A 57,671-nucleotide genomic window follows, 5' to 3' on the forward strand; every position below is an offset into this window, starting at 1 on the left:
GAGAGCCGCGGCTGATACCCAGCTGCAGGCGGCCACCGGAGATGAGGTCCGCCGCACCCGCATCCTCTGCCATATACAGCGGGTTTTCATAACGCATATCGATCACGCCGGTGCCGATTTCAATTTTTTTGGTTTTCGCCCCTATCGCAGCCAGCAGGGGAAACGGGGAACTAAGCTGGCGAGCAAAATGATGCACCCTGAAATAGGCGCCGTCCGCGCCCAGTTCTTCGGCGGCGACGGCAAGGTCGATGGATTGTAACAGCGCATCAGCGGCTGCACGCGTTCCGGACTGCGGCGACGGCGTCCAGTGACCAAATGATAAAAAGCCAATCTTTTTCATGACGAAGTTTCCTGGTTTGCAGGGAGTCGTCGGTAGAGCGCGCCTTATGACAAGCGTGTCTGCCGCGTATCCCACTACTCTACGCGTAACCAGGTGAGAATAAATATCGTTTGTTTAACCGAATACTTCAAATAAATTGATAAAGCTATTTGCCGCCTCCCGGCCATGGGCGGTCCTTCAGAGGCCGAAAATCGCTTCAATTTCAATTTTAAGGTCGGGTGAAAAGAGGCGGCTGACTTCAACGAGAGAGCTGGCAGGCAGATGGTCACCGTAGTTTTGATAGAGAACCCGGCGTAATGCGTCGATCTCAGCAAATGAGGTTATAAAAATAGTGACTTTAATCAGGGATGAAAAATCAACGCCTTCTGCGTCAGCGATGGTTCTGATCTGCTTAAAGATCTCCTCCGCCTGGGCGGCGATACTCCCCTGCTGCGCCTGCGTGCCGAACGCGGTTAACCCTGAAATATAGAGCGTGTTTCCGTGCGTTACCGAGTGAACGTAGGGAGCCTTGACTTCACCTAGTTGAGGGTAATTTTTCCGTACCACCTTGCTCATGCTGACATCCTTATTTAAGAGGAAACGAGTCGCCATCCTAACATGCTTTAGCTAAGGCATTCAGTATGTCTCCTCCTGGCAAAAAATAGCATTACAGCCCTTATCTATGCTCTCTTCGCAGCCTGGCAAGGCGTTGCTACGGTACCGATATCGTTGCAAAACGGATCGCATAATGGCCGTGATGACTAGCGTTGATGCCGCGCCATCGCGGAGAATTTAAGGCAAATATCCTGCACTTTGACGCTTATTGCATATACTTCAATGGCAGGTTGCGCTTCTTTAAGACGTTGCCGCTACGGTGGAGGCATCCTGCACTTATCTATATTGGATATTGGATTATTGGGTCTGATGAAAATATTAATCATGAAGCAGTAATGGAGGTATGGAACGATGGGATTATTAAGTTTTGTGAAAGACGCGGGCGAGAAAATCTGGGATGCGGTATCTGGCGGCAGCAAGGAAGATCGGGCCGAAAAGCTGAAAAAACACATTGATAACCTTAACCTGCCCGGCGCTGAAAAAGTGAATATTGATGTCGCGGACGATGGCACCGCAACGATAACGGGCGACGTCGGCTCACAGGAAGATAAAGAAAAAATTCTGGTGGCGGTGGGTAACGTCACCGGGGTAGGCCAGGTCAATGATAGCGTTAATGTGACGCAGAGCGGAGCGGAAAGCCGTTATTACACGGTGAAATCCGGCGATACCCTGAGCGCCATCTCAAAAGCGATGTACGGCTCGGCTAATGACTATCAGCGTATTTTTGAAGCCAATAAACCGATGCTGACGCATCCCGATAAGATCTATCCGGGTCAGGTGCTGATTATCCCGGCGAAGCAGTAAGTTATTTCGCTAAGCTTCCGTCAGTTCACTCACCACACTTCGTTAATTACCGGCCGGTTTGCTGGTCGGTAATTCACTCTCAGCCATGTGAACGTTTATCAGGGCATTCTGCCTGGCAGCATCACAGGCCGCTTTAGTGGCCGGGAGAGATAATTTTTCTGTCAGTTAGGGATGGCTTCTGCCACGGCGAACCGCAGCCGTCGAGATGGCACAATCGATGCCCTCTCCTCTCATGGTCATCGTTCTAAAATATCTCTTTATCGCACAGAATAACTTTCGTCGCCGCTGGACCTTTATCACCGCGATGTATGGCAAATTCAACTTTTTGCCCTTCAAAGAGGGTATTAAAGTTATCGCCGTGAAGCGCTGAGTAATTAACGGCGATATCTTTGCTGCCATCAAGAGGAGAGATGAAACCAAACCCCTTCGATTCATTATACCACTTCACCAGACCTTTAATTCTTGAGGACATACTCCCTCCAGTTACACAGCATGAAATTGAGAGAAACGTACAGGATCAAATTTTGGACTCAAAAGGAGGGGATATCAGCGATAGCGCCTGGTCATGAGAACTGCTCAGTAGAGTTTGATGTTCGTTTATCGCGCACAGATTAGGTCATTAATGCACGGATAGCGATAATAAGCAAATCAATTTTTAGCCATCCAGATATCCTTGCGCGGCAAAAAAACTTTATCAGGATATTTACCTGGAAATAAGTCTTGCTATCTATAGTGATGTGTGTGACTAATGAGGGGTCGGTTTAGCATACAGACATAATAAAGCGGTTTAGTAAAGCAGTCCTCATCTTAAGTGTTATCCGTTGATAATTCTTCCTTTTGAGTCTCCTTATCGTTATTAATTAGATTCTGTGCGAAAACCCTTTTCGCCGTAAGGCTCAGATATGTTGAGGTATTATCAATGTCTAATAAAATGACTGGTTTAGTAAAATGGTTTAACGAATCAAAAGGTTTTGGTTTCATCACTCCGGACAACGGTAGCAAGGATGTTTTCGTCCATTTTTCTGCTATCCAGAGCGGTGGCTTTAAGACCCTGAGCGAAGGCCAGAAAGTCGAATTCACCATTGAAGATGGCCAGAAGGGTCCTTCAGCGGGTAACGTCTACGCTGTTTAAAGCGCGCTCCTGCTTTAATGACCCTGACATCACGTCGGGGTTATTTATAATGAGAGTTTTTGAGATAATCGCGTCATTTTGCTATTTTCATGCTTTCGATAACACCCCCCAAATGAAGCCCCCCGAGTATTGCTATAACCCCTCCCACTGGTATATCTCTTTGCAACAATAAATGCTCCCGTTTAGAGTCGTAATACCTTAAGCCACCGGCAAAGTACGCAAACCTCGTTTTAAATTAACGGCGAGCGACTTCAGCAATTAAAAAGATAAGAGTGTACAGCGTGTATCGTTCATGCTGCCAGTGAAGAGAGCCTGCCGATAAGGCGCGTCTCTATCAGTTTTTTCGCGATATTTTCTCAAGGTGGTTAAAGCCAGCACCTGCGGAAGGGGTAGTAATGATGATAGCCATCCTGAATGACGCAGCTACCCATTGATTATTCATGAAAATTTTAAAAAACGTCTAATTTAATTGATGTTTTAAAAAAAACGTAGTTACCATGTAGTACAGTTTAAAGCGATGCAAGGAATCAGCATGCCCTATCTGTTACTTACGCTGGCGGCCCTGTTTTGGGGAGGGAATTATGTTGTGGGGCATATTCTCGTTCAGGGCGCAGATCCGATTGTTATGACGGAAGCAAGGTGGGCGCTAACCGCCATGCTGCTGGTAGGGCTTTATCAACGTCAAATCCGCGAGAGTTGGCGATTATTGCGTGGAAATGCATCGACGCTGCTGATTTTAACGCTGTGTGGGCAGGTGAGTTTCCCGCTAACCCTCTATATCGGTCTGCAGACCACCTCCGCGCTAAACGCCGCAATTTATATGTCGGCGACCCCCTGCATGGTGCTGATGATTAACCGTCTGATTTTCCATGACCGGGTTTCAGCGCGTAACTGGTGCGGCGTTGCGTTTAGCACCGCAGGCGTACTGCTGCTTCTGCTGCACGGCAATCTGACCTACGCCGAGGGACTCAAAGGATTTAGCCAGGGCGACCTGTGGGCCATGGGGTCTGCGCTAAGCTGGGCGGTTTATTGCTCTCTGCTGCGTAATAAAGATCGGCGTATTCCCGCCAACGCTTTCGTCGCCGTCAGTTCACTTATCGGCTCCCTGATTCTGCTTCCGGTGGTCATTTTCTGGCTATGGCGACACCCCGCCACCTCGTTCGCCGCGTACCACGATATCTCTTTCCTCACCGGCCTGGCGTATCTGGTTATCTTCCCCTCGTGGCTGGCCTATTTGTTCTGGAACAGAGGCATCGCCGCCATTGGCGCGACTCGCGGTGAAATTTACACTCACCTTATTCCGCTATCTGGCGGGATATTGAGTATTCTGTTTTTACATACCCGGCCGCATCTCTATCACTTACTGAGCACGCTGTTAATTTTAATTGGCATCGCGATTTGTTCGATCGCAAAAAAGGAAACGGTGCATTCGTAAGCAGGAATGCACCGTTTTAACCCTGACAGGGGGAGGACAGACTCTCAGCACCTGCGCATTAAAACGGGCGACAGGAACTTCGCTTAGACGGACTCACCGAAGGCAATGTTATTTATGCTGTAAAAGCAATGCGTTTCAGTCCCTCCACCGCTTTTTCGAGGTACGCGCGCGGACACCCGAGATTAAGGCGGATAAAACCGCTGCCGGTTGCGCCAAAGCTGTTTCCCATTGAAGGGGCAATACCCGCAACATCCACCATGAGCCATTTCAGCTGTTCATCGTCCAGTCCCAGCCGTTTGCAGTCTATCCATAGCAGATACGTCCCTTGAGCAGGGATGATGCGCGCCCACGGTAGATATTGCTCAACCTGCTGAATAAACCACCGTCGATTTTCTGCCAGATAGCGCAGTAGCTCATCCAGCCAGGGAGCGCCGTGTTGCCACGCAGCTGTGCTCGCCTCAATAGACAACGCATTGAAGACGTCCAGTCCATGAGCATCGAGACGGCGCATAAATTGTTCACGCAGCGCCGGCGACGGTATGAGAAAGTTCGCAATGCGTAGGGTAGATAAACCAAACGTTTTACTGGCGGAGGTGGCGGATATCACGCGTGAATGCCAGCGCTCCTCTAAATGCAAGACCGAGGTAAATGCTTCCCCTGGAAGCAGTAAATCGGCCCAGATTTCATCGGAAATTAAAATAACATCATACTCTTCACACAACCGGAGCAACTCACTCAGTTCCAGAGCTGACCAACACCGACCGGTTGGATTATGCGGATTGCAGAGGATCATTAGCGGCGGGCGCTCTGTACGAAACAGCCTTTCCAGATGATCGAGATCCATTCTGTAGCCCTGGTCAGGCTCCTCATACAGCGGATTATCCAGCAGGCGTCTACCGTTGAGCGAAATAATTTTGGCAAAAGATCCATAATAGGGTCCCTGAACCACCACCCCTTCACCGGGGTGGCTCAGCATTTGCACGAGGAGGGATAATCCGGGAACCACCCCTTCAATACTGCATATCCACTCTGGTTTTATAGCCAGCTGATGCCGCGTTAAGAACCATGAGATTAATGCGTCATAGTAGGTTTGCGGTCGTTCGCTGTAACCAAAAATACCGTGTTCAATACGCTGAACTAAGGCTTTCTGAACGTCCGGCGGGCAGCTAAAGTCAAAATCGGAAACCCACATCGGCAACAGTTCAGTGGCTTCTTCGCCAAAATAGCGCGTCATAAAATCCCATTTCAGCGATCCGGTATGGTGGCGATCAATTATTTTATTAAAGTCCATCTGGCTTCCCTTCCTGTTCTGTGGCCAGCATATTCGTTGCATTTTCTGCGGCTGGGGAGGTTTTCGCGATACCGATTCCGGTAAAGCCGAAAAATAAGGCAAAGAAGATAGCGGCATAGCACTGAACCGCCCAGGGCAGTAAATCCAGGGTGCTCACTCCCAGCGTCGTTGCCATATAGACCCCGGCAGAGGTCCAGGGTAATAAAGGCTCAATAACGGTGCCCGCATCTTCGATGGTTCGAGAAAGATTTTTGGTATCCAGCCCCATACGCCGGTAGGCATCTTTGAATAATTCAGCGGGTACCAGAAGAGCCAGTTTTCCATCGCTCGTTGCGCCAGTTACCAGAATAGTGGTGCCAATGGTGGCGGCGATGAGCTGACCGACGCTGTGAATAACCGTCAATAGGCGGTTGATAATAATGTTGAGCGCCCCCGTTAAGGTTAAAGCGCCGGCAAAGGAGAAAGCGCAAAATACCAGCAGAATGGTGCTCATCATAGAGAACATACCGCCACGGTTGAGCAGTCGCGGCACATCAGCAATGATGCCTTCGCTCCCCTGCGGGAACATGGAGATGTTGAAACCGTCAATAAAGGCATCCAGCCCCTGCTTAAGGCTAAGCCCCTGCATCACGACGCCGAGAATCAGGGCTAACACGCAGGCGCCCAGCATTAAAGGAATGACCGGTTTTTTGCGAACCGCTCCCCACAGAACAATGACGGGCGGTAAAATCAAAACGATATTAAAGCGGTACAGCGACTCCAGCGCATTGACAATATCGGTGACCCGCTGCGGCGTGGCGACCTCGCCCAGCATATTGCTGTGACCGGAGATAAGATATACCGCCGCGGCAAGCAGAAAGCTGGGGATTGTGGTCCATAGTAAGTGCTGAATATGCTCGAAGAGCGTGGTATCGGCGACAATGGCGGCGAAGTTGGTGGAGTCAGACAGCGGTGAAATTTTATCGCCGAAGTAAGCCCCGGATACCACCGCCCCGGCAGCCGCCGCCAGGGAGACGTCCAGCCCGGCCGCGACCCCCATCAGCGCCACCCCCACCGTTCCCGCCGATCCCCATGATGTTCCGGTACACACCGAGACGACGCTGGTCAAAAAGAATGCGGCAATAAGAATATACTCAGGACTGATTAATTTAAGCCCCCAATACACCATATAAGGAATGGTGCCGCTGAACATCCAGGTGCCAATTAAAGCGCCAACGCAGATGAGGATCATAATGACTGGCATCGCTTTCGCCAGTTTATCCACGACCGAACTAATGATCTCTTCCCACGTAAAGCCCTGCCATAAGGCTAATACGGCGGCTACGGCAGCGGAACAGAGCAGTAGTGGTTCGATTCGCAACCCCATGATGCCGTAGCCAATAATTAACAGCATTAGCATGGCTAAAATAGGGACGGTGGCCAGGCCAAATGAGAGCGTTTTTTTCTGCTTTTGAGAGGCATTCATAGCTAGAACTCCAGTCTGTAAGGTCGTTCAAGGGTAACTGCCCCCCCTTTTGCCTGACTGTGATCCTCCGTTCGCCTTCATGTAAGCGATTACATGAGACTATTAAATTTGAAGCCGATCACACTTGTGAGGCTTGACGATTTAACTACCGCTCCCGGGAGGAAGAACGGAATCGCGGACCACCAGCTCCGCAGCGAAGCTATTGACGCAGGGCTGCTGGGTGGCGCCTTTAAAGAGCTGGATCGCCAGCTGCGAAGCGCAACGCGCCATTCGCTCAACCGGGTAATGCATTGTTGTCAGCGCCGGATAGAGATAACGCGCCATCACCACATCATCGAACCCGACAATTGAAAGCTGCTGCGGTAGCGTAATGCCTTTCAGATGCAGGATACGCATGATGCCGGCCGCCATCACATCATTAAAGGTTACCGCCGCGGTAAAAGGGATCCCGCAGTTAAGAAGCTGATGCGCCGCGCGTTCGCCGCCTTCTTCGTTAAAAGGAACGCTTATCACCCAGCTCCTGTCCGGGGTAATGCCGTATTCCGCTAACGCCTGGCGATAGCCTTCCAGCCGCTCGCGACGATCGATTATCGGTAAGTCGCTCGTCACGCAGGCAATACAGCGGTGCCCCTGCTCAAGTAAATGCAGCGTTGCCTTTTTTGAGGCCTCGCAGTTCTCCAGCCAGACGCAGCGATTGGCCATCCCGGCAATATAGCGATTTACCACCACCATCGCGGGGAAATGGGCGGCATAACGTAGCAACTCCTTTTCCGCCAATCTGCTCGCATGGACCACGATCGCCTCACAGCCCTGGTTGATTAGAAAATCCAGCCCGGCTTTTTCCATCCCTTCATCATGTCCGCCGCTGCATACCATCAAGCGGAATTGTTCCTGCCGTGAGACCTCCTCGACGCCGCGGGCGAGGCGAGCGAAAAAGGGATCGGCAAGGTTGCCGGTCAATAACCCGAGCATATCGCCGCTGCGTTTCGCCAGCGCCAGCGCCGCGGCATTGCGATGATAATTCAGTTCACGCATCGCTTTTTCAACACGCTCACGCGTTACCGGTTCAACCCAGGCGGTTTGATTAATAACGCGCGAAACCGTCGCGGTTGAAACCCCCGCAAGTTGTGCAACATCCTTTATTGTTGCCATATCCCTTCCTTTTATGCTTTAGATTTAACTGAGATTCATAGTACCGTGGTGGTGATATTTTCTGTAGCGATCGCTGTCGTTTTATTTAAAACCGCAAAATCCCCCTGGATCACTTTATCAATTTTAATAATAGCTTTAGTTTTAGCTTCATTGAGGTTTGCGCTCTTTTTGTAAAAGATCAACATAAAGAATTAACAAATAGAACATTCTAATCATATCATCCCCACAGCGTGTTATTCAGATATTATATTCTTTTCCATCAGGGACAATTTCTTACATATCTCCACGTATAATGATGCATCTGCCTTGTTGCCTGCTGTTCATTATGATGGTTTACATATGTTCATCTCCTGGTATTTCCCTTTGTCATGCCAGCCGCTATAACTAACGTCATTAAGGCGCCAACTTATCTTTGTAGGAGCGGATAATGAAAGTGCTCAGTAAAAGACAAATATCATTAATCAATCATTTAACGCAGGAAAGTGGCTGGCTGGCCACCTCCCGGGCGGCAAAAATACTCAATATTTCAGTCAGTACGCTCAGACGAGATGTTGAAGCTATTAACCTTTATTTCACTGATAAAGGTCATTCTGTACTCAGTAAACCCGGTCTGGGCCTGAAGCTTGAGGCGAACGACGTTGTTCCCCTCCCCCTTATCTCCGGGGATGCGCAGGTTGTAAACATACTTAAAAACAAGCGGCTGGTGGGCATTGCGACCGATTTGCTGACGCATTCTCCCACGCCATTATCTATCAGCTTTTTAGCTGAGAAATACTTCATCAGTCGCTCTTCCATTGTGGAAGACCTAATTAAGATTGAAAAATGGCTAGAGTGTTTCTCCCTTAGAATGATAAAGAACCATACCGGTACGTTTATTGACGGTAATGACTATGACATCCGCATGGCGCTTAAGGAGATCATTACTCATAGCGTTTTATGTAACTATCACATGACCGATAGCAGAATCGATAGGTTCTCTCGCGTACAGCTTATCAAAGAATTTGGTAAAGACAACGTGGCCAACTGTATCAATTTGATTGCATTTATCGAGGATGAATTAACCTGCGCCATTAGCGAGCCCTACTATACCAATCTGTTTTCACATTTACTGGTCACCATCAGACGTCTGGAGAAGAGAATCGTTTGCCCGGCTGATGAAGCTGCGCCAGTGCATGACAACAAGGAATGGCAGATTGCTGAAAAAGCTATCGCATGGCTTGAGCAGAAATATACGCTCAGGTTCCCGCAAATCGAGATTAATTATATTTATCAATATCTTGTTTCATCCGGTAAGCATCCCGTTCATGCCGTCCATCCTGACAGAGGAGTGCAGGACCAGGAAGCGTTACATTATGCCATTAAGTTAACCAGTCTACTTTCGCAGCTGCTTAAATGTGATTTAATCTCCGATCAGCCGCTCTTGAACGCTCTGGTTATGCATATTAAGCCGATGTTGAACCGTCTGGCTTTCCGCATCATTATTCATAACCCTTTGCTGGATGAGATTAAAAAAGAACTTTCTCCTGTATTTTTAGCGGTCAGAAACGCAACTATGCAAATCAATAATTACAGCAAACACGATCCCCCCTCTGAGGATGAAGTCGCCTATTTAACGGTATACATCCAGGCGGCAATCGAAAAGATTAAAGAAAATAAGAAAATCATCCTTGTCTGTTCAAGCGGAGTCGGTACATCTCAGCTCCTGTATAGCCGGATTACCAAAGCCTTCCCCGACTGGGAGATTATCGACATTGTTCCCGGCAGTCGATTAAAGGAAACGTTAGCTGAAAAGAAGTGCGACCTAATCATATCCACCATCCGAATAGAGGAAATGATGATCCCTGTTGCCTATGTTTCCGCACTATTTTCTGCGAAAGACATCATTCGGGTGACCGAAGCCTTATTCAGTAAACGCCAGACTCAGGAGAGTGAATATGTTAAATAAAATAGTAATCAGCGATCTGTTAAGTAAGGCCTGCGTTATTACTGAGATGCAGGCAAAAAGTAAAATCGACGTCATCGAGCAGTTGACTCAGGCGCTGTGCGATGAAGGCGTCATTGATAATAAACAAGGTTTTATTAAAGATGTCCTGGCTCGTGAAGCCCTGGGATCGACTGGTTTTGAAAACCAAATAGCCATTCCTCATGGCAAATCCTGTTGGGTCAATGAAACAAGGATAGCCGTCGCAAAACTGAAGGATAATGTCGACTGGGAAACCATGGATAGTTCAGATGTTAAGCTGGTTATTCTTTTTGCGGTAAAAGAAGCCGACAGCGGAGCGGGACATATAAAAGTTCTCGCTCGTATATCTATCGCCCTGGGTGACGATGAGGTTGTTGAAAAGCTAATTAATGCCAGTTCGCCAGAGGAACTCTACCGCTTAATTATTAACAATACCGGAGAGTAGTATCCTCATAAGGAGAATAATATGAAAATAATTGCCATTACCGCCTGTCCAACAGGCGTTGCACATACTTACCTTGCAGAAGCCAATCTTAAAAAGAACGCCCTTAAAAAAGGCATCCCTTTACTCGTTGAAACGCATGGCGCCGTAGACAGTGAATATATTTTTACCGAGGAGGATATTCAACAAGCAGATATTGTTTTAATCGCCGCGGATAAGGTCATCGATCTCTCTCGTTTCCATAACAAAAATATAATCCGCGTCTCGGTGACTCGCGCCGCAAAGGATGCAGCAGGATTACTGGACGAGATTGTCACCGGTAAATTACAGCCACAACGACACCTGGCGGCAGACGATGCTCAGGAATCGCCGAAAAAAGATAAAGATAAATCACTGGTGTCTCAAATTTATATTCATCTTATCACCGGCGTTAACCTGATGATCCCGTTCGTCGTTGCCGGCGGTATTTTAATCGCGCTGAGCTTCTCATTTGGTATTACCGCGGCAACGCCGGGAGATGAAAATTTTAACCCGCTGGCGAAAATGCTCTCTGACATTGGCGGTGGCGCGGCCTTTGCGCTGATGCTACCCGTTCTCTCGCTCGGAATCAGTAAATCGATTAGCGGCAATATGGGGATAGTGTCGGGCGCGGTCGGCGGCATGATGGCCATTCAGACAGGGTCAGGTTTTCTGGAGGCTTTGCTGGCGGGTTTTCTGGCCGGATACGCCACGCTGCTCATCGTCAAATATATCAACCTTCCCAAATCGATAGCGGGCCTGAAGCCTATTTTAATCGTGCCATTGCTGAGCGTTTTTATTACCGGGGCGTTAATGGTGCTGGTGATTGGCGAACCGATTAAGTTTCTTCTCGACTCGCTGACAGCGTTCCTCGAAAACCTGGGCAATACCCACGCAGCAATTATGGGCCTTTTGATAGGCATGATGGTGGCGTTTGATATGGGCGGTCCCCTTAACAAGACTGTCTGCATGTTTGCAATTGGCTTGATGTCGACAGGGATCTACGAACCTATAGCGGCCTGTATGGCGGCAGGAATGGTACCGCCGTTGGGTATTGCGCTCGCCACCACGCTGTTCGGGCGGAAATTCTCCCGTCAGGAGAGGGACACCGGTAAAGTCACCTATGTTCTCGGCCTGTCGTTTATCACTGAAGGCGCTATCCCTTATGCCGTAGCCGATCCGCTACGCGTTATTCCCGCTATCGTCGCCGGCTCCGGGCTGGCAGGCGCGCTCTCCATGGCTCTGGGATGTGCCTCCAGAGCCCCACACGGCGGCATATTCGTCATGTTTATTCCCAATGTGATCACCCACGTTGTGGGATATATCGTCGCCATCGCCGCCGGCGCGTTACTCACCGCGATTATTCTGCGTTTTATTAAAAAAGACAGCCCTGAAACTGTACAGGAGATGTAGTCATGCTTATGAATATGAAGGATTTATTATCTGTAGCTCAGCAACATAAATTTGGTATTGGCGCTTTTAATATTGCTTCTGCCGAATTCGCCAGAGCGGTTATTGAGGTTGCAGAAAAGCTGCGTTCGCCGGTTATTCTTGAAATTCATCCTGATGAACATGATTTCACCGGCGATGATTTTATTTTCTATCTTCGTGAACTGGCTATCAAAGCAACGGTACCGGTCGTCATTCACCTGGATCATGGGCAGACTCTGGAGCAGGTTATGCGGGCGATTCGCACCGGCTATACCTCAGTGATGATTGATGCTTCAGCGCACCCGCTGGAAGACAATATCGCTATCACACGCCGCGTGACGGAAGTCGCTCATGCTGCAGGTGTTTCCGTTGAAGCTGAACTGGGTACCATCGGCGTGGCACAAGGCAGCGGCGAAGGCGGGCATGGCGAAATACTGTATACCGATCCGCAGCAGGCTGAGCAATTTGTCAACGAGACCGGGGTCGATACGCTGGCGGTCGCGATTGGTACATCGCATGGCTTATATCCTGCAGGAATGCAGCCAAAACTGGATATCGAAAGGCTGAAATCCATTAAACAGCGGTTAACCATCCCGCTGGTTCTTCATGGCGGATCGGGAAATAAGGATGAAGAAGTCGCCGAGTCTATCCAGCACGGGGTCGGAAAAATCAATATTTCCAGCGACATGAAAAAAGCATTCTTTGTTGCTCTGGAAGAAGAGCTGAAATCAGGCAGCCACGAACCTAACAGCTTATTTATCAGGCCAATGGAAGCCGCAAAAGCCGTTGTGGTTCACAAGATGCATTTGTTTTCATCTATCGGCAAGGCGGCGCTCTACGTCTGAGGTATGCGATGGGAGCAGAGGAAGTCGTGACCGACTCTGTTGCTGATGCCCTAAAACAGGGAATGAATCAGCGAAATGAAGCTCATCTCTCAGATGGGCACCCGTTGCAGTAAAACAGGCATAAAAAAACCCGCTTCGGCGGGTCTTTTTATGGGCTGGAACCTCAGAATATTCCAACACTACAAAGCAACAAGGGGTTACCTTTCGGTAACCCCTTGTTTTATTTGGCGGAAGCGTAGTCCGCCATACTCAAATCCATGGCAATCCAATACAAACCATAACTATATTGATTTATAGATATTTTTTGTGAATTTGGTCCAATTCATTCCAACCTAAACCTGTAGTATCTCAGTATAAATGGCACAACAAATGGCACAACACTTTTGTTGTGCCTGCAGATAATGATATGAGGCCCCACATGGCAATCCTGACCGACACCAAAGCTCGGCATATCAAGCCCGGCGACAAAGCCCTGCCTCACGGTGGAGTGATTGGGCTTACACTTAATCCCACAAGAGCAAACAAAGGCCGGGGTTATTGGATCTTTCGTTACGTTAGCCCTGTGACACAAAAACGGCGCCAGGCCAGTCTCGGGACTTATCCAGAAATCAGCATCGCGGAGGTAGGAAAAATAGCCTCAGCAATGCGTGAGCAGTTGGCAAAGAACATCGACCCTCTTGAAGAGAAGAGTATCCAACAACAAAATGAGAAACGGAAAGCATCTATCCCAACATTTCAGTCAGCCGCAGAAACACTTCACCCTACTCTGCTTCCGGGATGGAAAAACATTAAGCATGGAAAACAGTGGATAACCACATTACAAACTCACGCTTTTCCCATTCTTGGAGTCAAAACATTAGATACCATCAATGCTGCTGATATTGCTGAAATTCTCTCTCCTATTTGGCTCTCTCATCCGGCAACGGCGAAAAGAGTTAAACAGCGGATTTATACCGTGATGGAATGGGGGCTGGCGCAAGGTTACTGTAAAATAAATCCCGTTGATGTGGTTGCCCATTTGCTGCCGCAGCAAAACAAACTGGCAACACGAGCCAGGCACTTTCCTGCTATGCCATGGAAGGCTATCCCTCTGTTTTTCGCTAACCATTTGCATTCCGACAACGCATATGACGTCAGTCGGGCTCTGCTAGCAATTGTGATTTTAACCGCCTGCCGCTCAGGAGAGGTCAGAGCCATGAGATGGTGTGAAATTAATGAAAAACAACAAATATGGACAATTCCTCCCGAGAAGATGAAAGGTGGCATTCAGCACCGTGTGCCCCTGACAAATCAAGCGATAAAGATAATCCTGAAGATGAAAGGAAGACATAAAGATCTGGTTTTCCCGTCCGTGCGTAAGCAAACCGTTCTTAGCGATATGGCCCTCACCTCTTTTTTACGTCGCGTTGAGGCCTCAAGTGATATTCCTGATAGAGTAGCCACTGCACATGGCTTTCGCTCAAGTTTTCGTGATTGGTGCAGCGAACATGGTTACTCACGAGATCTTGCTGAAAGAGCACTCGCCCATGCTATTCAGAGTAAAGTTGAGGCCGCTTACCATAGGACGGATTTGCTGGAACAACGTCGCCCTATGATGCAGGCATGGGCTGATTACGTATTTTCAGTAGTGACATAAAATTATTTCAGCGCCTTACGGGGCGTTTTTTACCTCATTCTTCCCTTTGCATCAGCTAATTACTTCCATACAAAAAAGAAGTTCCTGTTATCTTTCTTCAAATCTCGAAGCCTGTCGTAAAAGCCATCATCATTGATGAATTACGGCAACAATAAGAACTGACCAGGGCCGGAGTTCACTTGCCGCGCAATGGATCAATGGGCCTTTGAGCATGGTGTGGAACTACGGCTTATCCAGCCAGGTAAGCCAACGCAGAACGGATTTATTGAGAGCTTTAACGGACGATTTCGCGATGAATGTCTGAATGAAAACTGGTTCAGCGATATCGGTCACGCCAAGAGAATCATTAATGACTGGCGGCAGGGTTATAACGAACATCGTCCACATTCGGCACTAAATTATCAGACACAATCAGAGTTTGCAGCACGGAGGCGAAATGAAAATGTGAAGATAAACAAACCGACATTACTAACCGACGGTTGTATCTAATACTGGGGGCAGATCAATTGACCCACCCTCAAAGATGAGAATGCATATCATTCGTTTATAAGAGAATAAGCTACCTGTATTCTCATTAAAAGATAGATACAGTTGAGGGAGCCTGTGCTAAATGGATTGTTGCCAAAAGAAAAACGATCATTATGGTATTTTCACGCTCTGTACTTTTAATATACGTTACCTTTAGGATAAATACTTCCTTTATTTCTTAAAAGGAATACCTTCTTTGAAATTACTTTATCCATAAGTATTTATATCATTGCCTAACTATTTAGTAAGTAAAGAGTTCTCTTTTTTGCATGAAAAATCAAAAAGAGAATGCAATGCCCCCTGATGTAAGGTGAGTTAGCATCTATATCTGTTGCTACATTACATGAGTTCCCTTTAGTGTCTCATCTTATCCCTCAGGATAATATTTTGATACAGATGCGTATCTTTTACTTGCTGATTTTTTTATGGAAATTTAACCCATGCTGATAGAGCTAAAACTGTGGCAAATATTTTTAGTTTTACTTCCTGCGGGAATAGCCTGTGGAGCTGCCACCAGGTATTTTGAATTAAATGTATATGTTCAGACAGTGGCAGTTTCAGTACTGACAATTTTTCTTATGCTGATATTTCCTTTTTTTAACAAAAGGGTAATAAAATGATTGAAATTACTTCTCAGGATTTAACAGTAGTCTCAGGAGCTGGTGATGTGAACTGGGTTCAGGTTGGCCGCGATGTTGTCACGACAGGAGCTGTAATTGCCGGAGGTGCTTTCGGATCTGGTATTGGTGGTCCTGTAGTAAAATGCAAAGTTTTAAGCAGTCCTCAAACAGCCGTTGAAAAACTAAAACGTATTCTTGCCAATCAGCATCCAGCAGGCGAACACAACTCATAGTGTACCCCTTGGGAGGCGTTCACTGCGGCATGTACGCTACAGTACCACTGGACCACCCTTACCTCTGTTCAGATATCATAGCCAAGCTTGCGGTATTCATTAGCTTCAATACCGTAACGCTTCAGTTTATTGTAAAGCGCTCCACGCGAGAGATTGAGCGCGATAGCAACCTGACGCAGATTACCTTGTTTTTCCACCAGACAGCGTTCTATAAGCGTCTTTTCACTATCTTTCAGACAGTAATTTTTAGTGCTCCAGCCAGGTATCTCCGAATCACTATAGGTAGGCAGGTGTAATTCCTCGGGCAGATCTTTGTCCCTGATTTCCTCTATCTCAGTGAGATTTATAGTGCGTTCGACGATGTTCTCCAGTTCTCTAACGTTGCCCGGCCAGTCATAGCTTTCCATCACTTTCAGAGCGGAATCAGAAAATAACGCACGATTTCGACCAAGCGCCCGGCATACTTTTTCACAGAACCAGTCCGTCAGTTCTTTGATATCTTCTTTTCTCTCCCGCAATGGTGGAATTGGCAGACTGATTACGTTCAGACGGAAGTAGAGGTCACGGCGGAAGGAACCATGTTCAATATCTTTCTTCAGGTCCCGGTTGGTCGCTGCGATAATCCGCACGTTAACTTTCAACGGACGCTTGCCGCCAATGCGCATCACTTCACCTTCCTGTAAAACTCTCAGCAGGCTAGCCTGCGCTTCAAGCGGCATATCCCCGATTTCATCAAGAAATAACGTCCCGCCATCAGCCAGTTCAAATTTACCTGCGACACCACCACGCCTTGAACCAGTAAACGCCCCATCTTCATAGCCAAACAATTCACTCTGTACTAGATCGCGCGGAATTGCACCGCAGTTAACAGCAAGAAAAGGTCCCGCATTACGATGACTGCCATTATGAATAGATTGAGCAAAAAGCTCTTTTCCAGTTCCGCTTTCACCGGTCAGCAGTACGGTACTATCGCTACGTCCGACGCTGCGCGCCTTATTACGCATATCCTGCATCACACGTGACTGGCCAAGAATCATATCGAAGTTGTAACTGGCACTGCTGCCAATAACACGGTGAGTCATATCCCGCACGCGTCGGTTATCACGCATCGAGATCACTCGGCCACCTTCAGGAGTAGTGACAACAGAGATCACACATGAAATACGTGAATCAGCAACGGGACAGAGCGTGATATAACGATCTTTGCAGGCCGGTAGTTCTTTAAGAGAACATCCGTCCGGGCGCAATACTTCATCAGCATCACGAAAACGGACATCTTCCTGAATACCCAACACCTGGCGGGCATAACAATTTAGCTGGCGAATAGAACCTTGCTCGCTGATGACCAGCACGCCCTCATTTAGCGATTCCATCACCGACTCCTGCTCGTTCACCAAACGACGAAGAATCAGTTGCTGAGATATTGCCTCCGCGGCGGCCTGAACCGTGCCCAGCGTATGATAGTGGAAACAACCAGGATTAGCCGTCAGCGTCAGAACCCCTAGCATCACACCGTTTTCATCTCTGATCGGCGCTGCTGCACAGTGCTTGCCGCGTAAACGTAACGCTTCTTTATAGTTCTCTGCGCTCAGCAAATAGACGAGTTTGTTCTCTTTCAGACAGCGTCCGGTACAGTTTGTCCCCTGTACGGCCTCGCAAAGAATGCTACCAATTGGCGTCAAATCCTGACCACAAAAATGCACGATCACACCATTAGCATCTGTCAAGTTGATATGCCCGTCAGGGTTATAGGCTAGCAGGTTGCGCATGATATCGCGCGCGATGGAGATCAGCAGTGAATTATGCGCCATTATTCTGCGCAGTTCACTCTGTTCGCAAAACTGATACTCGAAGCGATAAGCATCAATACCATCGGTGTGGCTACGTAGCCATGACGCATGAATAGCAGATCGCAAACCTTTGGGCATTTGCCCCTGCTCAAATGCTTTCCAGGCCAAGCCTAGTTCATCAGTGTATTGGGCAAAACCGTGTTCGTAGTTAAGCCTCGCAATCAGCTCCCATTCTTCATCCCAGACACCGCCATAATTATGATTCATAAATTTCATTCTATTTTATTTTGGAAGTGTTCATTCTATGAACATGTTGTGATCATATGTCTTTTTTATAAACACTTTGTGATCATTGTCTTTTTTTATTTCCTTATAAAACATAGAAATGTGATTTGGCACGACTGTTGCTTTTAAAAGATGTCTTCCCTACAAAGACAAAAACTAAAAAAACCAACGTGGAGAAATAATGAAATGTCTACACGAAAGCGCAACGTGCCTTACCTCATATTCATATGTGCCATCGCATCCGTTAGCGGGATCATCCTTGGTTACGATGCCTCCGTTATCTCAGGCGTCATCGACCCGCTTACCGAACATCTGTCGCTCACACCAGCACAAAGTGGTTGGGCAGTTTCTAACGTTATTTTGGGATGTATCGTGGGAGCCTGGGGTGTTGGGCGCTTTACCGATCGTTTTGGTCGTAAAGCAACCCTGATCATCACTGCCATCCTTTTCGCAATTTCCGCTATCGGATCAGCACTAGCCAACGATCTGACCTGGTTTGTTGTTTATCGCATGATTGGCGGGCTGGCCGTGGGCATGGCATCTGCTGTCACTCCACTCTATATCGCGGAAGTATCCCCAAAAGATCTTCGTGGGCGGATGCTGGGCATGCAGCAGATGCTAATGGTTGGCGGCCAATTAGTGGTTTATATCGTGAATTACCTGATTGCCAGAGGCATGGCCCATGAGTGGGTAGTATCTATAGGCTGGCGTTGGATGCTGGCATCTGCGCTAATTCCCTGCGTGCTGTTCCTTGTGATGGTTTTCTTTATGCCGGAATCGCCGCGCTGGTATGCGATGCGCAACCAGAAAGAAAAGTCACTCAAAGTACTTACCTCTCTGTCTAACCCAGGACATGCCGAGCGCTTATATGCTGAAATTCGTACCTCCATCGCTACCGATTCTGCTTTGCTGAGTATACCAACACCGCGCGGTATTCTGAGGGATAAAAAATCGTCTTACATCCTGTGGATCGGCTGTGCTATCGCCGTATTACAGCAGGTTTCCGGCATCAATATCCTGATGTACTTTGCACCTTCACTTCTGCAAAACGTTACTGGAAACACACAGGATTCCATGTTCCAGAGTATTTTCCTCGGCCTCGCGCTATTGGCTGGTGTGAGTATTGCACTGGTCGCCTTCGATCGTATCGGACGGCTCCCATTATTACGCTGGGGATCATTAGGTTGTGCCGCTTTCCTGTTATTCACCTCTTGGGCCTTTATGAATGAAGTTAAAGGCTACCTTCCCATTGTCGGCTTAGTTGGATTTATCTTTGTGTTCGGTATGTCCTGGAGTCTTGGTGCCTGGCTGCTCATTTCCGAGATCTTCCCGAATCGCATGCGTGCTGTTGCCATGGGTTATGCGTTTTGCTCTATGTGGGTTTCGAACTTTATTGTCACCCAGAGCTTTCCGATGATGAACCGTAACCCTGTATTGATGGAGCACTTACATGGGGCTTTCCCCCTGCTTTTATGCAGTGGATTCAGCATTATAGCTTTCTGGTTTGTTGGACGTTTCCTGCCGGAAACCAAGGGTGTTTCGCTGGAAAATATTGAACCGCTAATGCTTTCAAAATCCCGCCGTTTTGGTCGCGAGCAGCAGATGCTCGTCACGCCAGAATCTGTTTCGCAAAAATAATTAATCAATACCCTACATCTAAGGAGAATTTTATGTCAGTAAAAAACGTTGTTCGCGTTGGTCTTATTGGCGCAGGTCGTATGGGCACCTTTCACGGTGAGAGCGTTGCTCAGCGTATACCGGGCGCAACGCTGGTTGCTGTTGCCGATCCTGTTCCGGGCGCAGCCGAGGAGCTGTCCGCCAGACTGGGGGCGAAAAAATCTTATACCGATCCGCAGGAGTTGCTGAACGATCCTGAAATCGATGCCGTCGTGATCGCATCTCCGGCGCGTACTCACGCCGAACTGGTCGTCGCCGCAGCCAAAGCGGGTAAAGCCATTTTTTGTGAGAAGCCAATGGCGGTCACTCTGGAAGATGCAGATAAAGCCATTAATGCGGCTAAAAAAGCCGGGGTTGCTCTACAGGTAGGCTTCAACCGTCGATTCGTGAGCGGTTTTTCTGCAGCGTACGAAGAGATCAAAGCAGGTAAAATTGGCGTACCGCAACTGTTACGTTCAACGACTCGTGACCCTGGTTTGGGCGATCCAACACCGATCCCGCACTGGACTATTTTCCTTGAAACACTGATCCACGATTTTGACATCCTGCTGCACCTGAATCCGGGCGCGAAACCCACCCGCGTTTATGCGGTTGCCGATGCATTAGTGCGCCCCGATTTTAAAGATCGCGGCCTGCTGGATACCGCAGTCGTGAATATTTGTTTCGACAATGGCGCGTTCGCCACGGCTGAAGCTAATTTCCAGGCAGTGTACGGCTATGACGTTCGCGGTGAGGTCTTTGGTAGTAAAGGCATGCTACAGGCAGGAAATATCAATGTGAATAACTGTGTGCGTTACACCGCTGACGGTATCTCTATTGACACCGCGCGTCGTGATACCGATCTGCTACATGATGCCTATGTTGCAGAAGTGACCGACTTCGTACGTTGCGTTGCGACAGGCGACACGCCAAAAACGACCGGTGAAGATGCGCGTAATGCGCTGGAAGTCGCTCTGGCATGTATCGCATCTGTTCAACAGTCCCAGCCGATTAAGCTCTAAGGATAAAAATATGTCTACTTACTCACTGTCTGTCTGCGCTGAAATGGTATTCCTTGATCTGCCATTCATCAAGCGCGTTGAACGCATTCACGCCATGGGCTTCGGCGTGGAGATTTGGGACTGGACCCAAAAAGATATTGATGCGCTGGCGAAAACCGGTGCCCGCTTTACCTCAATGACGGGCTATATCTCGGGAAACCTGACCGATGATGAAGAAATTGATCACCTGCTTTCCAGCGCCAGTCAGTCACTTGAAGCTGCTCGCCGCCTCGGCTGCCCGTCTCTCAACTTGCACGGCACCGGGCTGAACAATGTTGGTCTGCCGGTGAAGCCTGTTGAAATTGTAACAGGTGCAATGTGGCTGAAAGCGAAGAAGACATTGGATGCCCTTGCGGCTATGGGGGAGAAGGCGGGCAAGGTATTCACTCTGGAAAACCTGAACACCGCCGTTGATCATCCGGGAACACCTTTCGCTAAAGCAGAGGAAACCATGGCCCTGGTGAGCGCGGTGAACAGTCCGTACCTGAAAATGAACCTGGATATTTATCATGCGCAGATCGGTGAAGGCAATCTTGTCGAGCTTATCCGCAAAAGCGAGAAACATATCGGTGAAATTCAGGTTGCCGATGTTCCGGGCCGTAAGGAACCAGGTACCGGTGAGATCAACTATAAGGCTGTAGCCCGCGCATTGAAAGGGATTAACTATCAAGGTGTGGTCGCGATGGAAGGTTGGGCATCGGGTGATTCTGTCATCGCGCTTGAAGCTTTCCGCGAAGCGTTCACGCTATAAGCGTTAACATCCTTAGGGGCTCATTTTGCATCGCTTCTAAGCTGGTCAGGAAGCGATGCATTTATTGTGAAGGATAGAACGATGAACGTATCAACACGTATTCATGTTGGCGTTAGCCCGCTCTCCTGGACTAACGATGTGCTGGAAGATCTCGGTGGCTATATCCCACTGGAAACCTGCCTGGCAGAAGCGGCGGAGGCAGGCTATGAAGGAATTGAACTTGGCCGAAAGTTTCCACGAACAATCGACACTCTTGCGCCAGTACTGAATCAGGCAAAGCTTAAGCTTGCGTCCGGTTGGTATAATGGCCTGCTGGCTAAACGAAGTTTTGAGGATGAGTTAGCAGCGGTACACGATCATGCCATGTTATTGAAATCACTGGGGGCAAAAGTCATGGTATATGGTGAGTGCGGCGCGATGCCCGGCCTCACACCACTCGATGAGCCCCTGTCGAAATCTCCACCCTTAGGGCATATTGAACTGCCCCAATACGCAGAAAAAGTGAATAATTTGGCAGTGTCTTTATTGAAGAACTATGGTTTACGTCTGGCTTATCATCACCATCTGATGATGGTTGTTGAAACCGACGATGAGTTGAAAGCCTTCCTGAAAGCAACCAATGACTTAGTCGGTATCGCCCTGGACTGCGGGCATGCAACCGTGGCAGGCGTGGATATCAACTGGGTGCTGGAAAATTATGGCAACCGCGTGGCGCATGTCCATCTAAAAGATGTGCGTGGTGAAGTGCTCAATAACGTCATTAATAATAACCTGAGCTTCAATAATGCAGTAAGAGCAGGTCTGTTTACTGTCCCTGGCGAGGGGATAGTTAATTACGCTCCGGTTATTCATTTCCTTAAAAACTCAACCTACGAAGGCTGGATTATCATTGAAGCCGAACAGGATCCAGAAAAAGCACCGCCTCTGGAGACAGTAAAAAAAGCGCGCGCGTGGGTTAAAAGCGAGGTGGGTATTTAGCATTTGAACAGGTTTGCTGTAGGTTTTTGGCGCTCTTTGAGCGCCTTTTTTGACCGTTGCCCACACCCACCCGCATTACTCCCTGTTGAGCCGACTAGCTTGTAATAACGATCCCGCTTGCCCGGACCGCGACCGTCACCGCCACTCATAATCCAGCCTCCTGTCCTTTCAGGCGCTCCAGTGCAGCCAGGCGACGCTCAAGCTCCTGCCGGGCTTCCTGTTCTTTCAGCAACAGCGCCTGGTTTTCCAGACGGGCCTGACGCTCCTCTTTCAGCGCTTCAACCAGCAGGGCCACCACGCCGTTGATATTGATACTGCGTGCATCGGGTAGGACGCTGCCTCATTGAGCGTCAGCTCGGTCTGCGTGACCGACAGGGGCAGTACTGTCTCGATTTCCTGGGCAATCACCCCGGCTTCCGGTACGCCCTGTTTGAGGTAGGTGTAACCGCTGATGCTGCCGAGTTTGTACAGCGCATTGTCGATTTTCTCAACATTTGTTTTCATGCGGGCATCGGAGCTGCTGTTCCAGGCTCCGTTGGTGTAGGCATGGCCGTCGTTGCGGAATTCGTACCAGCCCTGAGCGCCACCATTGGCCACATGCAGACCGAGGAAGTGATGCTGCCCGATACGCTCGTAGTGATAGAAGTCAGCGGACAAATCGCCCGCCCCCTGAAGCCAGAGGCCATTTGTTTTATTCGCCCTGTTGTTATCCACCGGGCGGTTACCCTGCGCTCAGAACCAGCCATCGGGATTACGTTTGACATACTGTCCGGCATCGAGCCATGTGAACGCCTGAGCGACTAACTATAACAGGGGAGCTGTTACTCAAAATAGCTTACAGGTGCCATTGATTACCTCAGCGTTTTCCTACTGCTTTTGCAAACGCTGCACTGACACACTTATCTCCACTGGGGACAGACCATTCCCGCAACAAATCACCAAACCTCCCCTCGATTTCTGCCTCATCGAGCGAGTCGTCTTCATCCTGAACAGAAGGCCACCCATGTTCCTCAATATAGGGACGTAAATCTTTAATGAGGTCACTTATAGCATCCGTCTTCGTTTTCCATCCCCCGGGTCGCGCTTCCAGTAATTTTATCACCTCCTCTTTAATACCGTTAAAACGTGCCGCTTTCCTTTTCCCGCCTAAAGCAGAATTTAGTTTATGCTGCTCCTTGAGATTTTTTGCTGCTGCAGTTGTACAGCGTTTCAGACCACACTCCAGAAGAGCAATGGCATTCTGCATCAATTGCACCGCATGATCGGGATCCGATTCCAGAATCGCCTTCCCTTGCGCCCAGGTTTGTTGAGCATCAGCCAGATTGCCCCTGATGCCTTTTTCTACCCATGCAGAACGACTGAATACTTTAAGGTAGCGCCGCCAGTTTTTCTCTCCCTGCTGGCAGGCCAGTGCCTGTGCTAAATCTTTAGAGCTGGTTTGCCTCCCTGTGTTTATCACCACAACAAGTTCAACATCTTCTGTCACCCTTGTTCTTGCAATATGTTTCTGTTTGATCCCAAGATGAAAGCACAGTGCTTTTTTTTTCTTCCGATATCTGCTTAATAATTCTTCAAATAAAAGGTTTTCTTTAACATTAGCCATTCATAACTCCCAGCTTCTGAATGATAGCTTTCATGCAGAAACAGATTGTCTTCTCTGACATGGTAGATATCTCAGGGCCAAAACCCCGGCCCTGAACTCATCGAACCAGATACAAGGCAGCTTTTGGTCAAGTATTTACAACTTTCACAAATAAACAGGTCTGGTATCAACAAAAAACGGTGAAAATCGCCCAAAATAAATCTCTACCACATTGTAATAAAAGATTTTTTCCAATACCTTCACTACGGACATACTCTCCCCTTTTCCTGCCTTGTAAGATCGCATCCATACTGAGACAAAGAGAGACAAACATACATGGCTGCACAAAATCTCAAGGTACTACGCATCCGCGCCGTTGTGAACAAACTCGGCATAGCTCGTTCAACCATTTACGACTGGATCAATCCGAAGTCACCACGCTACGACGCAACCTTTCCAAAGCAACGCAGACTGGGCATGCAATCTGTCGGCTGGTTTGAATCGGAACTGGATGAATGGTTGTTAAAACGTCATCAGGCATCATCGACAGATATTGCCGAACATCCATAAAGGCAGTGTTACCTGCTGTGTACTTAGCAAAAATACCTGATAAATAAGAGCATTAACAATGCATTAATCTAATGCATTAAATTGCTAGTGTATTTCAGTCTCATTTGAGACAAATATATCTTAATTACTAACGATATATTAAAAAACACTATCAATTATGCTCATGATTAGTGAGTAACTCTTTATTTATCATCCAACAAGATTGACTGTAATAAGAGTCTTATTATGGCTATTTGTAAAAGAAATAATTGTAATCTCTCAATAGGTGATTTACCAGATGAGCGTAAATTGCGCTTATGCCCAAAACATTATCAGGGTAAGCTATCTAATGCAGCTAAAAGAGCCCAAAGGTTGGGTCTGACGTGCCAGTACCCGCCCTGTGGTATTAGCCTATCTGGTACCCGCAATCAGCGATATTGCTGTATTGAGCATCGTAACAAAGACAGAAGACTTATAGATGACGATGCCATTGTCAGTCTGGTAAAACATTCTTACTGGATTAACGTAGAATCAATGCTGAAGAATAATCCCCTCGGGCTGAGGAGTATCAACTGCCCTGATGACATCGCTGAACTCATCAGGTTATACGAGCGTAAAGCAGCTCACCAGAAAGCATATAACACGATCAATGGCCGCAGGGTGACAGACTCAAAGGGGCTGGCAATAAAACGCTTAACGCCCTGGCTGGAGTTAGAACTGTGCCATATTTACCCTAATTCTAAAGGCGGTGCCAATACTACATGCAACATCATTATCGCTCCGTCACTGATTAACAGAATGATGAAAGACTCAGTGCCTGTTTGTACCACAAGAGGAACATTCAGCGGCATAAAAGCGGCAGGCTTATCCCTGCCTGTTGAATCAACGCTATTGAAAGCACTCACAGAGAAATATGGAGCATTTGAAATACAGGAAGCATTATCTCCTGTAAAGCATGTGACATTTGCTGATCCTGGTATACCACGCAGGCTGTTTTGCACAGATATTTATGCTCATCCACCTTTATTGAAACTTTTAAAGGAGGAATCATCGCGCCTGGAGCTCTGGGATTTAAGGGAATCTATTAATCATATTGAAAGTAGTCACTGGCTGTCAGCTGGCCCTGCAAATGAGTTATTTGCAGTCGCAACTTTTCATGCCATGTTAAATGGGGATACAGATAACTTACTTGAGATATTTTCCGGGCTGCACGAAGACGTAACGGAACGAGCCAGGCGAAAAGAAAGATTGATTCATGCATATTACCAAAACGCACTTGATGATTATATGGCTCGCTATTTTGGTCTTGACCTGAGTAATCAGGAAGCCTGCATTTTATTTTACAATACATTTTTCACAGCACCACCACTTGATAAAGATGGGGCTTTGGTTATACCTCCTCAATTCTGATGCTAAGCGGGGATCAGGAGTTGGTCTCCCGGTGCAGATAGCTAAAACCGGCCTTATTTCAACGAAATAGTAGACAAAACCGACCTGTTGTTAACATAAAGAAGCCAGATTTAACAAATTCGGGCAGCGACATCGTCACGTGCTTTACCACTTAATCCAGATGAGTACTTGCCTGGAATTTTACTTTGCAAGATCTGGCATTTATATTTCCTTTATACAATAACAAATGAACTATCGCAATGAAATTTAAATCTACGTTAACGACCAGCCTAAAAGATATGGGTTACCAGACATCTCCAAAAAGCACACAATAACACTCAGGGTAACTCATTAATATTTCAGAAATATATAATTACCATGAACCAGCACAAAGAAGGAAAATAACCAAAATCAAAAAAACCACCCGCATTATATTGACAATACCCAGATACAAAAAATTATTCTAGTTGGTGTAATCCTGTATATTTCAAGACACACCCTGTCCGTATCCATTAGCATGGAGTATATATTAACCATTTCCGGTGACACATCCGTGCAGCAGTCCCTTTTACAGTGTGACTTCATATCATACTGACTGAGGGCGGATAATGGCTGTCTACCGCAACGATGCAGATTTACATTTGCTGGGCCAGTGCAGCAATGAAGAGCTGCAATTGCTGATTTCCATCCTGACCACTGACCCACGCGACGGCGACACCCGCTGGAAAGATAGCCTGACCAGCACTCCGGAATACCGTCTGCTGGCACCAGACCATCGCCGCTACTGGCAACTGATAGCCGCTGAGCTTCAGCGCTATGGCGCGAATACCTTAATGAGTATGGCACGTCTGGGGCAAGGCGTGGTTTACCGGGAAATTCTCGAAGATGTCTGCAGCAAACTCGATGTTAACTACAACCCGAAAAGCACTACTGAAACCATTGAACTCGCCCTGTTAATGAAGGTGCTGGAGAAAAGTCTGGATCAGATGACGCAGGAAGAGCTGTCTGCTTTTTCCCGCACGATGCAGCTTGGCCTGACCAACCCGACGCCTCAGCTCATCATCATGGCGATACAGGCAGCGATACGGACTTCCTCTCTGGCGGCCCTGGAGCTTGCTACTGTGATGTCTGCAGGCATCATTACCTCACTGGGTGGCATTGCTACCTGGGGCACTGTGGTCGTGGCGTCAAGGGCTCTGTCTGTCATTGCCGGTCCCGTTGCCATTGCACTCAGTTCTGCATGGATGATTTCCGACATTACCGGTCCGGCCTACCGGGTAACCATACCCGCCTGCATGATCGTGGCCTGGCTCCGTCAGCAACATATTTCCCGTTAATCCACTTTGGCCGACCGATGGCGGGTCCGGCTATTTTCTGCAGGGAGCAGTTACCATGCCTGAACAGGAACACCGTTATGACCGGTTAGCCAGTCGTCTCGCCATACTGGTCAGCCGCCTCTTTATGGGCGAAACGCTCAGTGTCAGGCAACTCGCGCAGGAATTTGGCGTCTCTGAGCGCACTGTACAACGAGACCTGCGTGAACGCCTGCGCTATATCGACACGGAATATATCGACGGTAACGTCAGCCTCCGTGATGCACGAGGACCTTTTCGCACCAACAATGATATCCTGCGTTTTGCCCGAATAACCAGCGTTGCACATTATTTTCCGGCTCTTGACCCTAAGCTGCTTTCAGTACTCCTTGATAGTGGTCAGGACTCTCCCTGCATCATCTGGAATGATCCTCCGCAACAGGCCCCTGCATTATTTGGCGGTTTTCAGATCATCGTTCAGGCCATCATCCGTCATCGCCTTATCCACTTCCTGCATCAGGAACGCCAGCAGCCATCAGTCGCACCTTACAGACTCATTTGCCAGGACGGAGAGTGGTATCTTGTGGCTGTCTCGAAGGATCGCATTCAGGTTTTTACCCTCTCAGCAATTACCGATGTGGTGATTACAGTCAGCAGTTTTGTACGGAACAGACATATCGACCGCATCATGCAGGACCCGAGGTTTATGCGTGCGCTTCCTCATTTTAATTACATCAGCGGAATTATTCATAAATGAGTTTATTTCTCTGACGTCGCATTAAATAACAAGGTGAAAAATGTCTGTTCACCCGACCACATTAAAAAATTCATTTACCAATACGAAGGAATCTGAAATGAAAATGTACAAATCAGCGATATTTATTATTATCGTTTCCATCCTGACAGGGTGTGGGGATAATTTTTCGTGTGAAAACGAAGAGGTATTAAAATCAGTTAATGAGGCTATAGTCAGTAACGCTGTAAATGAACGCGACTTCAGAACATTTCGCCCATACCGTCAGTCAGGCCTGACAGGCAAGGCAGTGATGATAGCCTGGGATACCCCCCTCACTATTGACAGCAATCCGAATGCTAAATCGTTAACCTGTAAGGTGCGTTTTACCGCTATGTTATCTGATGATGAAACCAGCCGTATAAAACAAAGGATTGATGACATTACCCACAGGGCGGAGAGCGAGCCCGGCTACGAGAGTAATAAAGGATTTATTGCAAATGTGAATAAAGCAGCAATGAATATGGCAAGAACCAGACAGGTCACAGGCACGATAGAGTATAACCTCTATCAGTCAAAGGGACATCCTGTCACTGAAGTCGGTAATACGCCGGAGAACAGTCAGACAATTAAGGATGTTGGCGATAAGTTATTACGCCCGGTGGCAAGGATTTATGCTGCTCAGGGGGGAGAGCTGGCATTAAATGATTTTTATTCTGTCGATATAATGTCCATGTTTCGCACACGATAAGAAAGGCGTAAGGAACCGAGTTTAAATGCTGTGATTACGTATTTAAATCATCGGTAATCATTAAGGAGAAACCATGAAAATATTATTCTCTGTTACACTCACCGCTGTGATACTGAGTGCTGTACCCACAGCGTTTGCCGTTCGCAATATCTGGCATTCAGGCTTCGGCATGGGCGTGTCCGAGTACATCATCACCAGCCCGCAGCATACCGGACTCAACATCAGTTGTACCAGTAATCCCGATGAGAACCAGGTGCTCCAGCACAGCGTACTGGTCACCCTGCCGGATGGCCGCACCCTCAGTTCACAGGATGACGGTACCGCTATTACGCTCGTCACCGGTGGAGAACAGTATGGCGTGCCTGCTTCCCTAGGCTGGCGTAATGGGGATAATGCTTGGGTATCATTCATTGATGCTGTCAAAAAAGCAACATCATTTGAAGTCTGGGTTAACGACAAAAAAGTAGCCAGTTTCACACCCTCAGCCAGTGATGTTCATAAGGTGCTTGCTGATATGTCAGTTTGCACCTCCCTCACGGCGGATTAGCATCAACTCCATACACCGTCCCAGCACCCGTTTCGTCTGAAACGGGTGCTCTCACATTCCCCTGGATTTCGTTTTGCATGCCACCTCACGGTGGCGTTGAGGCTTTCCTATGCCCTTTTTAAAAATGCTCATCACTGCCTTAGGTCAGGTGCTGACCTGGTGCGGCGGACATCAGGCCCGGCAGTATATTGAAATCCGCTTCCGTCAGGCTGGCTACGATGACGACAGCATTGATGCCGCCAGAGAAGCGGTCACGCTGCTGGTCAACGCACTTATCGCCGCTCTGATGGCGCAGATATTAAAGATTCTGGATACGCTGTAATCCCGCCCTATCCGTTCATTGAGAACAACACATCCAGCCCCTGCCTCCTCACGGAGCAGGGGCTTTTGCTTTTATGCCTTCAGATTAACCAGATGAGGAATCAACTATGCGATTAGCCAGCCGTTTTGGTCGGGTGAACCAGATTCGCCGTGACCGTCCCTTAACCCACGAAGAACTGATGCAGCATGTCCCCAGCGTCTTCGGGGAAGACAAGCACGACTCCAGAAGCGAAAAGTACACCTACATACCCACGATCACCCTGCTGGAGAACCTTAAACGCGAAGGGTTCCGGCCATTCTTTGCCTGTCAGTCACGAGTGCGCGACCAGAGCCGACGGGAACATACAAAGCATATGCTCCGACTGCGTCGTACCGGTCAAATAAACGGTCAGCAGGTGCCGGAAATCATCATTCTGAATTCGCACGATGGCGCATCGAGTTTTCAGTTACTGCCGGGGATGTTCCGAAGCGTCTGCACCAATTCGCTCGTTTGCGGACAGTCGTTTGGCGAGATCCGCGTGCCACACAGGGGCGACGTTGTCGGGAAGGTGATTGAGGGGGCCTATGAGGTTCTCAGCGTCTTTGAGCGGGTGGAAGAGAAACGTGAAGCCATGCAGTCCGTGCAACTCCCGTCACCCGCACAACATGCACTGGCTAAAGCGGCGCTCACATATCGTTTTGGGGAAGAGTACCAGCCAGTAACTGAATCGCAAATTCTTGCTCCTCGACGCTGGCAGGACGAGAGCGATGACCTGTGGACCACTTACCAGCGCATTCAGGAAAACCTGCTGAAAGGCGGGCTAAGTGGCCGTACCGCGCAGGGGAAACGTACCCACACCCGCCCAGTAAACGGGATTGATGGCGACGTTAAGTTAAACCGTGCGCTCTGGGTGATGGCGGAGAACATGCTGAACCTGTTGGACAGGTAATCACCCGCGCCCCGCCACCGAAATCAATCCCCGGCCCGAGACCTCCATTCGACATCTACATGCATAAGGAAAAATTAACATGACCGACATTATTAATATTAACGACAACCATCAGCGACCTCTGCAGGCTGGCGATAACGGTTCTGCACCTGCTCTGACAGCCACGCCCGTACCGGACGAACTGCGTGTGGAATTCTGGCCGCAGCACTTTGGTAACATCCCGCAGTGGATAACCCTTGAACCGCAGGTCTTTGCGTGGATGGACCGGTTCTGCGCTGACTACAGCGGTGGTATCTGGAATTTTTATACTCTCAGCAACGGCGGGGCCTTCATGGTTCCGGGAACGGACAACGATGCCTTCTGGTCGCTGTTCAACGCCATGAATGGCAACGCCGCAGACATGAGCGCCGAAGCTGCAGGGATTGCAGTCTGTCTTGTCGCTTACAGTCATCACGCATGCCGCACAGAATGCGATGCCATGACGGAACATTACTGGCGTCTGCGTGACTATGCGCTGCATCACCCGGAATGCAGCGCCATCATGCGCATTATCGACTGAGTGTCCCGCTATGCCGTATGAACTGTCTCACCTGAATGCCCTGTGGGATGCGCTGGGGAAAACAACGGCCAGGGATGAGGACGGTGACGTTGTGTTCGACGAACCCTTCCTGCATTTCCCGACGGGTACCCCTCTCTTCCATATCTGGTCATGGTTTGAATCCCTGCACGACGGGTTCGTCGTTGCCGTGAAGCCGTACAACACATCCGTCCCGGATACGTCAACAGACAGGAAAAGCAAATGAATACCACCACGTTCCCCCCTGACCGCGGGGGAATATCTCCCGTCGCACAGCGCACTATCAGACGCGCACTGACCCTCCTGGAACGCCAGTTACGCGAACCCGGCGAGGCATTCACCTCCAGTCAGGCGGTCCGCGACTGGCTCCGTCTGCAGCTCACCACGCTGGAGCGTGAAGTCTTCATGGTACTCTTCCTCGATAACCAGCATCGTCTTATTGCCCATGAAACGCTCTTCACCGGCACCATCAACCATACGCAGGTACATCCCCGCGAAGTGATAAAGGCAGCACTGAAATACAACGCGGCTGCCATCGTGCTTTCACACAATCATCCGTCAGGTTATGCGGAACCCGGCCATGCTGACCGACTTATCACTGACCATTTGAAACAGGCACTTAAACTCGTGGATATCTACCTGCTGGACCACCTGGTCGTGGGAGGCATGGACATCGTCTCGTTTGCCGAGCGTGGCTGGCTTTAGGGAGAGAATAACGATGAAAATCATCAGTAAACGTCAGGCAATGGCGATATACCGCCAGCATTCTGAGTCCCGGCTGTTTCGCTTCTGTATCGGGAAATATAAATGGTCCGGCAGTATCTGCCATTACCACGGCAGGGAAGTGCAGGATATCCGGGGTGTGCTGGCCGTGTTTGCTGAACGCCGACAGGACCGCAACGGTCCGTATGTGATCCTGCGAAGCGTCACCCTGAATTAACTCACCGTTGAGGAGTACTTACATGCAGAAAGCAACCCGTGTAATCAACCATAATATCGCGGAACCCTGGTGGGGCCTCAGACGCAACATCACGCCGTGTTTTGGTGCCCGGCTTGTACAGGAGGGTAACCACCTGCATTACCTAGCTGACCGCGCCAGCATTGCTGGGACATTCAGCGACGCAGATTTACGCCATCTGGACCAGGCATTTCCGGTAGTGATGAAGCAGATGGAGCTCATGCTGACCAGCAACGAACTCACGCCCCACATTCAGCGCTGCATCACGTTCCACGCAAAAGGGCTGATATGTGAGGCCGATACGCTCGGCTCCTGTGGCTATCTTTACATCGTAATTTATCCGACATCTGCAACAACCGCATAAACCCCGGACGCTTTTCCTTCGTCAAACCAGCCAACAAAGAGCGCAAACCATGCAAATACAATCCCTGCCCCCTCAAAGGGCGGCATCGTCACGTCTGTCATCAGTCGAAATCTGGCAAAAATTACTGGAGTATCTGCTGGAGCAACACTACGGCCTTACCCTCAACAACACACCGTTTTGCAACGACAGTGTGATCCAGAAGCACATTGATGCGGGTATCTCACTGTGTGACGCGGTGAATTTTATCGTGGAAAAGTACGACCTGGTGCGTACTGACCGTCACGGCTTCAGCGTGAAAGAGCAGTCTCCGTTTATCGGCAGCATTGATATGCTCCGCGCCCGCAAGGCTACCGGGCTGATGCCCCGCAAGGGCTATCAAACCGTTACTGACATTACCAGTGGCAGATTCAGCGGAGGGAAATAATGACGTTAACCCTGATCGTTGACGACAGCACCGTCAGCGATCAGTCCCTCAGGCGCCAGTACAACGACTGGCGCTTTTATCAGATCTCCATCAGCTGATACAGATGTTCGCTCAGACACCGGGTATGGCGGTAACACCTTAGCGGAGATATCTGTCTGCAGTAGAATAGAGTGCGGCAGGACGCCACCAGAACATCAGGGGCCGTATCATCTACCAGGAGAGAGCTTAATTCCGGGGCGTTCAGTAAAATGAAACATTTCTCCGGGAGCATACCATCGGTATTCCCTTTCGGAAAATAACCGCCCAGATACAGTAACACGGCCAGCAGCCGGAACTGTCGGGTGAGTACCGCTTCGGTGTCCCGGTAATGTGCTGCTATCCACAGGCATTCCCGCAGCATAAATCGCCGGGTTCGTCGGGTCAGGTCACCGCCTTTGTCATACCAGCGTTCGACGATATCCCTGACAGAGCGAATGGAGTCATCACCCGTTATCGCCGTTTGCCACGACCGCGCCAGAAGCGTTGAGATATCCATGGATTAACGCCGCACCTGCGAAACGGCTGCGGGAGTATTGCGGACACCAGGCAGATAAATATTGCGGACCAGCTTCAGGAGGAAAAAGACATCGCTCAGGTTGCTCACGCCGGTTACCAGATGGCGAAAGGCTACCCGCGTACGAAAACGCGCCCGGACCGCCTGCCGGTCACTCACCCTGCGCCGGTACAGGCCCAGAAAGTGACGGCTTTCCACCAGCGCATGCCTGACCAGCGCTCGTCTGACAGACCGGTACTGCGTCTGTGTACTGAGTGCCAGAATATCTGCAATCACGTCGCTATAGCTGAACGCGCGGATATCGTAATAATCCGGGCAGTGGGTAATTGACGCCGGGTTATTCACCCACAGGTAATCCTGTCTGTCAGAGAAATAAAACCGGCCATCTGCGGCGGCAAGCTGTATCGTCCAGAGAATATCCTTGTGGCTTTTCCCTTCCTGGAATCGCAGGTCGTGCTCGCGAATATACGCTGAACGGATTATCTGCAGCCACAGATAATGCGGCCATTCCCTTTGACTGACGCAATGGTGTATCCACTGCTGACCCGTCAGTGTCTGACCGTAAGGCTGTCTGCGGTGAACGGGATGCCGAAGATGTCCGGCGCTGTCTGTATGCCGGGCATTGAAAAGGACGATATCAGCCTGTGCTTCGCGTGCTGTGCGCAGCCTTTCCTGCAGAAAATCTGCCGCAACCCGGTCATCTGCATCCAGGAACACCACCCATTCGCCACGGTGAATCGCCAGTGCAGCATTACGGGCAGCATACACTCCCTGATTTTCCTGCCGAATGAGGATCAGTCGTTCATCTGTAATAGCGCTGAGTACCGTCCATGTTTCGTCGGTTGAGCCGTCATCCACAACAATGATTTCAGAACTCAGCGTTGTTTCGCCAAGTAGTGTATGGATCAGACCCCCGATACTGTCAGCTGCATTGAAGACAGGAATAATGACGCTGATATCGATGTTGTTTTTCATTGAACAAAGGAAATGTAAACAGAGGGAAAGTTCAGCGTTGTTACCCCATCAGAGGCAATAACCTGCCGGGTAAGATGCATTATCAGGAAGAACGCTCCGGTGATTTTTGTGCTGGCGCGGACACCACTCGTTTTTCTCTGATTTCCTGGTTAACCACCATCAGACAGTCATCGCAGAATTCTTTATCAAGCCCGAAAATCCGGTCCAGAACGCCTCTTTTCTTGTTACATCTGGCACATCTTTTCATTCCATCACCTGCTGTCGCATTCCGTTGCCGAGCTCGTAGGACAAAAGAACGCCGCCCACCAGAAGACAGGAAATAAATTAATAAAGAATACATTAAATGAATTTTTGAGAATTTAGCACAGGCACTACCGGGCCGGATAATTCATTTTGCAGATCAATTTTTACCAATCGATCGGTTTAATCGATCATCTTTTTTACTCTGCTTTACATGCCATCCGTGTGCCTGAATACCCTATCGGAGCGTTCGGTTTGTCGAGCTGTAAAGGATGCTATGCCTGCTGGATAGTCAAACCATTCCCGATAACTGACATCATGTGGAATAGAAAATATACAAAAATTATTATCGCTTTGAATGGCAGCTATAAGTGGACCTTCAAATCCGAACAGGTTCAATTGATTAACCTTGGCTGTCAGTTGAGCCATCGTTAACATGAAGCCGATCGAAAATTCCCTATTGCATTTTTTACAAATACGCATTGGCAAGAAAGATAGATTCTGGCTCATGACAAGTAGAGTGGTTCATTTGTATAAAGAGACTTCGCCTTCAGGACGCGTTTTGAACCTGCGATGCATCCACAGGTATTGCTCGGGGGCACGGAGAATTTCACGCTCGATGATCTTGTTCATATAAGCCGCTGCGGCGACCTTGTCTTCCCCTGGATAGCCTGCCAAAGGATTGCTGATATACATGTGATAACCTTTTTTATCGCTACGTCTAATCATGCTAAGTGTGATCAAGTGTGCACCAGCGAGTTTTGACAGAGCATACGTTCCGTTCGTCGTGGCTGCTTTTTTTACCGAGAAAAAAGGTGCAAAAACGCTTCCCTTAGCCCCATAATCCTGGTCTGGTGCAAACCAAACGGCTTCACCAGCTTTTAGCGCATGAACAAAACCAGATAAATTACGTCGATTAATCATAGCTTTATTTGAACGCATACGCCCTTTTGTCTGTACCCATTCCATTAATGGATCATTGTGTGGGCGATACGTTGCCATCATAGGATGGCATAACCCCATTACTCTTCCACACAACTCAAGGGACATAAAATGAATCCCGACAACCATTACTCCTTTTGTCGCGCCGGTCAGGTTTTCAAGCCCTTCGACATCAAACCATTTTTTGACTCTCGCATCGCTCCAGAACCAGGCCATTCCTGTTTCCATCAGTCCCAGCCCGAGAGAAACAAAGTTTTTATTGACCATCTGGCTCCGGGCAAACGGTGTCATCTCGGGAAAGCACAGTTCGATATTTCTAATCGCAATTCCTTCCCGGCGTTTCAGAAAGGGTCTGGATATTTTTCCAAGGCCAGAGCCCAGAGTATGTAAAACCGGGTAAGGAAGTTGAACGAGAAGCCACAGCAGACCCAAACCAGACCAGGTAAGCCAGTGGCGAGGATGAAGTAAATTATGAGTAAAAGTCTGTGCCATAAATTTCCTTAATGCTAATGAAGGTTATAACGCAAAAGGAAAACAATGAAGCAATTCGTCTTTAGCGATACATTCTGTTTTAGACAATTTAAAGTCATCTAAATTCAGGAAAAAATATTTTCCAGTGGCTGGTGAATAATTTAAAGAACTAGGAATGAATTGTAAGCCAGCAAAGTTATTCTGTTATAAATCCATGTTTTATCATTGATACTCAAGAAATTGTCTTCTTGATTCATCATCATCAAGGTACTCAAAAGAAAGAAGCCGAATTTTGGTAAGTTTATAAAACCACTCACAATCGTTTCGTTGAATAATTTCGCCTGGTTTGAAACATATCCCGGATGCCACCCGAATAATCGCATATTTACCATTACTAAACCTGACCCGGTGAATACAGAAAGGTTGGCCAGCCTGTCCGTGACAGCTGTTCGACATGATATGCCCTTCAATAAAAACAGATTTTTTAGATTTCATTATCATACCCTCGACAACAGCAGTACAGGAGGAATGTTGTCATTTTCCGACATCACTGACGTTAAGTGGCAGAAGCTGATCAGCCGCCGATACACCAGCATTCTGAAGGTCTGAACAACAGTCCGCAGGCAGGGCACTCAAGAACCGCATCTTTTCTTAGTTTACCTGCTTTCTGATCGGCTCTGTGTGCACATACCGGGCAGGCAACATGAACCGGTCTTTCTTTAAAATACCTGAGCCCATTTGTATAAGACATAAATAATTCTCTGAGGAATAGAGTAATTATTATACGCTTTAATATAAAAATAACTGGCATAAGTTATGTTAAGTTGTGTCTGAATCAGGATATCAGATATTGAAAATTGAACGTCTTATTTATGATACACTACCCTTCCGTGAGAAATTTAAGATGAAATCAGAAGACACCCTTGACTGGTATCCGGCACAATTACCGCCTGTGAAAATTATTCTTGGAGAAGCCGTGCTGGCTGTGGGTAAACAGGGCCGACCGATTAATACCCGCACCTTGCTGGAATACCTTCAGGTCATGCAGGACAAACAAAAAAGGCGGGATGACAAAATCGCCATGCAGACTGCGATTGATGTTCTCAGGGATAATCAGCGCATTAACGGCAGACGTTAATGCACCTCCGGGATCAGTGTCAGTTCTGAATGATCTCAACCGTATGGTTTTGTCCATCATCCTTCAGCGGTATTCTGTCATCAGGGAGGAGAACACCATCCAGCGTCACGCAATATTCTGCATCGCCGCGTGAAACACTAATCTGATAATGGCTTTCACCATATTGATATGCCATAGAAAAAGACGACCACTCATCCGGTAACCTGGCATGAACACTAAAGTCAGTGCCGGAACGTTTTATCCCCAGTAATTCCTCGGTAAGTAAACGCCAGGCCCAGGCTGCTGAACCGGTATACCAGCTCCACCCTGCACGTCCGGTATGGGGAGCGACGCTGTAGACATCAGCACTCATGACATAAGGCTCAGCTTTATAAATCCCGACAGAGTCCGCATTCAGGGTATGATTTATAGGGCTGAGCATTGACCAGAGTTGCCAGGCTCGTTCGGCATTCCCCATTCGGGCAAAGGCCATCACTGCCCAGATGGCGCCATGCGTATACTGCCCTCCGTTTTCCCGCACGCCGGGCAGGTACCCCTGTATGTAGCCCGGATTTGGACCGTGTCCGTCGAAAGGAGGCGTTAACAGTTTGATCAGCCCTCCTTCGTTATCCACAAGGAGCTTATCCAGCGCCTGCATGGCCTTTGCGCACCGTCCCGGGCTCGCGGCGCCGGACAATACAGACCAGCTCTGCGCAATCGCATCAATCCGGCAGTCCTGTGAGGTTTTCGATCCCAGGGGAGTACCATCGTCAAAATACCCGCGCCGGTACCATTCCCCATCCCAGGCGTGGGCTTCGAGATTACTTTGCAGGCGCAGAGCCTGTGAACGGCACATCGCGGCGACGCTTTCATCCAGCCTGCGCTCCGCCAGCGCTGCAAACCGCTGCAAAATGTCGTACAGGAAGAAGCCCAGCCAGACGCTTTCACCTTTGCCTTCGATACCCACCCGGTTCATCCCGTCATTCCAGTCACCAGCCCCCATCAGCGGCAGGCCATGCACCCCGAAGCGAAGTCCATAGTGAATAGCTTTGACGCAGTGTAACCAGAGTGTCTCTTCGGTGCCGCTGATGACCGGCGTGTCATAGACAGACTCTTCACCAGGCTGAAGCGAGCGTCCCTCCAGATAAGGAATGCGTATTTCCAGTGCATCCATATCCCCCGTCGTTTCAACATAGTGGCAAACAGCAAGCGGCAGCCAAAGATAGTCATCGGAACAGCGGGTACGCACACCGTTGCCGTGTGGCGGGTGCCACCAGTGCTGCACATCCCCCTCGATAAACTGCCGTGATGCACAGAGTATTATCTGTTCACGCATCCGGTCCGGAGCAGCGTGGCTCAGAGCCAGCGTATCCTGCAGCTGATCGCGAAAACCAAATGCACCGCCAGACTGATAGTAGCCACTCCGGGCCATAAGACGACAGGCGACCGTCTGATACAACAGCCAGCCATTAACCAGTAAATTTACGGACGTGTCGGGGGTGTTAACTACGATTTTATCGAGAACATTGTGCCAGTGATTATGAATCCGGTTCAGCTCCTGGCGGACCGTATCCTCGTTCATGTAGCGGGCCAGCGTCTCCTGAGCACAAACATCATTCTCCTCTGCGCCGAGGATAAAAATAAACGTCCTCTGGTCCCCGTCAATTAATGTAACCGCCGATTGCACCGCTCCGCAGGGATCCAGACCGGCCCCCGTCTTACCAGAAAGCTTTTGCAGTTTCGTGGCCGAAGGGGCGTGAAGGGAACCATTACGGCCAATAAACTCCCGGCGATCCCCTGTCAGAGAACAGTCATTACCGCTGACGGCAAAAAATGCAGTTCGGCCGCCACCATTATCACCATAAAAGTTATTCGCAAGCACCCCGCAGCCGCCGGGCGTTCTGGCCACATGTGTCACAATGTGAGGGGCTGAGCGCGTTCGTGTTTCTCCGAGCGTCCACTCTACATAGCCTGTGACGGAAAGTTGACGTGTCCGTCCCGAAGAGTTACTGAGCGTCAGGAGCACCAGTTTAACCGGATCTTCTTCAGCAACCAGGACCGTCAACTCGCTGTCTATACCACTCTCACGATGGGCAAAAACGCTGTAGCCAAAACCATGGCGGGTCAGGTAATCACCGTGTCCGCGAACAGGTAAAGCCGTCGGCGACCAGCACTCCCCGCTCTCTTCATCGCGCAGGTAAAATGCCTCGCCGCAGCGATCGCTCACCGGATCGTTTTCCCACGGTGTTAACCGGTATTCATGGGCATTCTCATACCAGGTATAGGCCTGCCCTGCCTCTGAAATCACGCTGCCAAAACGGGGATTTGCCAGTACGTTTGACCAGGGAGCCGGTGTCTGCGCATTTTCCCGCAGAACAATTTGATATTCCCGCCCATCCTGTGAAAATCCACCGAACCCATTGTAATAGCATAACTGACTGATATCGGGGCTCCAGTCCGTATGTTGATTACGCTCGCGCACAGCGCGTGGAATGAATGCCCTTGCCGGCGATTTCAGGGTATGAATACGCTGGTTAAGCTGCTCATTAATACCCCCTGCGCGATCATCAAGATAAAGACAGGCCACGCTCATCAGAAGCAACTTATCTTCTGCAGAGAGATGCTCGCCATTACGGACAAAAAGGCCGCCCGTTTTGTCCAGCAGACTGGCTTCAGACCCCGCATAAATTAACTCCATAATCTGATTTTGTAATCCCTGCTGGTAGCCACCGGGGCTGTTATTCAGGATAACCAAATCAACATCCAGTCCTTTCTGTCGCCAGTAACGGTGTGCCTGAATCAGTTTGGTCACTGAGCCGATACTTTCTTCGCCGGTTATACTGAGCAGTACTATCGGCAGATCGCCTGAAATTGCCCAGCCCCACAGACCGGACTGACCACGCCGGTTGCGGCTGATCACCTGGCCTTCGGCGCGTAGCTCCTGGACAGGGTAAAGCACAGCGCCAGCGAGACGATTAAACAAAGTTGCATCATCTTCACTGGCATTCATCTGGCGTAATACCACCAGACTGTGAGACCAGGCCAGTTCAAAGACGCGATCGGCAATAGGGTAATCGCGATATTTTTCCAGCAGGGCCAGGCTCTGCTGGCGGTTCTCGCTGATACCATAAATGATATCAATCGTAACCGGATGCCCCGGCTGTAGAGTGATGGAGTGACGTATTGCCAGTATCGGATCCAGCACTGACCCCGACGTGTTACTGAGCGTCCCTTCCGTCTCTGTTGCCAGGGTATCAGCAGGGTTTCTGCCACGACCAAGAAATTTTGCCCTGTCCGTTTCAAACGAGACGTGATGTCGGTTATCGCCATGCACCACCATCATGTGAAACAGGCAGGGGCTTGCTTCATCCGGAGAGCGCGGGCGTCGGTGGCAAAGAATGGCGCCACGCTCAGGATCCAGCTCAGTCTGAATAAACAGATTGCTGAATGCCGGGTGTGCCAGATCGCTGGCATCAGGTGCCAGTACGACTTCAGCATAAGTTGTCAGTTCCAGAGAGCGGGGCTGGCGACCACGATGGATCAGTGTGAGCCGTCGCAACTCAACATCATCCTCCGGGGAGATCACCACCTGAGTTTTGACGCTAAGTCCTCCAAAGGTGCGTCGGAATTCAGCCCCCGCATCGGTGAACAACACTTCCTCGTCTTGTCCGCTGGAGTTGCCTGTCGGTTGCCAGGTATTGCTCCATACATCCCCCGTCTGCGTATCACGGATGTAGCAGAATGCTCCCCAGTTATCACGGGTGGTATCACTGCGCCAGCGTGTTAGTGCAATATCGTTCCAGCGACTGTAACCACCGCCGCCCGCGGTCAACATCAGATGATAATGGCCGTTGGACAGGAGTTGAATATCCGGGGCGGGAGTATCCACGCTATAGAAAATACGGGGTTCATAGCGAACGGGTTTGACCCTGCCTTCATGAGATTCAAAATGACGGCGCGGACTGTACAGATCGACCGCATCCGGCACGCGCTCCTGTAACAGCAGGCTAGCTGACCGGAACACCGTACTGGACATGAATCGTTCAGTCATGGGGGCGTCAAGCAGCACATGAGCCAGTGCCTGAAATGCCATGCCCTGGTGATGCGCCATCCAGGACTGTACCACCGCATAGAGCTGGCCGGTTGCGAGTCGTGAGGGGGTATAGTCCAGCGCTTCATAAAAACCGTATTCTCCGCGTGCACCATTTTTTTGCAGCCTGAACAGGTTCTCACAGGCTCTCTGTGGAGAAACCATCAGCGCCAGCATTGTGGCGTAAGGTGCGACAACCATGTCATCAGCAAGCCCCCTGCGCAGACCAAGACCCGGTACGCCAAATGCCTGATACTGATAATTATGCTGGACATCAAAAGCATGATAGCCAGACTCTGAAACACCCCATGGTACCCCGCGTTCTTTCCCCCAGTGAATCTGGCGCATAACCGCCGACTGACTCATTTCATCGAGCAGGCTGCCGGGCCAGGTGGGCATCACCAGATTCGGCATCAGATATTCAAACATGGATCCGCTCCATGACATCAGGGCAGTTTCATTATCAATCGTGGTAAACAATCGACCCAGCGCGTACCAGCTTTTAAGAGGCAGCTGATTAGTCGCAATGGCAAGAAAACTGGTCAGGCGGATTTCAGACGGCAGGAGATCGTAGTGGCTCTTGTCAGGTGTATTCGTGTCACAGTTATAACCGACGCTGAGCAGACTGGTTGCTTCACTGTACAGAAAGGCGAAATCCATCCGGGCATGCTCATCCAGCCGCTGTTCCAGCTCGGTGATAATATTGAGTCGCATTCGGGCCTGCTCCGCCACTGACGCCGGAGGCGTTCCTGTACCGGTTAATGTCGGACGGGCAAGCTCGCTCAGCGTCGGCAGCGTCTGTTCATTCCAGGATGCAGGTAACCAGCCAAGCAACAGAGACCACTCATGGCACAGCTGAACCAGTTGATGCTCCAGATGTCCAGCCCAGCGCATCTGAAGAGTAGATCCCTGATGACATGCACTGGTCAGATGGTTACATTGGATGCTCATGTTTTTCAGTTCACTGAAAAATGCCTGTGGAGAGAGTGACACCGCGCTCAGGCAGTGTTTGCGCAGCAGTCTCAGGCTGTCAGGTGGGTTCTGCCCCCACTGTTTTTCCAGAATATCCAGCGTATCGTTCAGTCCTGCCAGTATCTGTTGGCTGTTTAAAACAGGCTGATGACGCATGGCGGACAGCCCTGCACGCAGCGTCAACAAATGCCCGGCCATATTGCCGCTGTCGACGCTGGAGATATAGCGTGGACTGAGGGGGACCAGCGTACGGGTGTCATACCAGTTGTAGAGATGGCCCCGGTAGTGCTCCATTTTATCCATCGTGTCGAGCGTGAGCGATACGCGCCGGAGCACCTCTCCGCCGGGCAGGTAGCCAAAGTCCCATGCCGTCAGGTTAGCCATAAGTGAAAGACCAATATTGGTAGGAGAAGTTCGGTGTGCCACCGTCGGTTGTGGTATTTCCTGATAATTATCAGGCGGAAGCCAGTTCTCTTTTTCTGTGGCAAAGGTTTCAAAAAATGCCCAGATTTCACGGCTTGTCTGGCGTAACAGCTGTTTTTGTTCCTGAGTTGGCGAAAAAACCTTACGCACGGGCTGGCGACTCAGCCAGCTCATCAGCAGCGGGGCCACACACCATACCAAACCGATCGGTAACACAATCCCCAGCAGCTGTGGGGCAAATTGTCCGGTCAGTATTGTCAGCGCCACGCCACCGGCAACATTCAGCCACATTGCCTGATAAAAACGTGCAACAGTGGATCTGGCCTGACTGCTGTCCTGGCTGTGGCTGACCCACTGGCTGAGGTGACGCCTGCTTATCCCCAGTCGCCATAGCGTCACGGCGATCGCTTTCAGCGAATATCCGGCTTCGTGCGGCAGTATCGCAAAATTAAGGCTGATACCTGACAGACGCTTTAACGCGCCCGCCCCCACCAGTAACAGATGCTGCTTCACGCGGCGACGCAGAGGTTTATGCAGAAGGTCGTGGCTGATGCAGAGGATGGCTGGCAACAGCCATATCAGCAACAGTATGCCCAGCCAGTAAACCGGATTGGGTACCCAAAGCAGAGTGAAGAACAGCAATACCAGTAAGGAGGGGGCGACCAGACTGCGACGTAGATTATCGAGTAATTTCCAGTAAGAAAGCGCGGTCAGCGGATTCCTGACCCGGGTTCCATCGGCTTTTCTGACGCGTGGTTTTAGCCAGTTAAGCAGTTGCCAGTCACCCCGGATCCAGCGTGAACGTCGTGCAACATCCGACAGATAATTATTAGGGTACTGTTCGTACAGTAACACCTCGCTCAGCAGACCCGAACGTGCATAGCATCCTTCAAGCAGATCGTGGCTGAGTACCAGGTTTTCCGGGCAGATGTTGGTAGTGGCCTGCATAAAAATATCAACATCGTAAATCCCTTTGCCCACAAACGAGCCCTCCCCAAAGAGATCCTGATAGATATCCGAAGACATCATCGAATAAGGGTTATTGCCCGGTACGCTGCTGCGCAGGCCTGCGTAACGCCCCTGACCGTTGCGTGGTATCTCTTCCGCAAGACCGGGCTGTAAAATACCGAATCCTTTGACAACCCTCTGGCGTACCGGATCATACTCAGGCGTATTCAGCGGATGCGCCATCGTCGCGACGAGTTTGTGTGCCGTATCGCGCGGGAGCACCGTATCGCTGTCCAGGGTAATGACGTATTTTATGTGACCCGGTAAAAGGTGGGCAGGCATGTCTGCAACGCTGACAAATTGCGTTCCGGGATGACGCAACCAGCTGTTCAGTAACGCCAGTTTTCCCCGCTTGCGTTCATAGCCCATCCACGCTCCTTCCGAGGGGTTCCATTCAGGCTGACGATGTAACAGATAAAAACGTGGTCGACCGGAGGGGTAGCGCCGATTCAGCCCCTGCGTATCAGCGATAGCCTGTCTGAGCAGCGCGTGACTTTCTGGCGAGGGTTCATTTTCAGAATCTGCAAAATCAGTGAGCAGTGCGAACCTGAGATTTTCGTTTTCATTCCCAAGCCAGCAGACTTCAAGACTGGAGAGGAGCTGGCTGAAACTTTCATGGCTGGTCAGCATGCAGGGGATGACGATCATAGTGGCACTGTCAGCGGGAATGCCGGTTGAAAAATCCATCCCCGGCAAGGGGCGAGGAACGCGAAAACGGGTGGTTGCGTCACTGAGTAAATCACTCATTAACTGAGTTAAAGCGATAACCAGAGGCAATATCACCGCGATTAACAGCCAACCTGCGCCCTGCATGGCAGTTTCGTGCAATATTGCCGCGGTCGCAGCGGTTGTCAACAACACCAGGCTGCCAAGCCATGACAGCAGGGTTATTCTGTTGAAACTGTGCCGCAAGCGTATGAGTCCTGAGGTATCTGCCAGGAGATGTATATCCAGCGCCTGTCGACCTTCGCCCGCGAGGTAATAACCAACATGATATTCCGGTGTATTGGGTGCTTTTTCCTCTGAAAGCGCCAGCACCCTGTCAGCAACCTCATGCTCGCTGAGACCACTGTCTCTGGCCAGAACCTCAACTACGTGGCGGTAATGATCCCGGGTATTGAAGTGCATCCGGGGATAGATCCCGGCAGGATCATTGCGTAATGCCTGTTCGACGACGCTTATCGTTTCGGCGAAATCAGCCCAGTCCGTTTCACTCACTAATCGGAGACCCGCGATGCTGTTACTGACAGACAACTGGCTGGCGGCTAGCTGTTGATTGAAACTATGTATGAGAACGTCGGTGGTGATCCCCTGTTCCCGAAGGCACTGATCAATCCAGGTCAGAGGTAACGACAGCGCGTTGCCATGCCCCTGCAGGCGCCGCATCAGCTCTGCAACAAACGCGTTGGTTAACGGGGGGCGGGAGCGCGCCATATCAGCAACCACCATGATTAAATCGCCAGGTGCACTCTTTGCACATTCGACAATCCTTGTTATCCACGTATCGGCAAGGTTTCTGTCCTGCTGCGCTTTTATCACTTCCATACTGATACGACGAAGATTTTCAATCAGCGCCAGGCGCAGCATTCCCGGTAACGCCCAGACTTCACCCAGCGTCAGCGGTGTCACCTGTTGATAGGCAGTGAGATAGCTGGTCAGGCTGGCGGCATCCCAGCGGCCATCGCCGTGAGCAATGGCCTCTGATGCAATATGATAAATTCGTGGGCAATTCAGTGGCGATACCAGCGACGGGAGGCCTTTTCCAAAGCTTTTCGGCAAGTGCTGGCGGACTGTGCGGATTTGTTCCTCAATAAGATAATAATTGTCCAGCAACCATTCACCGGCGGGCATGATACTGGTCTTTTTACCCGCGTTAAGCTCATAGCAGTTTTGGGTGATGACGTCCTCATTGTCGCCAAGCCTTTTCAGAAGATAATAAGGATGTTTATCCGACGATACTTTATGAGTCCGCGCCAGCTTCTGACCGTAGCGTTCCATCTGGACGGTCGAAAAGAGTTCAGACCGCGGAGTGCTTTCGCTTGCAGGATCGTTCGCCGAAAACGTCACGTTTTCGGCAGCATTCATCGGGATACGGGAGCGGTTAAACCACGCTCTGGGGTTCATTTTCATAGCATTGCTCCGATGCAACATTAGCGCGCAGGAGCAGTTGCGAAATCAGTTCAGAAACGTTCTCTCAGGATGGGCGTCAGGCATCAGGGATTTAACAGCTGCCGGAATTTAACTTAAGTATAGAGCATGGGCTCTGAATGCTGTTTTGGTTGGGACTAGGGTCGGGAGATAAACAGAGCCTTGCAGCCGGGGCAAAGCATTGCCTGATTGCGCCGGATTTTTGACAAGGGTTGAGCTGATTTTAAGCCACAAACAGGGCAGGTGGCGGTAGACACACCGCTGAAAAGTTTCATTGCGTAATTGATAACAGACATAACCATTAACCTTTCAATGAATGAGCTTCACCGTATCACATATGGTTAAGTTTTAATCTATTTATTTTGAAGCACTGAAATTCAGAAAAGGTAGATGTTGGCAGCCATTGGCCCCCTGAGACCGTTTATCCGACAAAATTCAATGCGACTTCCTGGGATGAATCATTCTGATTTGCGGGAGTTAACGGCTGAAATGTGAAGCAGATCGTCTTTTCGGCTATCAGAAGGGATGATGAGACATTTAACACTAAGAATGTCATAACTTTTGACAATTCCTGCCATTTTATAAGAGAAGTCAATTTCTTATTGAAAACACGTAAAGACTATACGTTGAAAGTGGTATTCAGCCACTTTTATTTTCCCTGCAGGACCTCTGGACGGCTAAAAGATAATTTGCTTATATCGATTCCCTGTGCCTTAATGAATTCCATCAGTTCGATATACAAACGAACGTTAAGCATTTTCCGGGCAGTCCTCATTAGCAGGCGCTATCGCTGATATCACCTCTTTTTGAGCCCGTACCTTTAATACTATACGTTTACTATTCAATACTATTATGTATAACGGGGGTTAGTATGACCTTAAGAATTAAAGGTCTGGTAAAATGGTTCAGCGAAGGCAAAGGGTTTGGTTTCCTCTCTCCTCTTGATGGCAGAAAAGATATCTTTGTTCATTTTTCTGCCCTCAACGGCGATGGTTTTAACACCTTATTTGAAGGTCAGAAAGTTGAGTTCGCGATACATAATGGTGAAAAAGGCCCTGCTGCTACAAACGTAATACTCTGCGATAAATAAATTATTGTGGTTCTGCGATAACGATGAAGGATTATTCCTGAGTAGACAGCCCCATAACTAAAATCAGTGAAAATCGTTTATTCTTAATATCTGATCAGCATATTTTTCACAATTATGAGTGCGCTGACCGATGTAATGAAATGCAGGACTACTGCATAAAAATTTTAAAAGAACATACTAACTGCTTGTTAAATAAGAAGTGCGTAATGAGCGAGGCTATCTCCGAAAGCACCACGTAATGGCTTTGACCTTAATGGCATCTGCCAGTTAACACCCACGAGAGAACAGGGTAATAGAATATGATTAAAGTCCTTGTTTTCTTTAATGCTGAATCCTGTAAAGTCATGACCGTTCTGGAAGGTATATCCTCTGTCAGGCAGGAATATCCAAACGGTGAAGAAACACATCTTCGGATTATGTCTGCAGGTTTTCCTTCCTTAACTGGCGATCATGGTATTGTTTACGTGGCAACTGACAGGGAGTTAACGTCACAGGAGATACTTGATGCGGCCAGGAAATATTTATAGCATTTTTGTCATGCTCTCTGCTCCACGTTTAATTGCATGCTTACCCTATTTATCAGAATCGAACAAAAAATGAGTTACAAACATTTATGGCCTGCTAACAGCAGGCTTTTTTTTACATTACACTTTTTTAGAAACACCTCTATAAAGAGAGCGTAATTGGCTACCCTCTGACAAAATGCAGGTGTCTCTCGCCTGCGTGCCATCTTGCCATTTGTGAAAAATCTTACTAAGTGGCCGCGCTAATTCACTAAATGTCTCTCCTGATTTAAAGTTCATCTGGTATGACTGAAGCAATAAGTTATGAGGGTACACGTAAAATGCTGAAGATAGTATGATCTCGCATAATAACTTCAGTGAATAAGGGTTCGTTGAAAGGATAGACATAAGCATCGCCGGAGCCTATTCGAAGATGCATCAACACGTAGCTAAAAACTCATTCTTCATCCGATGCAAGCTAGCCGGGAACACTCTAAGCTAAAGAGAAATGGCACAACAAATGGCACAACAGAAACAGTATAAAACGAAAAACCCCAAGCTAATTAATAGCTTGGGGTTTATATTTGGCGGAAGCGTAGAGATTCGAACTCTAGAACCCTTTCGGGTCGCCGGTTTTCAAGACCGGTGCCTTCAACCGCTCGGCCACGCTTCCGGTATGGGGCGCACTATAAACACCTCTGTTGAGGCTGTAAAGCATCAATTTGTTCAATCGGCTTAAAAATAAGCAAAAACGTGTTATTCGTCTGAAACTCAGGCAGTTTGCGCAGAAATTCAGCGCAAACTGCCCGCGCCGACCTAATGTTTTTTGATGTACATATCTTTGGTGTAGTAATACCCCAGTTTATCCGGCGTAAAACCCCCGACCCATGGCTTCACCAGATGGGTACGCACATAGTGATAGACCGGAATAGCCGGGACATCCTGGCCTAGTAAATCCTCCGCCTGCTGGTAGAACTGACCCCGCGCCGCGGTATCAGACGCTTTTGCCGCATTGCGCAACGCCTCATCGTAGGCTGGATTACTGTACTGAGTGGTATTTTCACTATCGCCGGTACGGAAGGTATTGAGAAAAGTCGCGGCATCGTCATAGTCGGCAATCCACGCGTAGCGCACGGCGTCAAAATTATGCGTGTGCATGGTGTCGAGCATGGTCTTCCACTCCTGATTTTGCAGCTTCGCCTCGACGCCAAGATTCTTTTTCCACATTGAGCTGGCGGCGATGGCAATTCGCTGGTGCGATTCCGAAGTGTTATAGAGCAAATTAAATACCAGCGGATGGGTCTCGTTATACCCGGCCTCGCTCAACAGTTTTTTCGCCTCGGCGATACGTTTATCGCGCGACCAGCTGGCATATTCGGGATTGTGCAGCTTCACCCCACCGATATCAGGCTGGCTGACAAGCCAGGCAGGACGCTGCCCCTGCCCCAGTACCTTCTCCGCGATAATCTCTTTATCGAGGGCCATATTCAGCGCCCGCCGTACGCGCGGGTCATTAAACGGCGGCCGGGTCGTATTGAACTGGTAATAGTAGGTCGCCAGCTGCGGCGAAACATTCAGCTGTTCGCCCAGAGTTTTTTTAAGCTGGGCGAACTGGTTAATCGGCACGGTATAGACGATGTCGATCTCCCCCGCTTTGTAGCGGTTGATATCGGCGGCTTCAGAGCTTATCGGCAGATAGGTCACCTTATTGATGACGGTATGCGCGTTATCCCAGTAACGCGGATTGCGCTCTGCGACGATACGCTCGTTCACCACCCACTGCGACAGCTTGTAGGGCCCGCTGGTTACCATATGTTCCGGTTTGGTCCACTTGTCGCCGTAGCGCGAAATGAGGACTTTATCGAGCGGAACCAGAGACGGGTGCGCCAGCATGGCCAAAAACGCCGCATTCGGCTGGGTTAAGGTCACCTCAAAGGTCGCATCATCAACCGCTCTGACGCCCAGCGTCTCGGGCGCTTTTTGACCCCGTGCTATCTCCGCACCGTTGACGATATGCATATTGCCGGGATAACTCGCGTAAGGGGACGCCGTGAGCGGCGACACCAGACGCTGCCAGCTCCAGACGATATCCTGCGCCGTAATCGCCGTCCCATCAGACCAGGTCGCACCTGGACGCAGGTGGAAGGTCCAGACGGTGTTATCTTTATTCTCCCACTTCTCCGCCAGCCGGGGCTGAATGTCGCCTGCTGGCGAAACGCTGACCAGCCCTTCGAAAAGATCGCTAATGATATTGTTTTCAACGTCGCTTTCGACTTTATGCGGATCCAGCGACGACGGCTCGCTGCCGTTATTTCTGACCAGCTCCTGCTTCTCTGCCAGCACCGTTCCCGGCGGCACCTGCGCGGCCAGCGCCGGGAGAGTGATTGAGAACAGACCGACAGCCAGCAGTACCCGCGTGATGTGATTATATTTTTGTGATTTCATATCCCTTGCCTTTGTTACGCTTCGTTTGTACCCTCTCCAGAGTTAGTCGCAGAATGGCTATAACGCAATATTTTTCAGTTAGTTATCAGATTTCGATCTGGCCACAGAAAGCAAATGAATAAAAATTCCACTTATTCGTCTTTTACTGGAATAAAATGCTGAATCCAGCCCGTTTACTTTGAGTAAAGATGGGTAAAAGCATTAGGGCTTCGGCCTCGTTTTTTTTATGCTTCATTATTAATTACATCTGTCATAAGAGAGTGACTCATGGATCGTATAATTACATCGTCGCGTGACCGTTCATCGCTGCTTAGCACGCATAAAGTTCTGCGGAACACCTATTTTTTGCTTAGCCTGACGCTGGCATTTTCCGCCATTACGGCGACGGCCAGCACGGTACTGATGCTGCCTTCGCCGGGTCTGATTCTGACGCTGGTCGGCATGTATGGCCTGATGTTCCTGACCTATAAAACGGCAAATAAACCTACCGGCATTATTTCCGCGTTTGCCTTTACCGGCTTCCTTGGCTATATCCTGGGGCCGATGCTCAATGCCTACCTGTCTGCGGGCATGGGCGATCTGATTGGCCTGGCGCTGGGCGGAACCGCGCTGGTGTTTTTCTGCTGCTCGGCCTACGTGCTGACGACCCGTAAAGATATGTCCTTCCTCGGCGGCATGCTGATGGCGGGCGTGGTTGTGGTGCTTATCGGTATGGTTGCCAATATTTTCCTGCAGCTGCCGGCTCTGCATCTGGCGATCAGCGCGGTGTTTATCCTGATTTCTTCAGGCGCCATCCTGTTTGAGACCAGCAACATCATCCGCGGCGGTGAAACCAACTACATCCGCGCGACCGTAAGCCTGTACGTCTCGCTGTACAACATCTTCGTCAGCCTGCTGAGCATCCTTGGCTTCGCCAGCAGAGACTAATCCTCTCCCCGGCTCAACTCAGGCCCCGCTTATGCGGGGCCTTATTTTTTGCTACACTGCCGCCATTTTCAGCGGTATGTGAAGAATCATGTTTATCTTTGAAGGCAACGAAATAGAGACCGATAGCGAAGGCTATCTGAAGGATACGACCCTGTGGAGCGAGGCGATGGCGACCGTTATTGCTGAACAGGAGGGCATCGCCCTGTCCGTTGAACACTGGGAAGTCGTGCGCTTCGTGCGCGATTTTTATCTGGAATTCAACACCTCACCGGCAATACGCATGCTGGTGAAAGCCATGGCGAACAAGTTCGGCGAAGAGAAAGGCAACAGCCGCTATCTTTACCGCCTGTTTCCGAAAGGCCCGGCTAAGCAGGCGACAAAAATCGCCGGTCTGCCTAAACCGGTAAAGTGTATCTAATACAAAATGGCGAATTTCTGCCACTCTCTGGTGGGTTGATGCGGCTCGGTCAGAACCCTGTCCACCCGCGCGCTGCGCGGCCCACCGGCTTTCAGCCAGGCGATAAGTTTCTCCACCTGCTCCGGCTCTCCGCAGGCAAGCACCTCCACGCCGCCGTCGTCTAGGTTGCGCGCGTATCCCGTTAGCCCAAGCTGTAGCGCCTCGCGCTGGGTAGAATAGCGAAATCCGACGCCCTGAACGGAACCGTATACCCACGCCATCGTGCAAACCGTTGCCATGCTTTCTCTCCTTTCCGGACATTGACTCAATGACAGAGGATAGCAAATTCTTTCAGCGTACATGCTTTGGTAATAATCCATAGTGCTGACGAAAACGGGCGGTAAAGCGCGAGCCTGACAGATAGCCGCTGCTTTGCGCAATGTCGCCAATGGGCCGCGACGTCGACTGTAATTGCCCCAGCGCGTAGGCCATCCGCACCTCTTCCACGATCTGGCGAAAGCTCCGGGACTCCTGCTGCAAACGGCGGCGCAGCGTCGATTCGCCAAGAAACAGCATTTTTGCGACTTTCGCCACGCTCCACGCTTCGGCAGGCGACAGCATAATAATCTGCCTGACCTGACCGGTTATGTCGTCGCGCCGTTCGTTAAGCAGCGGTCCGGCGTATCCGGCCTGATACAACGCCAGCAGCAACCCCATCGCCTGATGATGCTGTAACTCCGCCGAAAGCCCTTCCCGCACCGCCTGCAGAACGCTCTGCCACATAAACGACAGTTCCGGCGCCAGCGGCGCGCAAAGCGAAGTCAAACGACCGACCTGCGGTTCGCTCATATAGCGATGCTTAAAATCGGCCAACAGCTCGGGCGTTAGTGACAGCAGATCGGAGCAAAACAGCCCGTTTTCCGGCTGATTTATGACCTCCAGTTCCACCTCGGCGGGCAAAATGATCAGCTGCTGCGGCGTTGCCAGCATCTCGCTGGCTCCCTGCACAATGACCTTACTGCCGCGGTTTACCCGGCAGATCGCGGGCGAGAACAGCGTGACGCGGTGCAGTTTGCATAGACGGCGGGTGGTAATTTCCGCCGCCGTTAGCGCATTATGGTGAAAATTGATATTCCGCATCATGCCGCCCTTTTTGTTATCTTACGGCCAGCGCCGTTAACTGCGCGCTGGCGATGGCGTGGCTGTGTAACATAAATCCGACTAACGCCCCGCTGGCCGCGCTATCAATGGGCAGCGTCGGGGTATCAAGCGCCCAGACCGTAAAGCGGTAGCGATGAGGTTTATCTCCGGCCGGCGGGCACGCGCCGCCAAAACCCGCATAGCCAAAGTCATTGCGCCCCTGTACCGCCCCGGCAGGCAGTTTAGCGTTATTTTTGTCTCCGGCGCCAGCGGCTAAACTTGTCACCTGTTGGGCAATATTCACCACCGTCCAGTGCCACCAGCCGCTCCCGGTCGGCGCATCCGGGTCATAAGCGGTCACCGCGAAACTACGGGTACCCGCGGGGGCATTTTGCCAGGCGATCTGCGGTGATACATTGCCGCCGGTGCAGCCAAAGCCGCCAAACCAGTGATTCTGCGCCAGAGACTCGCCATCGCGCATATCTACGCTGCTGATGCTAAACGCTGCGGCATTCGCCGTTCCGCTCATAATAACCATTATTGCGACAGCCCATTTCAATCCTGTTTTCATCGTATTCTCCTCCGTCGGTTGAGGAAATACTGTAAGATCGCGGCGAGATTTTTATTGTGCCAAAGCGCCTGCATTTTGTGCCGAAACGCTCACCTGCCGATAGCGGTGGAATGGTGCTTGCCACAGCCACTTGTGCTAATCTATGCGCCATTTTTCGGTGCCGATATTCCCGTTGCTTAAAGGTAGCTCCATGACAGACTCCATTTTCCCCCGCTTAGTGTTAACCAAAGGACGCGAGAAATCCCTGCTGCGTCGCCATCCGTGGATTTTCTCCGGCGCCGTCGCCCGGATGGAAGGTAAAGCCCGTTCAGGTGAAACCATCGATATTGTGGATTCACAGGGAAAATGGCTGGCCCGCGGCGCCTATTCGCCTTCGTCGCAGATCCGCGCCCGCGTCTGGAGCTTCGATCGCACTGAAGCCATTGATAACGCCTTTTTCGAGCGTCGCCTGCAGCAGGCGCACACCTGGCGTGAGTGGCTGGCGGCCCGCGACGGGCTCGATAGCTACCGCCTGATTGCCGGAGAATCCGACGGCCTGCCGGGCGTTACCATCGATCGTTTTGGCGACTTTTTTGTGCTGCAGCTGCTGAGCGCCGGCGCTGAATATCAGCGCGCGTCAATTGTCAGCGCGCTGCAAACGCTGTTCCCGAACTGCGCCATCTACGATCGTAGCGATGTCGCGGTACGTAAAAAAGAGGGCCTGGAGCTGGCGCAAGGGCCGGTGATCGGTGAACTGCCGCCTGCCCTGCTGCCGATTACCGAGCACGGTATGCAGCTGCTGGTCGACATTCAGGGCGGCCACAAAACCGGCTATTACCTTGACCAGCGCGACAGCCGCCTGGCGACGCGTCGCTATGTTGCGGATAAACGTGTGCTGAACTGCTTCTCCTATACCGGCGGTTTTGCCATCTCTGCGCTGATGGGCGGCTGCCGTCAGGTTGTCAGCGTCGATACGTCGCAGGAAGCGCTGGACGTCGCCAGACAGAACGTTGAGCTGAATAAGCTGGATTTATCGAAAGCGGAATTCGTCCGTGACGATGTGTTCAAGCTGTTGCGTAAATATCGCGATTCAGGCGAAAAGTTTGATGTCATCGTGATGGACCCGCCAAAGTTTGTCGAAAACAAAAGCCAGCTGATGGGCGCCTGCCGCGGCTATAAAGATATCAATATGCTGGCGATCCAGCTCCTGAACCCCGGCGGCATTCTGTTGACCTTCTCCTGCTCCGGCCTGATGACCACCGATTTATTTCAGAAAATCATCGCCGATGCCGCCCTGGATGCCGGACGTGATGTACAATTTATAGAACAGTTCCGTCAGGCTGCCGATCACCCGGTGATTGCAACCTATCCGGAAGGGCTATATCTGAAAGGGTTTGCTTGTCGCATTATGTAACTTGAAAATGGAGAATCGGCCCGCATATAGCAGGTAATCATGTAACCCGGGAGGTGCTTATGATAGCCAGCAAATTCGGTATCGGCCAACAAGTTCGCCACACGCTTCTGGGCTACCTGGGCGTAATCGTCGATGTCGATCCAGAATATTCGCTCACGGAGCCGGAAGTGGACGAAATCGCCGCTAACGACGATTTGCGTCTTGCGCCCTGGTATCACGTGGTGATGGAAGATGACGATGGCCAGCCGATTCACACTTATCTTGCAGAAGCGCAGCTAAGCAGCGAGCCCAGCGACGAGCATCCGGAGCAACCGTCTCTGGACGAGCTGGCGAGAACCATACGCCAGCAGCTGCAGGCGCCGCGATTGCGCAACTAATCTAAAACCCGCGCTGCGGGTTTTTTATTCCCCTCTCTTTTTGCAGTCGCTGCCAGCGCCTGGCATATCTGGTTATTGAACCGTCCGTCACGCTGCTGTTTTTCACTCCAGCGGGTATTAGCCAGCTTCATCTCACGTGAAATGCCCTCGCTATTAAGCGCAAGCTGTTGAAAAAAAGGCGCGAGCATCGCCCCACCCGGTAAAACCTGAATTTTAAACACAGGACTACCGTCGATGTAGCGATACACCAGCGCGTGGTCCGGCAATATGGTGGCGGCAAACGACTGCTGCGCGTAGCTGGCCCAAAAGCTTGCCGCGCCGTAGCCGCGCGAGAAATAATTTTCGCAAACGGGCGGGGCGGCTAACGGCAAGATGCTTTGCTCCGCGGGCCTGAATGCATTTTCCATCCAGCGCGCCATGCCTTCCAGATACCATTTCTGTTTAAAAACCGCGTAGCCGTACTGATACAAATGGAACAATTCATGAGCGGGCGTAACGTTGCGCGCCGGCCGCCGGGCCGCATTGAGGACAATTTTTAAACCGCAGGGGAGCGTCGCGCCATCGCTCATGGTCTCCGCCGCCACGCGGTCAAAGGCCAGGCCGTGACCTTTGGGAAGCGTCAGCAGGTAGATATTAATTTGTCGGGCCTGGGTATAAATTTTCTGCTGCAGCGGCGGTCGCAGACCCAGCAGCGAGGTGTAAAGATATTTTGCAGCCTGAAGCTGGCTCGCGATGTCTTTCACGACATCCGGCACGCCATCGCCGGTACTATCCTGCGGATATTGCAGGGCGTCCTTACCCTGCAGGCTGTAATAAATATGAAACTCATCGACAACGTGCGCTTTTTCCAGATGATGATTGTGCAGCAGCGATCCTGGCACGCAGCGGGCAACCTGCACCACGTCACGGGCCAGCAGCGGCGCACAGCCGCCGCAGGCCAGCAGCAGCGCGACGACTCGCCTCATGGCCTCTCCTGCGGCGAGCGCGGGGGAAACGGACACGGACGGTTACCCAAAGCTTGCCGCCTGTGGACTCTTGCTGGCCAGGCCGAAATCCGCCTTCGCCTGCGCTGCCATCAGCCGCTCGCTGGCCTGCAGCCACGCCGCCCAATGTTCGGCGATGGCGCTGGCATAATAGCGTTGAGCGTTGCACAGCGCGGCCTGCCGCATACTTTGCTGTAGCGTTTTGTCCGCGATAACCTTGATCAACGCCGCCGCCAGAGCTTCTTCATCGCCGCAGGGAACCAGCATCCCCGCCTGCCTGTCCTGCAGGATGTCGCGCGGACCGTATTTGATAGCAAAGCTAATCAGCGGGGTACCGTAGGCCATCGCCTCCACGGCGGAAATAGACTGCCCTTCCTGAGTCGAACAAAGCACGGTACAGCAGGCCGTTTTATGCGCCTGGGCGATGTCGGACGTGAAGCCATTGATATGGATCGCCTGCGCCAGCCCCCACTCCGCCACCTGCGCGCTCAGGCTGCGCCGCAGCGGCCCTACGCCATAAGTGTGCAGCTGCGCATCGGGGATAACCGCCAGCACTTTACGAAAGGCGCTCAGCAGTAAGGCGTGCTGCTTCTCCTCCGAGTAACGCGCGAGGTAGATAACCGTTTGTGACGGCACTTTCTGCGGGTTCGCCGGAATATTGCCGTTATCGAGATGGTTGGGGATCACCGCCATCTGCGTAGCCGGGAATCCCTCCTGCTGCAAATCCTGCCACTGCTCATCGGTGAGGATAATCAACTGGTCGACGAGATCCGGCTGCTCCAGGAGGTGTCGATATGAGCTTTTCAGCGCGCCGTTAGAGAGCTGATGATGGGAGTGAATAATGGCGCTTAATGAGCAGGCCATACGCTGAGCTGGCCGTGAACAGACGAAGTTTTTCCACGTTTTATTTTTATCCACGATAAAGTGCCAACGCCCTTTCCCCGCCAGCATGGTTTCCAGCATCCACGAAAAAAAGTCCTCCTCCAGAGTAAAGCGTTTGACGTCGCCCCCGGCGAGGGCAATTTCCAGAGCGCTGAGCCGCAGGTTGCCTTTCTTCTCATCAAAGCTTTTACGCAGCAGAATATTGCCGGCGCTATCGATATAATCTTCGATAATTTTCCCCTGCGGGCGTAGCAGGAAGTTCTGTTTTCCCACCGGCAGGTCCGCGTCGGGATTGACGACATGCCTGAGTTCAATACTCCCCACCAGCGGCTCCAGCGTCGCAATCGCGTTCATCTCCAGGCAGTCGCTTAACCACTGGTAAAGGTTATAAACCGGTACCTCTTTGGGCAGCGCCCCCCGCGCCTTCAGCGCCTTGACCACCGTGGGTAATTCGGGATTCCACGTCGCGGTAATCAGCCAGGGTACGGCGCGCAGATGTTCGGTGAACAGCTTCGCCCGCCGCATGGCGGCCACCTCGATACCGTTACCGACATCGCGTAGCGTCTCCAGCAGAAAAACGGGCGTCGCATCAATCGACGACGGCGCGTTGTCCTGCTGGAGCGACGGCTTTTTTGCCGCTAAGTGGTATTTCTGATAGGCGATAAAGCCGGAGAGATAGTGTTCGACGTCATCGATACGTACGCGGTAGCTGTGGTGGCGTATAAAGAAGCTGTTAACGATCCGCGCGGGATTTTTAAAGAACATCGCCAGCTCGGGCCAGAAGAAGCCGTTCAGCAAATAGCGGGCGCGGGTTTCCAGCGCCTGCCAGAATTTTTGCTGGTCAAAATCATCCAGCAGGTGGCGGTGCTCGGGCGAGGCGCCCAGCCGGGTGACCATTTCCGACGCCGCCATCATTAGCTCCAGCAGCGTGGGATAGGTCGTCACACGATGCAGTACGAAATCAAGATGATCGCGCACATTATTGAGACCAAAACGAAAGTACTTCTCCTCCGGGCGGAAGCGGGTTAATTCATTTACGCAGTAGCTCAGCCAGTGGTCGTGATGCTGCCAGTGTTTGTTTTGAATGAAATAGGCGAAGGCTTTTTCCACCACGTCCAGCCACAATGGCTCTTTGGT

Annotated in this window: 54 protein-coding genes, 1 tRNA gene and 3 pseudogenes (2 of these 58 cut by a window edge); 35 read left to right on the forward strand and 23 right to left on the reverse strand. The window is 50.2% G+C overall.

The genetic code is table 11. The features are described from left to right. Together ABLV75_RS07260 and ABLV75_RS07265 are read right to left on the reverse strand one after the other, a co-directional pair. A protein-coding gene (locus ABLV75_RS07260; protein WP_004100857.1) for an LLM class flavin-dependent oxidoreductase crosses the window boundary here: on the reverse strand, positions 1-340 show its start. The gene continues 689 nt to the left of window position 1, outside the view; 340 of the gene's 1,029 nt are visible here — the first part of the coding sequence; it begins with the start codon at positions 338-340; its stop codon lies beyond the left edge, outside the window. Between the two features lie 177 nt (positions 341-517). Further along, complete coding sequence (locus tag ABLV75_RS07265; RefSeq protein WP_004100855.1) at positions 518-895, reverse strand: RidA family protein; 378 nt, start codon at positions 893-895, stop codon at positions 518-520. Between the two features lie 390 nt (positions 896-1,285). Here ABLV75_RS07265 and lysM point away from each other — a divergent pair, with 390 nt between their 5' ends. Beyond that, positions 1,286-1,738: a peptidoglycan-binding protein LysM gene (gene lysM / locus ABLV75_RS07270; protein WP_004100853.1), complete on the forward strand. Its 453-nt coding sequence runs from the start codon at positions 1,286-1,288 to the stop codon at positions 1,736-1,738. Positions 1,739-1,982: 244 nt separating this feature from the next. Here the strand turns inward: lysM and ABLV75_RS07275 are convergent, their stop codons facing one another. After that, positions 1,983-2,210, reverse strand: a complete 228-nt coding sequence (locus ABLV75_RS07275; RefSeq protein ID WP_004100846.1) for a cold-shock protein — start codon at positions 2,208-2,210, stop codon at positions 1,983-1,985. Positions 2,211-2,657: 447 nt separating this feature from the next. Here ABLV75_RS07275 and ABLV75_RS07280 point away from each other — a divergent pair, with 447 nt between their 5' ends. Together ABLV75_RS07280 and ABLV75_RS07285 are read left to right on the forward strand one after the other, a co-directional pair. Further along, entirely contained in the window at positions 2,658-2,870 is a 213-nt protein-coding gene (locus ABLV75_RS07280) for a cold-shock protein (protein ID WP_004100844.1), read from the forward strand. Between the two features lie 532 nt (positions 2,871-3,402). Next, positions 3,403-4,305, forward strand: a complete 903-nt coding sequence (locus ABLV75_RS07285; RefSeq protein ID WP_004100843.1) for a DMT family transporter — start codon at positions 3,403-3,405, stop codon at positions 4,303-4,305. Positions 4,306-4,417: 112 nt separating this feature from the next. On the opposite strand, the gene ABLV75_RS07290 is transcribed toward ABLV75_RS07285, so the two are convergent. The 3 genes from ABLV75_RS07290 to ABLV75_RS07300 form a co-directional block, all read right to left on the reverse strand. Continuing rightward, positions 4,418-5,596, reverse strand: a complete 1,179-nt coding sequence (locus tag ABLV75_RS07290; RefSeq protein ID WP_004100842.1) for a MalY/PatB family protein — start codon at positions 5,594-5,596, stop codon at positions 4,418-4,420. Further along, entirely contained in the window at positions 5,586-7,061 is a 1,476-nt protein-coding gene (gene nhaC, locus ABLV75_RS07295) for a Na+/H+ antiporter NhaC (protein ID WP_004100841.1), read from the reverse strand. Before nhaC ends, ABLV75_RS07290 begins: the two co-directional genes overlap by 11 nt. 141 nt (positions 7,062-7,202) lie before the next feature. Continuing rightward, on the reverse strand, positions 7,203-8,213 hold the full coding sequence (locus ABLV75_RS07300; protein ID WP_004100839.1) for a LacI family DNA-binding transcriptional regulator: 1,011 nt from the start codon (positions 8,211-8,213) through the stop codon (positions 7,203-7,205). A 427-nt stretch (positions 8,214-8,640) separates the two neighbouring features. Between ABLV75_RS07300 and ABLV75_RS07305 the strand changes: the two genes are divergently transcribed. The 7 genes and pseudogenes from ABLV75_RS07305 to ABLV75_RS07335 all read left to right on the forward strand — a co-directional run bounded on the left by ABLV75_RS07305 (position 8,641) and on the right by ABLV75_RS07335 (position 15,929). Next, on the forward strand, positions 8,641-10,158 hold the full coding sequence (locus ABLV75_RS07305; RefSeq protein WP_004100836.1) for a PRD domain-containing protein: 1,518 nt from the start codon (positions 8,641-8,643) through the stop codon (positions 10,156-10,158). Then, a complete protein-coding gene (locus ABLV75_RS07310) occupies positions 10,148-10,621 on the forward strand; it encodes a PTS sugar transporter subunit IIA (RefSeq protein ID WP_004100834.1) in 474 nt (157 codons plus the stop codon). Before ABLV75_RS07305 ends, ABLV75_RS07310 begins: the two co-directional genes overlap by 11 nt. Positions 10,622-10,642: 21 nt before the next feature. Next, positions 10,643-12,049, forward strand: coding sequence for a fructose-specific PTS transporter subunit EIIC (locus ABLV75_RS07315; RefSeq protein WP_004100833.1), 1,407 nt, complete (start codon positions 10,643-10,645; stop codon positions 12,047-12,049). 2 nt (positions 12,050-12,051) lie between these two features. Further along, positions 12,052-12,912 carry a ketose-bisphosphate aldolase gene (locus tag ABLV75_RS07320; protein WP_004100831.1) on the forward strand — a complete coding sequence of 287 codons (861 nt, stop codon included), beginning with the start codon at positions 12,052-12,054 and terminating at the stop codon, positions 12,910-12,912. Positions 12,913-13,330: 418 nt separating this feature from the next. Further along, positions 13,331-14,548, forward strand: coding sequence for a tyrosine-type recombinase/integrase (locus ABLV75_RS07325; RefSeq protein ID WP_004132706.1), 1,218 nt, complete (start codon positions 13,331-13,333; stop codon positions 14,546-14,548). 165 nt (positions 14,549-14,713) lie between these two features. Then, positions 14,714-15,037, forward strand: a pseudogene (locus ABLV75_RS07330) (integrase core domain-containing protein); the annotation flags it as partial. A 655-nt stretch (positions 15,038-15,692) separates the two neighbouring features. Further along, entirely contained in the window at positions 15,693-15,929 is a 237-nt protein-coding gene (locus tag ABLV75_RS07335) for a colicin V family bacteriocin (protein ID WP_127719242.1), read from the forward strand. Between the two features lie 68 nt (positions 15,930-15,997). Here ABLV75_RS07335 and ABLV75_RS07340 read toward each other — a convergent pair whose 3' ends face one another. Next, a complete protein-coding gene (locus ABLV75_RS07340; RefSeq protein ID WP_053088433.1) occupies positions 15,998-17,986 on the reverse strand; it encodes a sigma 54-interacting transcriptional regulator in 1,989 nt (662 codons plus the stop codon). A 204-nt stretch (positions 17,987-18,190) separates the two neighbouring features. Here ABLV75_RS07340 and ABLV75_RS07345 point away from each other — a divergent pair, with 204 nt between their 5' ends. The 4 genes from ABLV75_RS07345 (at position 18,191) to iolE (ending at position 22,450) form a co-directional block, all read left to right on the forward strand. Beyond that, complete coding sequence (locus tag ABLV75_RS07345) at positions 18,191-19,642, forward strand: sugar porter family MFS transporter (protein WP_348854911.1); 1,452 nt, start codon at positions 18,191-18,193, stop codon at positions 19,640-19,642. Between the two features lie 32 nt (positions 19,643-19,674). After that, complete coding sequence (locus tag ABLV75_RS07350; protein WP_127719243.1) at positions 19,675-20,682, forward strand: Gfo/Idh/MocA family oxidoreductase; 1,008 nt, start codon at positions 19,675-19,677, stop codon at positions 20,680-20,682. 10 nt (positions 20,683-20,692) lie between these two features. Beyond that, the gene (locus ABLV75_RS07355) at positions 20,693-21,472 is read left to right on the forward strand and encodes a TIM barrel protein (RefSeq protein ID WP_127719244.1); all 780 of its coding nucleotides are present in this window, start codon (positions 20,693-20,695) and stop codon (positions 21,470-21,472) included. Positions 21,473-21,553: 81 nt separating this feature from the next. Further along, complete coding sequence (gene iolE / locus ABLV75_RS07360) at positions 21,554-22,450, forward strand: myo-inosose-2 dehydratase (RefSeq protein WP_049094927.1); 897 nt, start codon at positions 21,554-21,556, stop codon at positions 22,448-22,450. 145 nt (positions 22,451-22,595) lie between these two features. Here the strand turns inward: iolE and ABLV75_RS07365 are convergent. Beyond that, positions 22,596-23,221 (reverse strand): annotated as a pseudogene (locus tag ABLV75_RS07365) (tail fiber domain-containing protein); the annotation flags it as partial. A gap of 85 nt (positions 23,222-23,306) precedes the next feature. After that, positions 23,307-24,053: a hypothetical protein gene (locus ABLV75_RS07370; RefSeq protein WP_049094926.1), complete on the reverse strand. Its 747-nt coding sequence runs from the start codon at positions 24,051-24,053 to the stop codon at positions 23,307-23,309. Positions 24,054-24,368: 315 nt separating this feature from the next. Between ABLV75_RS07370 and ABLV75_RS07375 the strand changes: the two genes are divergently transcribed. The 14 genes from ABLV75_RS07375 to ABLV75_RS07440 all read left to right on the forward strand — a co-directional run bounded on the left by ABLV75_RS07375 (position 24,369) and on the right by ABLV75_RS07440 (position 32,887). Then, on the forward strand, positions 24,369-24,602 hold the full coding sequence (locus tag ABLV75_RS07375; RefSeq protein WP_075209927.1) for an AlpA family phage regulatory protein: 234 nt from the start codon (positions 24,369-24,371) through the stop codon (positions 24,600-24,602). Between the two features lie 225 nt (positions 24,603-24,827). After that, positions 24,828-25,991 (forward strand): hypothetical protein, encoded by a 1,164-nt coding sequence (locus ABLV75_RS07380; RefSeq protein WP_224240014.1) that lies wholly within the window; start codon positions 24,828-24,830, stop codon positions 25,989-25,991. A 587-nt stretch (positions 25,992-26,578) separates the two neighbouring features. After that, positions 26,579-27,307, forward strand: a complete 729-nt coding sequence (locus ABLV75_RS07385) for a DUF3944 domain-containing protein (RefSeq protein ID WP_004139644.1) — start codon at positions 26,579-26,581, stop codon at positions 27,305-27,307. Positions 27,308-27,362: 55 nt separating this feature from the next. Next, positions 27,363-28,040, forward strand: coding sequence for a WYL domain-containing protein (locus ABLV75_RS07390; protein WP_004139645.1), 678 nt, complete (start codon positions 27,363-27,365; stop codon positions 28,038-28,040). Positions 28,041-28,137: 97 nt separating this feature from the next. Beyond that, on the forward strand, positions 28,138-28,767 hold the full coding sequence (locus ABLV75_RS07395) for a hypothetical protein (protein ID WP_142468743.1): 630 nt from the start codon (positions 28,138-28,140) through the stop codon (positions 28,765-28,767). A 73-nt stretch (positions 28,768-28,840) separates the two neighbouring features. Beyond that, positions 28,841-29,314 (forward strand): hypothetical protein, encoded by a 474-nt coding sequence (locus tag ABLV75_RS07400; protein WP_049094923.1) that lies wholly within the window; start codon positions 28,841-28,843, stop codon positions 29,312-29,314. 109 nt (positions 29,315-29,423) lie between these two features. Next, the gene (locus tag ABLV75_RS07405) at positions 29,424-29,636 is read left to right on the forward strand and encodes a hypothetical protein (RefSeq protein WP_049094922.1); all 213 of its coding nucleotides are present in this window, start codon (positions 29,424-29,426) and stop codon (positions 29,634-29,636) included. Positions 29,637-29,742: 106 nt separating this feature from the next. Beyond that, entirely contained in the window at positions 29,743-30,564 is an 822-nt protein-coding gene (locus ABLV75_RS07410; RefSeq protein ID WP_049094921.1) for a DUF932 domain-containing protein, read from the forward strand. 79 nt (positions 30,565-30,643) lie between these two features. Then, positions 30,644-31,123 (forward strand): antirestriction protein, encoded by a 480-nt coding sequence (locus ABLV75_RS07415; RefSeq protein ID WP_224240015.1) that lies wholly within the window; start codon positions 30,644-30,646, stop codon positions 31,121-31,123. Between the two features lie 10 nt (positions 31,124-31,133). Further along, entirely contained in the window at positions 31,134-31,367 is a 234-nt protein-coding gene (locus ABLV75_RS07420) for a hypothetical protein (protein WP_049094920.1), read from the forward strand. Beyond that, positions 31,364-31,846: a DNA repair protein RadC gene (gene radC, locus ABLV75_RS07425; protein WP_049094919.1), complete on the forward strand. Its 483-nt coding sequence runs from the start codon at positions 31,364-31,366 to the stop codon at positions 31,844-31,846. The genes ABLV75_RS07420 and radC overlap by 4 nt, the downstream gene beginning before the upstream one ends. Before the next feature lie 13 nt (positions 31,847-31,859). Then, positions 31,860-32,081: a DUF987 domain-containing protein gene (locus ABLV75_RS07430; RefSeq protein ID WP_049094918.1), complete on the forward strand. Its 222-nt coding sequence runs from the start codon at positions 31,860-31,862 to the stop codon at positions 32,079-32,081. 22 nt (positions 32,082-32,103) lie between these two features. Continuing rightward, entirely contained in the window at positions 32,104-32,463 is a 360-nt protein-coding gene (locus ABLV75_RS07435) for a type IV toxin-antitoxin system YeeU family antitoxin (protein WP_049094917.1), read from the forward strand. Between the two features lie 49 nt (positions 32,464-32,512). After that, positions 32,513-32,887, forward strand: coding sequence for a TA system toxin CbtA family protein (locus tag ABLV75_RS07440; RefSeq protein WP_049094916.1), 375 nt, complete (start codon positions 32,513-32,515; stop codon positions 32,885-32,887). A 79-nt stretch (positions 32,888-32,966) separates the two neighbouring features. Here the strand turns inward: ABLV75_RS07440 and ABLV75_RS07445 are convergent, their stop codons facing one another. The 4 genes from ABLV75_RS07445 to ABLV75_RS07460 form a co-directional block, all read right to left on the reverse strand. Next, positions 32,967-33,422 carry a hypothetical protein gene (locus ABLV75_RS07445; RefSeq protein WP_224240016.1) on the reverse strand — a complete coding sequence of 152 codons (456 nt, stop codon included), beginning with the start codon at positions 33,420-33,422 and terminating at the stop codon, positions 32,967-32,969. A gap of 3 nt (positions 33,423-33,425) precedes the next feature. Then, positions 33,426-34,415 carry a glycosyltransferase gene (locus ABLV75_RS07450; RefSeq protein WP_049094915.1) on the reverse strand — a complete coding sequence of 330 codons (990 nt, stop codon included), beginning with the start codon at positions 34,413-34,415 and terminating at the stop codon, positions 33,426-33,428. A gap of 765 nt (positions 34,416-35,180) precedes the next feature. After that, positions 35,181-36,089, reverse strand: coding sequence for a kdo(2)-lipid IV(A) palmitoleoyltransferase (gene lpxP / locus ABLV75_RS07455; RefSeq protein ID WP_049094914.1), 909 nt, complete (start codon positions 36,087-36,089; stop codon positions 35,181-35,183). A gap of 201 nt (positions 36,090-36,290) precedes the next feature. After that, entirely contained in the window at positions 36,291-36,563 is a 273-nt protein-coding gene (locus ABLV75_RS07460) for a hypothetical protein (protein WP_170833537.1), read from the reverse strand. Positions 36,564-36,972: 409 nt separating this feature from the next. Between ABLV75_RS07460 and ABLV75_RS07465 the strand changes: the two genes are divergently transcribed. Further along, entirely contained in the window at positions 36,973-37,206 is a 234-nt protein-coding gene (locus ABLV75_RS07465) for a hypothetical protein (RefSeq protein ID WP_004132711.1), read from the forward strand. A gap of 19 nt (positions 37,207-37,225) precedes the next feature. Here ABLV75_RS07465 and ABLV75_RS07470 read toward each other — a convergent pair whose 3' ends face one another. The 3 genes and pseudogenes from ABLV75_RS07470 to ABLV75_RS07480 form a co-directional block, all read right to left on the reverse strand. Further along, a complete protein-coding gene (locus ABLV75_RS07470) occupies positions 37,226-45,808 on the reverse strand; it encodes a glucoamylase family protein (RefSeq protein ID WP_348854912.1) in 8,583 nt (2,860 codons plus the stop codon). Positions 45,809-45,963: 155 nt separating this feature from the next. Next, positions 45,964-46,128, reverse strand: a complete 165-nt coding sequence (locus tag ABLV75_RS07475) for a YnfU family zinc-binding protein (RefSeq protein ID WP_310903382.1) — start codon at positions 46,126-46,128, stop codon at positions 45,964-45,966. A 75-nt stretch (positions 46,129-46,203) separates the two neighbouring features. Continuing rightward, positions 46,204-46,404: pseudogene (locus tag ABLV75_RS07480) on the reverse strand (cold shock domain-containing protein). A gap of 293 nt (positions 46,405-46,697) precedes the next feature. Here ABLV75_RS07480 and ABLV75_RS07485 point away from each other — a divergent pair. Both ABLV75_RS07485 and ABLV75_RS07490 read left to right on the forward strand, forming a co-directional pair. After that, the gene (locus ABLV75_RS07485) at positions 46,698-46,916 is read left to right on the forward strand and encodes a cold shock domain-containing protein (RefSeq protein ID WP_004132707.1); all 219 of its coding nucleotides are present in this window, start codon (positions 46,698-46,700) and stop codon (positions 46,914-46,916) included. 299 nt (positions 46,917-47,215) lie between these two features. Continuing rightward, positions 47,216-47,443 (forward strand): hypothetical protein, encoded by a 228-nt coding sequence (locus tag ABLV75_RS07490; protein ID WP_049094912.1) that lies wholly within the window; start codon positions 47,216-47,218, stop codon positions 47,441-47,443. A 561-nt stretch (positions 47,444-48,004) separates the two neighbouring features. On the opposite strand, the gene ABLV75_RS07495 is transcribed toward ABLV75_RS07490, so the two are convergent. Continuing rightward, a tRNA-Ser gene (locus ABLV75_RS07495) sits at positions 48,005-48,092 on the reverse strand. Between the two features lie 143 nt (positions 48,093-48,235). Then, positions 48,236-49,864 carry an ABC transporter substrate-binding protein gene (locus ABLV75_RS07500; RefSeq protein WP_004100830.1) on the reverse strand — a complete coding sequence of 543 codons (1,629 nt, stop codon included), beginning with the start codon at positions 49,862-49,864 and terminating at the stop codon, positions 48,236-48,238. A 267-nt stretch (positions 49,865-50,131) separates the two neighbouring features. Between ABLV75_RS07500 and yccA the strand changes: the two genes are divergently transcribed. Together yccA and tusE are read left to right on the forward strand one after the other, a co-directional pair. Then, positions 50,132-50,791, forward strand: a complete 660-nt coding sequence (yccA, locus tag ABLV75_RS07505; RefSeq protein ID WP_004100829.1) for an FtsH protease modulator YccA — start codon at positions 50,132-50,134, stop codon at positions 50,789-50,791. 88 nt (positions 50,792-50,879) lie between these two features. Then, positions 50,880-51,209: a sulfurtransferase TusE gene (gene tusE, locus ABLV75_RS07510; RefSeq protein WP_004100828.1), complete on the forward strand. Its 330-nt coding sequence runs from the start codon at positions 50,880-50,882 to the stop codon at positions 51,207-51,209. Here the strand turns inward: tusE and yccX are convergent. Genes yccX through ABLV75_RS07525 form a run of 3 tightly spaced genes read right to left on the reverse strand, consistent with a single transcriptional unit; the run spans position 51,206 to position 52,899 of the window. After that, a complete protein-coding gene (gene yccX, locus ABLV75_RS07515) occupies positions 51,206-51,487 on the reverse strand; it encodes an acylphosphatase (protein ID WP_004100825.1) in 282 nt (93 codons plus the stop codon). The two genes, tusE and yccX, sit on opposite strands and share 4 nt — an antisense overlap. 52 nt (positions 51,488-51,539) lie before the next feature. Then, positions 51,540-52,328 (reverse strand): helix-turn-helix domain-containing protein, encoded by a 789-nt coding sequence (locus ABLV75_RS07520; protein WP_004100823.1) that lies wholly within the window; start codon positions 52,326-52,328, stop codon positions 51,540-51,542. A 16-nt stretch (positions 52,329-52,344) separates the two neighbouring features. Continuing rightward, positions 52,345-52,899: a YbhB/YbcL family Raf kinase inhibitor-like protein gene (locus ABLV75_RS07525; RefSeq protein ID WP_004100822.1), complete on the reverse strand. Its 555-nt coding sequence runs from the start codon at positions 52,897-52,899 to the stop codon at positions 52,345-52,347. 190 nt (positions 52,900-53,089) lie between these two features. Here ABLV75_RS07525 and rlmI point away from each other — a divergent pair, with 190 nt between their 5' ends. Then, positions 53,090-54,292: a 23S rRNA (cytosine(1962)-C(5))-methyltransferase RlmI gene (gene rlmI, locus ABLV75_RS07530; RefSeq protein WP_004100820.1), complete on the forward strand. Its 1,203-nt coding sequence runs from the start codon at positions 53,090-53,092 to the stop codon at positions 54,290-54,292. A 59-nt stretch (positions 54,293-54,351) separates the two neighbouring features. Beyond that, on the forward strand, positions 54,352-54,669 hold the full coding sequence (hspQ, locus tag ABLV75_RS07535; RefSeq protein ID WP_004100817.1) for a heat shock protein HspQ: 318 nt from the start codon (positions 54,352-54,354) through the stop codon (positions 54,667-54,669). Here the strand turns inward: hspQ and ABLV75_RS07540 are convergent. Continuing rightward, the gene (locus ABLV75_RS07540; protein ID WP_004100814.1) at positions 54,666-55,634 is read right to left on the reverse strand and encodes a hypothetical protein; all 969 of its coding nucleotides are present in this window, start codon (positions 55,632-55,634) and stop codon (positions 54,666-54,668) included. The two genes, hspQ and ABLV75_RS07540, sit on opposite strands and share 4 nt — an antisense overlap. 42 nt (positions 55,635-55,676) lie before the next feature. Next, positions 55,677-57,671, reverse strand: partial view of a glycosyltransferase gene (locus ABLV75_RS07545; RefSeq protein WP_004100813.1) — the 3' portion only. It continues 1,149 nt past the right edge of the window; the window shows 1,995 of its 3,144 coding nt (coding positions 1,150-3,144); the start codon falls outside the window, past its right edge; the stop codon is at positions 55,677-55,679.

This window comes from Klebsiella sp. CN_Kp066, assembly GCF_040065135.1.
GTDB lineage: Bacteria > Pseudomonadota > Gammaproteobacteria > Enterobacterales > Enterobacteriaceae > Klebsiella > Klebsiella oxytoca.

Bases quoted from the DNA above. Each gene is read 5' to 3' on its own strand.
- ABLV75_RS07265 (WP_004100855.1), bottom strand. From the start codon at position 895: ATGAGCAAGGTGGTACGGAAAAATTACCCTCAACTAGGTGAAGTCAAG.
- lysM (WP_004100853.1), top strand. From the start codon at position 1,286: ATGGGATTATTAAGTTTTGTGAAAGACGCGGGCGAGAAAATCTGGGAT.
- ABLV75_RS07275 (WP_004100846.1), bottom strand. From the start codon at position 2,210: ATGTCCTCAAGAATTAAAGGTCTGGTGAAGTGGTATAATGAATCGAAG.
- ABLV75_RS07280 (WP_004100844.1), top strand. From the start codon at position 2,658: ATGTCTAATAAAATGACTGGTTTAGTAAAATGGTTTAACGAATCAAAA.
- ABLV75_RS07285 (WP_004100843.1), top strand. From the start codon at position 3,403: ATGCCCTATCTGTTACTTACGCTGGCGGCCCTGTTTTGGGGAGGGAAT.
- ABLV75_RS07290 (WP_004100842.1), bottom strand. From the start codon at position 5,596: ATGGACTTTAATAAAATAATTGATCGCCACCATACCGGATCGCTGAAA.
- nhaC (WP_004100841.1), bottom strand. From the start codon at position 7,061: ATGAATGCCTCTCAAAAGCAGAAAAAAACGCTCTCATTTGGCCTGGCC.
- ABLV75_RS07300 (WP_004100839.1), bottom strand. From the start codon at position 8,213: ATGGCAACAATAAAGGATGTTGCACAACTTGCGGGGGTTTCAACCGCG.
- ABLV75_RS07305 (WP_004100836.1), top strand. From the start codon at position 8,641: ATGAAAGTGCTCAGTAAAAGACAAATATCATTAATCAATCATTTAACG.
- ABLV75_RS07310 (WP_004100834.1), top strand. From the start codon at position 10,148: ATGTTAAATAAAATAGTAATCAGCGATCTGTTAAGTAAGGCCTGCGTT.
- ABLV75_RS07315 (WP_004100833.1), top strand. From the start codon at position 10,643: ATGAAAATAATTGCCATTACCGCCTGTCCAACAGGCGTTGCACATACT.
- ABLV75_RS07320 (WP_004100831.1), top strand. From the start codon at position 12,052: ATGCTTATGAATATGAAGGATTTATTATCTGTAGCTCAGCAACATAAA.
- ABLV75_RS07325 (WP_004132706.1), top strand. From the start codon at position 13,331: ATGGCAATCCTGACCGACACCAAAGCTCGGCATATCAAGCCCGGCGAC.
- ABLV75_RS07335 (WP_127719242.1), top strand. From the start codon at position 15,693: ATGATTGAAATTACTTCTCAGGATTTAACAGTAGTCTCAGGAGCTGGT.
- ABLV75_RS07340 (WP_053088433.1), bottom strand. From the start codon at position 17,986: ATGAATCATAATTATGGCGGTGTCTGGGATGAAGAATGGGAGCTGATT.
- ABLV75_RS07345 (WP_348854911.1), top strand. From the start codon at position 18,191: ATGTCTACACGAAAGCGCAACGTGCCTTACCTCATATTCATATGTGCC.
- ABLV75_RS07350 (WP_127719243.1), top strand. From the start codon at position 19,675: ATGTCAGTAAAAAACGTTGTTCGCGTTGGTCTTATTGGCGCAGGTCGT.
- ABLV75_RS07355 (WP_127719244.1), top strand. From the start codon at position 20,693: ATGTCTACTTACTCACTGTCTGTCTGCGCTGAAATGGTATTCCTTGAT.
- iolE (WP_049094927.1), top strand. From the start codon at position 21,554: ATGAACGTATCAACACGTATTCATGTTGGCGTTAGCCCGCTCTCCTGG.
- ABLV75_RS07370 (WP_049094926.1), bottom strand. From the start codon at position 24,053: ATGGCTAATGTTAAAGAAAACCTTTTATTTGAAGAATTATTAAGCAGA.
- ABLV75_RS07375 (WP_075209927.1), top strand. From the start codon at position 24,369: ATGGCTGCACAAAATCTCAAGGTACTACGCATCCGCGCCGTTGTGAAC.
- ABLV75_RS07380 (WP_224240014.1), top strand. From the start codon at position 24,828: ATGGCTATTTGTAAAAGAAATAATTGTAATCTCTCAATAGGTGATTTA.
- ABLV75_RS07385 (WP_004139644.1), top strand. From the start codon at position 26,579: ATGGCTGTCTACCGCAACGATGCAGATTTACATTTGCTGGGCCAGTGC.
- ABLV75_RS07390 (WP_004139645.1), top strand. From the start codon at position 27,363: ATGCCTGAACAGGAACACCGTTATGACCGGTTAGCCAGTCGTCTCGCC.
- ABLV75_RS07395 (WP_142468743.1), top strand. From the start codon at position 28,138: ATGAAAATGTACAAATCAGCGATATTTATTATTATCGTTTCCATCCTG.
- ABLV75_RS07400 (WP_049094923.1), top strand. From the start codon at position 28,841: ATGAAAATATTATTCTCTGTTACACTCACCGCTGTGATACTGAGTGCT.
- ABLV75_RS07405 (WP_049094922.1), top strand. From the start codon at position 29,424: ATGCCCTTTTTAAAAATGCTCATCACTGCCTTAGGTCAGGTGCTGACC.
- ABLV75_RS07410 (WP_049094921.1), top strand. From the start codon at position 29,743: ATGCGATTAGCCAGCCGTTTTGGTCGGGTGAACCAGATTCGCCGTGAC.
- ABLV75_RS07415 (WP_224240015.1), top strand. From the start codon at position 30,644: ATGACCGACATTATTAATATTAACGACAACCATCAGCGACCTCTGCAG.
- ABLV75_RS07420 (WP_049094920.1), top strand. From the start codon at position 31,134: ATGCCGTATGAACTGTCTCACCTGAATGCCCTGTGGGATGCGCTGGGG.
- radC (WP_049094919.1), top strand. From the start codon at position 31,364: ATGAATACCACCACGTTCCCCCCTGACCGCGGGGGAATATCTCCCGTC.
- ABLV75_RS07430 (WP_049094918.1), top strand. From the start codon at position 31,860: ATGAAAATCATCAGTAAACGTCAGGCAATGGCGATATACCGCCAGCAT.
- ABLV75_RS07435 (WP_049094917.1), top strand. From the start codon at position 32,104: ATGCAGAAAGCAACCCGTGTAATCAACCATAATATCGCGGAACCCTGG.
- ABLV75_RS07440 (WP_049094916.1), top strand. From the start codon at position 32,513: ATGCAAATACAATCCCTGCCCCCTCAAAGGGCGGCATCGTCACGTCTG.
- ABLV75_RS07445 (WP_224240016.1), bottom strand. From the start codon at position 33,422: ATGGATATCTCAACGCTTCTGGCGCGGTCGTGGCAAACGGCGATAACG.
- ABLV75_RS07450 (WP_049094915.1), bottom strand. From the start codon at position 34,415: ATGAAAAACAACATCGATATCAGCGTCATTATTCCTGTCTTCAATGCA.
- lpxP (WP_049094914.1), bottom strand. From the start codon at position 36,089: ATGGCACAGACTTTTACTCATAATTTACTTCATCCTCGCCACTGGCTT.
- ABLV75_RS07460 (WP_170833537.1), bottom strand. From the start codon at position 36,563: ATGAAATCTAAAAAATCTGTTTTTATTGAAGGGCATATCATGTCGAAC.
- ABLV75_RS07465 (WP_004132711.1), top strand. From the start codon at position 36,973: ATGAAATCAGAAGACACCCTTGACTGGTATCCGGCACAATTACCGCCT.
- ABLV75_RS07470 (WP_348854912.1), bottom strand. From the start codon at position 45,808: ATGAAAATGAACCCCAGAGCGTGGTTTAACCGCTCCCGTATCCCGATG.
- ABLV75_RS07475 (WP_310903382.1), bottom strand. From the start codon at position 46,128: ATGGTTATGTCTGTTATCAATTACGCAATGAAACTTTTCAGCGGTGTG.
- ABLV75_RS07485 (WP_004132707.1), top strand. From the start codon at position 46,698: ATGACCTTAAGAATTAAAGGTCTGGTAAAATGGTTCAGCGAAGGCAAA.
- ABLV75_RS07490 (WP_049094912.1), top strand. From the start codon at position 47,216: ATGATTAAAGTCCTTGTTTTCTTTAATGCTGAATCCTGTAAAGTCATG.
- ABLV75_RS07500 (WP_004100830.1), bottom strand. From the start codon at position 49,864: ATGAAATCACAAAAATATAATCACATCACGCGGGTACTGCTGGCTGTC.
- yccA (WP_004100829.1), top strand. From the start codon at position 50,132: ATGGATCGTATAATTACATCGTCGCGTGACCGTTCATCGCTGCTTAGC.
- tusE (WP_004100828.1), top strand. From the start codon at position 50,880: ATGTTTATCTTTGAAGGCAACGAAATAGAGACCGATAGCGAAGGCTAT.
- yccX (WP_004100825.1), bottom strand. From the start codon at position 51,487: ATGGCAACGGTTTGCACGATGGCGTGGGTATACGGTTCCGTTCAGGGC.
- ABLV75_RS07520 (WP_004100823.1), bottom strand. From the start codon at position 52,328: ATGCGGAATATCAATTTTCACCATAATGCGCTAACGGCGGCGGAAATT.
- ABLV75_RS07525 (WP_004100822.1), bottom strand. From the start codon at position 52,899: ATGAAAACAGGATTGAAATGGGCTGTCGCAATAATGGTTATTATGAGC.
- rlmI (WP_004100820.1), top strand. From the start codon at position 53,090: ATGACAGACTCCATTTTCCCCCGCTTAGTGTTAACCAAAGGACGCGAG.
- hspQ (WP_004100817.1), top strand. From the start codon at position 54,352: ATGATAGCCAGCAAATTCGGTATCGGCCAACAAGTTCGCCACACGCTT.
- ABLV75_RS07540 (WP_004100814.1), bottom strand. From the start codon at position 55,634: ATGAGGCGAGTCGTCGCGCTGCTGCTGGCCTGCGGCGGCTGTGCGCCG.